Source organism: Streptococcus sp. Marseille-P7376 (assembly GCF_902460385.1).
Lineage (GTDB): Bacteria > Bacillota > Bacilli > Lactobacillales > Streptococcaceae > Streptococcus > Streptococcus sinensis.
The window spans coordinates 1-56630 of the sequence record NZ_CABPTS010000010.1; the positions used below are offsets into that span (position 1 = coordinate 1).

General features: G+C 38.5%; 65 protein-coding genes and 6 pseudogenes (1 of these 71 running past the window's edge). 37 read left to right on the plus strand and 34 right to left on the minus strand.

Translation table 11 applies throughout. The features are described from left to right. Positions 1-567: 567 nt before the first annotated feature. Positions 568-1494 (minus strand): alpha/beta hydrolase family protein, encoded by a 927-nt coding sequence (locus tag FZ952_RS06280; RefSeq protein ID WP_148881027.1) that lies wholly within the window; start codon positions 1492-1494, stop codon positions 568-570. A gap of 287 nt (positions 1495-1781) precedes the next feature. On the opposite strand from FZ952_RS06280, the gene FZ952_RS06285 reads away from it, so the two are divergent. From FZ952_RS06285 to FZ952_RS11790, 4 genes are all read left to right on the plus strand, one after another. After that, entirely contained in the window at positions 1782-2195 is a 414-nt protein-coding gene (locus FZ952_RS06285) for a YjdF family protein (protein ID WP_062201078.1), read from the plus strand. Between the two features lie 187 nt (positions 2196-2382). Continuing rightward, positions 2383-2604, plus strand: coding sequence for a DUF4649 family protein (locus tag FZ952_RS06290; protein ID WP_148881028.1), 222 nt, complete (start codon positions 2383-2385; stop codon positions 2602-2604). A gap of 18 nt (positions 2605-2622) precedes the next feature. Next, on the plus strand, positions 2623-2937 hold the full coding sequence (trxA, locus tag FZ952_RS06295) for a thioredoxin (protein ID WP_148881029.1): 315 nt from the start codon (positions 2623-2625) through the stop codon (positions 2935-2937). A 189-nt stretch (positions 2938-3126) separates the two neighbouring features. Beyond that, on the plus strand, positions 3127-3528 hold the full coding sequence (locus FZ952_RS11790; RefSeq protein WP_082757371.1) for a hypothetical protein: 402 nt from the start codon (positions 3127-3129) through the stop codon (positions 3526-3528). Between the two features lie 62 nt (positions 3529-3590). Here the strand turns inward: FZ952_RS11790 and pepF are convergent, their stop codons facing one another. Next, entirely contained in the window at positions 3591-5387 is a 1797-nt protein-coding gene (gene pepF, locus FZ952_RS06305; RefSeq protein ID WP_148881030.1) for an oligoendopeptidase F, read from the minus strand. A 471-nt stretch (positions 5388-5858) separates the two neighbouring features. Between pepF and pnp the strand changes: the two genes are divergently transcribed. The 7 genes from pnp (at position 5859) to FZ952_RS06340 (ending at position 14004) form a co-directional block, all read left to right on the plus strand. Continuing rightward, a complete protein-coding gene (gene pnp, locus FZ952_RS06310; RefSeq protein WP_148881031.1) occupies positions 5859-8054 on the plus strand; it encodes a polyribonucleotide nucleotidyltransferase in 2196 nt (731 codons plus the stop codon). A gap of 232 nt (positions 8055-8286) precedes the next feature. Then, positions 8287-8904, plus strand: coding sequence for a serine O-acetyltransferase (gene cysE / locus FZ952_RS06315; protein WP_148881032.1), 618 nt, complete (start codon positions 8287-8289; stop codon positions 8902-8904). Positions 8905-8964: 60 nt separating this feature from the next. After that, complete coding sequence (locus tag FZ952_RS06320) at positions 8965-9162, plus strand: YdeI/OmpD-associated family protein (RefSeq protein ID WP_062201061.1); 198 nt, start codon at positions 8965-8967, stop codon at positions 9160-9162. 13 nt (positions 9163-9175) lie between these two features. Further along, positions 9176-9943: a nucleoside phosphorylase gene (locus tag FZ952_RS06325; protein WP_148881033.1), complete on the plus strand. Its 768-nt coding sequence runs from the start codon at positions 9176-9178 to the stop codon at positions 9941-9943. Between the two features lie 82 nt (positions 9944-10025). Beyond that, on the plus strand, positions 10026-11369 hold the full coding sequence (cysS, locus tag FZ952_RS06330; RefSeq protein ID WP_148881034.1) for a cysteine--tRNA ligase: 1344 nt from the start codon (positions 10026-10028) through the stop codon (positions 11367-11369). Next, positions 11362-11754, plus strand: a complete 393-nt coding sequence (locus FZ952_RS06335) for a Mini-ribonuclease 3 (protein ID WP_148881035.1) — start codon at positions 11362-11364, stop codon at positions 11752-11754. Before cysS ends, FZ952_RS06335 begins: the two co-directional genes overlap by 8 nt. Positions 11755-12156: 402 nt before the next feature. Beyond that, on the plus strand, positions 12157-14004 hold the full coding sequence (locus FZ952_RS06340; RefSeq protein ID WP_148881036.1) for an APC family permease: 1848 nt from the start codon (positions 12157-12159) through the stop codon (positions 14002-14004). Positions 14005-14082: 78 nt separating this feature from the next. Here FZ952_RS06340 and FZ952_RS06345 read toward each other — a convergent pair whose 3' ends face one another. After that, positions 14083-15048: an aromatic acid exporter family protein gene (locus tag FZ952_RS06345; protein ID WP_148881037.1), complete on the minus strand. Its 966-nt coding sequence runs from the start codon at positions 15046-15048 to the stop codon at positions 14083-14085. 153 nt (positions 15049-15201) lie between these two features. On the opposite strand from FZ952_RS06345, the gene rlmB reads away from it, so the two are divergent. From rlmB to rpsI, 5 genes are all read left to right on the plus strand, one after another. Beyond that, positions 15202-15930, plus strand: a complete 729-nt coding sequence (gene rlmB, locus FZ952_RS06350) for a 23S rRNA (guanosine(2251)-2'-O)-methyltransferase RlmB (RefSeq protein ID WP_148881038.1) — start codon at positions 15202-15204, stop codon at positions 15928-15930. Next, a complete protein-coding gene (locus FZ952_RS06355; RefSeq protein WP_148881039.1) occupies positions 15927-16448 on the plus strand; it encodes an NYN domain-containing protein in 522 nt (173 codons plus the stop codon). Before rlmB ends, FZ952_RS06355 begins: the two co-directional genes overlap by 4 nt. Continuing rightward, complete coding sequence (locus FZ952_RS06360) at positions 16438-17301, plus strand: DegV family protein (RefSeq protein ID WP_148881040.1); 864 nt, start codon at positions 16438-16440, stop codon at positions 17299-17301. The genes FZ952_RS06355 and FZ952_RS06360 overlap by 11 nt, the downstream gene beginning before the upstream one ends. Before the next feature lie 190 nt (positions 17302-17491). Next, positions 17492-17938 carry a 50S ribosomal protein L13 gene (rplM, locus tag FZ952_RS06365; protein ID WP_003026230.1) on the plus strand — a complete coding sequence of 149 codons (447 nt, stop codon included), beginning with the start codon at positions 17492-17494 and terminating at the stop codon, positions 17936-17938. 18 nt (positions 17939-17956) lie between these two features. Continuing rightward, positions 17957-18349 carry a 30S ribosomal protein S9 gene (gene rpsI / locus FZ952_RS06370; protein ID WP_002902303.1) on the plus strand — a complete coding sequence of 131 codons (393 nt, stop codon included), beginning with the start codon at positions 17957-17959 and terminating at the stop codon, positions 18347-18349. 105 nt (positions 18350-18454) lie between these two features. Here rpsI and xerC read toward each other — a convergent pair whose 3' ends face one another. The 22 genes from xerC to FZ952_RS06480 form a co-directional block, all read right to left on the minus strand. After that, positions 18455-19678, minus strand: coding sequence for a tyrosine recombinase XerC (gene xerC, locus FZ952_RS06375; RefSeq protein ID WP_062201041.1), 1224 nt, complete (start codon positions 19676-19678; stop codon positions 18455-18457). A gap of 54 nt (positions 19679-19732) precedes the next feature. Continuing rightward, on the minus strand, positions 19733-20005 hold the full coding sequence (locus FZ952_RS06380; protein ID WP_148881041.1) for a helix-turn-helix domain-containing protein: 273 nt from the start codon (positions 20003-20005) through the stop codon (positions 19733-19735). 111 nt (positions 20006-20116) lie between these two features. Beyond that, a complete protein-coding gene (locus tag FZ952_RS06385) occupies positions 20117-20449 on the minus strand; it encodes a type II toxin-antitoxin system PemK/MazF family toxin (RefSeq protein WP_002299685.1) in 333 nt (110 codons plus the stop codon). Then, entirely contained in the window at positions 20436-20741 is a 306-nt protein-coding gene (locus tag FZ952_RS06390) for a hypothetical protein (RefSeq protein ID WP_000162871.1), read from the minus strand. Before FZ952_RS06390 ends, FZ952_RS06385 begins: the two co-directional genes overlap by 14 nt. A 56-nt stretch (positions 20742-20797) precedes the next feature. Next, on the minus strand, positions 20798-21853 hold the full coding sequence (locus tag FZ952_RS06395; RefSeq protein ID WP_070670842.1) for a phage tail tip lysozyme: 1056 nt from the start codon (positions 21851-21853) through the stop codon (positions 20798-20800). Positions 21854-21861: 8 nt separating this feature from the next. Beyond that, entirely contained in the window at positions 21862-22089 is a 228-nt protein-coding gene (locus tag FZ952_RS06400; protein WP_070670843.1) for a hypothetical protein, read from the minus strand. After that, positions 22086-24017, minus strand: a complete 1932-nt coding sequence (locus FZ952_RS06405; protein ID WP_148881042.1) for a conjugal transfer protein — start codon at positions 24015-24017, stop codon at positions 22086-22088. Before FZ952_RS06405 ends, FZ952_RS06400 begins: the two co-directional genes overlap by 4 nt. Positions 24018-24029: 12 nt before the next feature. Then, the gene (locus tag FZ952_RS06410) at positions 24030-26549 is read right to left on the minus strand and encodes an ATP-binding protein (protein ID WP_148881043.1); all 2520 of its coding nucleotides are present in this window, start codon (positions 26547-26549) and stop codon (positions 24030-24032) included. Positions 26550-26559: 10 nt separating this feature from the next. Continuing rightward, positions 26560-26976 (minus strand): conjugal transfer protein, encoded by a 417-nt coding sequence (locus FZ952_RS06415; protein ID WP_062201028.1) that lies wholly within the window; start codon positions 26974-26976, stop codon positions 26560-26562. Between the two features lies 1 nt (position 26977). Beyond that, positions 26978-27205, minus strand: coding sequence for a hypothetical protein (locus FZ952_RS06420; RefSeq protein ID WP_143876691.1), 228 nt, complete (start codon positions 27203-27205; stop codon positions 26978-26980). A gap of 16 nt (positions 27206-27221) precedes the next feature. After that, positions 27222-28214: a conjugal transfer protein gene (locus FZ952_RS06425; RefSeq protein WP_148881044.1), complete on the minus strand. Its 993-nt coding sequence runs from the start codon at positions 28212-28214 to the stop codon at positions 27222-27224. 9 nt (positions 28215-28223) lie between these two features. Then, positions 28224-28778, minus strand: coding sequence for a conjugal transfer protein (locus tag FZ952_RS06430; protein WP_148881045.1), 555 nt, complete (start codon positions 28776-28778; stop codon positions 28224-28226). Next, positions 28775-29011, minus strand: coding sequence for a hypothetical protein (locus FZ952_RS06435; protein WP_148881046.1), 237 nt, complete (start codon positions 29009-29011; stop codon positions 28775-28777). Before FZ952_RS06435 ends, FZ952_RS06430 begins: the two co-directional genes overlap by 4 nt. Before the next feature lie 19 nt (positions 29012-29030). Then, positions 29031-29417 (minus strand): hypothetical protein, encoded by a 387-nt coding sequence (locus FZ952_RS06440; RefSeq protein ID WP_148881067.1) that lies wholly within the window; start codon positions 29415-29417, stop codon positions 29031-29033. Next, positions 29395-30627 carry a replication initiation factor domain-containing protein gene (locus FZ952_RS06445; RefSeq protein ID WP_148881047.1) on the minus strand — a complete coding sequence of 411 codons (1233 nt, stop codon included), beginning with the start codon at positions 30625-30627 and terminating at the stop codon, positions 29395-29397. Before FZ952_RS06445 ends, FZ952_RS06440 begins: the two co-directional genes overlap by 23 nt. A gap of 213 nt (positions 30628-30840) precedes the next feature. Continuing rightward, positions 30841-32499, minus strand: coding sequence for an FtsK/SpoIIIE domain-containing protein (locus FZ952_RS06450; protein ID WP_138099490.1), 1659 nt, complete (start codon positions 32497-32499; stop codon positions 30841-30843). Positions 32500-32505: 6 nt separating this feature from the next. Next, positions 32506-32916: a DUF961 family protein gene (locus tag FZ952_RS06455; RefSeq protein ID WP_138099489.1), complete on the minus strand. Its 411-nt coding sequence runs from the start codon at positions 32914-32916 to the stop codon at positions 32506-32508. 22 nt (positions 32917-32938) lie between these two features. Next, positions 32939-33253 (minus strand): hypothetical protein, encoded by a 315-nt coding sequence (locus tag FZ952_RS06460; protein WP_138099488.1) that lies wholly within the window; start codon positions 33251-33253, stop codon positions 32939-32941. A 114-nt stretch (positions 33254-33367) separates the two neighbouring features. Beyond that, a complete protein-coding gene (locus FZ952_RS06465; protein ID WP_138099487.1) occupies positions 33368-33595 on the minus strand; it encodes a TetR family transcriptional regulator in 228 nt (75 codons plus the stop codon). Then, positions 33592-33828, minus strand: a complete 237-nt coding sequence (locus FZ952_RS06470; RefSeq protein ID WP_138099486.1) for a hypothetical protein — start codon at positions 33826-33828, stop codon at positions 33592-33594. Before FZ952_RS06470 ends, FZ952_RS06465 begins: the two co-directional genes overlap by 4 nt. A gap of 128 nt (positions 33829-33956) precedes the next feature. After that, positions 33957-34235: a type II toxin-antitoxin system YafQ family toxin gene (locus FZ952_RS06475; RefSeq protein WP_008809670.1), complete on the minus strand. Its 279-nt coding sequence runs from the start codon at positions 34233-34235 to the stop codon at positions 33957-33959. Further along, on the minus strand, positions 34236-34508 hold the full coding sequence (locus FZ952_RS06480; RefSeq protein WP_059221290.1) for a type II toxin-antitoxin system RelB/DinJ family antitoxin: 273 nt from the start codon (positions 34506-34508) through the stop codon (positions 34236-34238). A gap of 677 nt (positions 34509-35185) precedes the next feature. On the opposite strand from FZ952_RS06480, the gene FZ952_RS06485 reads away from it, so the two are divergent. After that, positions 35186-35548 carry a helix-turn-helix domain-containing protein gene (locus FZ952_RS06485; protein WP_002270986.1) on the plus strand — a complete coding sequence of 121 codons (363 nt, stop codon included), beginning with the start codon at positions 35186-35188 and terminating at the stop codon, positions 35546-35548. A 6-nt stretch (positions 35549-35554) separates the two neighbouring features. Then, on the plus strand, positions 35555-36406 hold the full coding sequence (locus FZ952_RS06490; RefSeq protein WP_171004452.1) for an ImmA/IrrE family metallo-endopeptidase: 852 nt from the start codon (positions 35555-35557) through the stop codon (positions 36404-36406). A gap of 86 nt (positions 36407-36492) precedes the next feature. Here FZ952_RS06490 and FZ952_RS06495 read toward each other — a convergent pair. Continuing rightward, positions 36493-37801: pseudogene (locus FZ952_RS06495) on the minus strand (transposase). Positions 37802-38502: 701 nt separating this feature from the next. On the opposite strand from FZ952_RS06495, the gene FZ952_RS06500 reads away from it, so the two are divergent. From FZ952_RS06500 to FZ952_RS11595, 13 genes and pseudogenes are all read left to right on the plus strand, one after another. After that, positions 38503-39258: a P-loop NTPase fold protein gene (locus tag FZ952_RS06500; protein WP_062200670.1), complete on the plus strand. Its 756-nt coding sequence runs from the start codon at positions 38503-38505 to the stop codon at positions 39256-39258. Between the two features lie 117 nt (positions 39259-39375). After that, positions 39376-40122 carry an alpha/beta hydrolase gene (locus tag FZ952_RS06505; RefSeq protein WP_049517559.1) on the plus strand — a complete coding sequence of 249 codons (747 nt, stop codon included), beginning with the start codon at positions 39376-39378 and terminating at the stop codon, positions 40120-40122. A 29-nt stretch (positions 40123-40151) separates the two neighbouring features. After that, positions 40152-40316 (plus strand): annotated as a pseudogene (locus FZ952_RS06510) (class I SAM-dependent methyltransferase); the annotation flags it as partial. Between the two features lie 92 nt (positions 40317-40408). After that, on the plus strand, positions 40409-41176 hold the full coding sequence (locus FZ952_RS06515; RefSeq protein ID WP_148881048.1) for an alpha/beta fold hydrolase: 768 nt from the start codon (positions 40409-40411) through the stop codon (positions 41174-41176). 38 nt (positions 41177-41214) lie between these two features. Continuing rightward, positions 41215-42153, plus strand: a complete 939-nt coding sequence (locus FZ952_RS06520) for an alpha/beta hydrolase (RefSeq protein ID WP_138099485.1) — start codon at positions 41215-41217, stop codon at positions 42151-42153. 85 nt (positions 42154-42238) lie between these two features. After that, positions 42239-42472, plus strand: coding sequence for a hypothetical protein (locus FZ952_RS11795; protein ID WP_225902129.1), 234 nt, complete (start codon positions 42239-42241; stop codon positions 42470-42472). Positions 42473-42765: 293 nt separating this feature from the next. Beyond that, the gene (locus FZ952_RS06530) at positions 42766-43272 is read left to right on the plus strand and encodes a hypothetical protein (protein WP_138099484.1); all 507 of its coding nucleotides are present in this window, start codon (positions 42766-42768) and stop codon (positions 43270-43272) included. 202 nt (positions 43273-43474) lie between these two features. Continuing rightward, positions 43475-44284, plus strand: coding sequence for a class I SAM-dependent methyltransferase (locus FZ952_RS06535; protein WP_171004460.1), 810 nt, complete (start codon positions 43475-43477; stop codon positions 44282-44284). Positions 44285-44435: 151 nt separating this feature from the next. Beyond that, a pseudogene (locus FZ952_RS06540) lies at positions 44436-44666 on the plus strand (DUF3847 domain-containing protein); the annotation flags it as partial. A 13-nt stretch (positions 44667-44679) separates the two neighbouring features. Then, the gene (locus FZ952_RS11940) at positions 44680-44754 is read left to right on the plus strand and encodes a hypothetical protein (protein ID WP_080586372.1); all 75 of its coding nucleotides are present in this window, start codon (positions 44680-44682) and stop codon (positions 44752-44754) included. A gap of 104 nt (positions 44755-44858) precedes the next feature. Further along, positions 44859-45794 carry an acyl-CoA thioester hydrolase/BAAT C-terminal domain-containing protein gene (locus FZ952_RS06550; RefSeq protein ID WP_138099483.1) on the plus strand — a complete coding sequence of 312 codons (936 nt, stop codon included), beginning with the start codon at positions 44859-44861 and terminating at the stop codon, positions 45792-45794. Between the two features lie 110 nt (positions 45795-45904). Further along, positions 45905-46057 (plus strand): annotated as a pseudogene (locus tag FZ952_RS11590) (hypothetical protein); the annotation flags it as partial. Next, positions 46029-46625 (plus strand): hypothetical protein, encoded by a 597-nt coding sequence (locus tag FZ952_RS11595; protein ID WP_187423882.1) that lies wholly within the window; start codon positions 46029-46031, stop codon positions 46623-46625. The pseudogene FZ952_RS11590 and the gene FZ952_RS11595, both read left to right, overlap by 29 nt. 125 nt (positions 46626-46750) lie before the next feature. Here FZ952_RS11595 and FZ952_RS06560 read toward each other — a convergent pair whose 3' ends face one another. Further along, positions 46751-47104: a hypothetical protein gene (locus FZ952_RS06560; RefSeq protein ID WP_062200664.1), complete on the minus strand. Its 354-nt coding sequence runs from the start codon at positions 47102-47104 to the stop codon at positions 46751-46753. Between the two features lie 103 nt (positions 47105-47207). Next, the gene (locus FZ952_RS06565; protein WP_410468292.1) at positions 47208-47645 is read right to left on the minus strand and encodes an AAA family ATPase; all 438 of its coding nucleotides are present in this window, start codon (positions 47643-47645) and stop codon (positions 47208-47210) included. Here FZ952_RS06565 and FZ952_RS11945 point away from each other — a divergent pair. After that, a pseudogene (locus tag FZ952_RS11945) lies at positions 47575-47745 on the plus strand (PLP-dependent aminotransferase family protein); the annotation flags it as partial. The gene FZ952_RS06565 and the pseudogene FZ952_RS11945 overlap by 71 nt on opposite strands. 657 nt (positions 47746-48402) lie before the next feature. On the opposite strand, the gene FZ952_RS06575 reads toward FZ952_RS11945, so the two are convergent. The 6 genes from FZ952_RS06575 to FZ952_RS06600 form a co-directional block, all read right to left on the minus strand. Further along, positions 48403-49620 carry a tyrosine-type recombinase/integrase gene (locus tag FZ952_RS06575; protein WP_148881049.1) on the minus strand — a complete coding sequence of 406 codons (1218 nt, stop codon included), beginning with the start codon at positions 49618-49620 and terminating at the stop codon, positions 48403-48405. 68 nt (positions 49621-49688) lie between these two features. Next, a complete protein-coding gene (locus FZ952_RS06580) occupies positions 49689-49949 on the minus strand; it encodes a helix-turn-helix domain-containing protein (RefSeq protein ID WP_148881050.1) in 261 nt (86 codons plus the stop codon). Positions 49950-49970: 21 nt separating this feature from the next. After that, positions 49971-51374, minus strand: coding sequence for a Rep family protein (locus FZ952_RS06585; protein WP_148881051.1), 1404 nt, complete (start codon positions 51372-51374; stop codon positions 49971-49973). Positions 51375-51654: 280 nt separating this feature from the next. Further along, positions 51655-53004, minus strand: a complete 1350-nt coding sequence (locus FZ952_RS06590) for a cell division protein FtsK (RefSeq protein ID WP_148881052.1) — start codon at positions 53002-53004, stop codon at positions 51655-51657. Continuing rightward, positions 52997-53338: a hypothetical protein gene (locus tag FZ952_RS06595; RefSeq protein WP_148881053.1), complete on the minus strand. Its 342-nt coding sequence runs from the start codon at positions 53336-53338 to the stop codon at positions 52997-52999. The genes FZ952_RS06590 and FZ952_RS06595 overlap by 8 nt, the downstream gene beginning before the upstream one ends. 4 nt (positions 53339-53342) lie before the next feature. Then, positions 53343-53645, minus strand: coding sequence for a hypothetical protein (locus tag FZ952_RS06600; protein WP_148881054.1), 303 nt, complete (start codon positions 53643-53645; stop codon positions 53343-53345). Between the two features lie 176 nt (positions 53646-53821). Between FZ952_RS06600 and FZ952_RS06605 the strand changes: the two genes are divergently transcribed. The 5 genes and pseudogenes from FZ952_RS06605 to FZ952_RS06625 form a co-directional block, all read left to right on the plus strand. After that, complete coding sequence (locus FZ952_RS06605) at positions 53822-54820, plus strand: hypothetical protein (RefSeq protein WP_148881055.1); 999 nt, start codon at positions 53822-53824, stop codon at positions 54818-54820. 72 nt (positions 54821-54892) lie between these two features. After that, positions 54893-55411, plus strand: coding sequence for a toll/interleukin-1 receptor domain-containing protein (locus tag FZ952_RS11950; protein ID WP_410468291.1), 519 nt, complete (start codon positions 54893-54895; stop codon positions 55409-55411). Continuing rightward, a pseudogene (locus tag FZ952_RS06615) lies at positions 55395-55826 on the plus strand (transposase); the annotation flags it as partial. The gene FZ952_RS11950 and the pseudogene FZ952_RS06615, both read left to right, overlap by 17 nt. A gap of 180 nt (positions 55827-56006) precedes the next feature. Further along, positions 56007-56285 carry a DUF6110 family protein gene (locus tag FZ952_RS06620; protein ID WP_003075836.1) on the plus strand — a complete coding sequence of 93 codons (279 nt, stop codon included), beginning with the start codon at positions 56007-56009 and terminating at the stop codon, positions 56283-56285. Position 56286: 1 nt separating this feature from the next. Next, positions 56287-56630 carry the start of a heavy metal translocating P-type ATPase gene (locus tag FZ952_RS06625; protein WP_148881056.1) on the plus strand. 1720 nt of this gene lie beyond the right edge of the window, so the window shows 344 of its 2064 coding nt (coding positions 1-344); its start codon is at positions 56287-56289; its stop codon lies beyond the right edge, outside the window.

Genomic DNA, 56630 nt, shown 5'->3' on the forward strand with positions numbered 1-56630 from the left:
GCAGTGAGGGCATTTAGGTGCGGGATAATCTAGCTTAGCGAGGATTTCTTTATGAGTCCCCGAGTCCTTGTAATCTAGAATGATGATATTTTTGTCTTTAATTTCGAGTAGGTTTGTGATAAAATTTCTTGTTTCATATGAGTCTTTCTAATGATGGTTTCGTTGCTTTTCATTATAGGTCTTATGGGACTTTTTTTCTACAACAAAATAGGCTCCATAATCCCTGCGGTGGATTTACCCACTACAGAAATTATAGAGCTTTTTACTTTTGTCACCTTACCTCGATATACTCAAGTATTATCTTCGGTTACGGTTCCTAGCACTGTAAGGTAAAATAAACCAGATCTTCTCCCTTCGGGGAGATTTTTAATTTTCACTAGGATTTTACCCCGAGTTCAAATTAGCTCTCTGATTTCAGAGGGCTTTTTGACTATCTTACCTCTAAAATCTAGCCCGTCTTGAGATACTCAAGTATCATTGACATCTTCTGTCTTAGACTAATTCTTCTAATGCTTCAACTAAAAAGCTCTTCTATTTCTTTAGAAGAACTTTTTCTATCAGTGAGTTTTACTCTTTCAAGAATTTTTGGATTGCAGGAGCGGCAGTGATAGCGAAGCGTTGGTCAATGCGATGTTTCCCGCCTTCTACAGTGACCAGCTCTGCATTTGGAATGGTCTGACTGGCGTCAACCGCATACTGGTAGGGAACGACAGCGTCGTCAGTACCGTGGATAATGAGGGTCGGAGCGGTGATTTTGGCCTGCTCTGCTTGAATGTCAATGTCTAAGGCATCAATCAGATAAATATTGCCCAGAGTAGCATTGCGGTGTGTCAGGCTATCAGGAAGTTGATCGAGGTCTGGGCTTCCCAGCTCACGGTAGGTCTCCTTGGCATCATCGAAAAGAACGAAGGCCGGAAAGATAAGCATGAGTTTGTGCACACGGTCAGGATAAGCTGCAGCATAGAGACTGGCAACAACACCGCCTTGGCTGGCACCGAATAAACTCATTTTGCTCTTATCTACAAAGGTCTCAGAACGAAGCTTTTCCATGACTTGAGTCAAGTCTGTCAGTTCGGTCTTGACCGACATATTCAGCATATCCTGCCCACCGCTTTTCGATTGGCGGCTGCCACCGTAGAAATCAAAGCTGTAAACCAGATAACCTTGCTTTGCCAGCAGCTGGCTGTACATTTCATATTGCTCAAGGGTGTTGTTGAATCCATGCGCGATAACAATAGTCGGCAATTTTTTACTCTTGTAGTCAGAGGGAGCAGTAATCTTTCCGTAGAGTTGCTTGTCATCGTGTGAAACGCTGTACTCTTCAGACACAATGTCATCAGTAGGAGTCGGTTGATTGTCGCTCTTCTCGCTAGAAGCTGTCTGTGTGATTTCTGGCTTAGGAGGGGTAGGGTTCGGTTTAGTCTGAGAATGCCAGAAGAAAACAGTCAGTCCAGCCAAGACCAAGGTTACTAAGAAGGCCCAAATGTATTTCATCTCTCTCTCCTTTCAGTATTTGTAGTATTATAGCGGAAATGAATTTATTTTACAAGGGGAGAGATTTCTTGTTTTTGATTTTTCTGGATCTCATACAAGAAAATCCAATTCAGTCATCTAAGCGAGATTCCGATAACCTTGAGTTTTTTAGAAAATCTTGCTAAACTGTAGCTACTAAGATAAAAACACAGTTCTGGTTGGTAGTCCAGACGCAAAAAATCCATTTTTTGTCAGTAACCTTCCTCCTTGGTTGTCCATTCTTAGGAATTTTTAAAGGAGGGGCTGTCATGGATAAGATTTCAATGACGCTGACAGTTTATTTTGAAGAGGGATTTTGGCACGGTCTTTTCGAGCAGGAACATGCTCAATCTTATAGAGTTTGCCGAGTCACCTTTGGTGCAGAGCCTAGTACGCAGGAATTGTTGAATTTTCTAAACCGTTATTATCATCGGTTGAAGTTTAGTCCTAGCATCAGAGTTAAGGAGATGACTAAGTCGGTCAGTCCTAAACGCCTGCAGAGACAGGCTAAAAAGGAGCAGATGGCTTCACGTTCTTCAAAGTCTCAGGAAGCGCTGAAGCTGCAATTTGAAGAGCAAAAGAAAATCGCTCGAGTCAAGCGCAAGCAGCAGAAAGAACTGGCTAAGCAAAGGAAATTCAAACTCAAACAGCAAAAACGGTTGAAAAAGCACAAGGGGCATTGAACCTGTTTTTTCTTATTTACATGGGAAAGTCTTCCGATGGGAGGCTTTTTTGTTTGTCAGGCAATCGGCGGCTTACTTGAAAAGTGGATTGATTTCCCCAAGTCGTTTCATTTGACTGATGTAATATCATAGGTTACAATATAGTTATAAAACATGTTGGTTACAATTGTAATCGAAAGGAGGTTTTATGATTGAAATTACCTATTTGGATGCTGTCAAGCAGGAGCGGAAGATGACCTTTGAGTCTTATCAGGAGTTTGAGCAGTCCCAGCAAGCCTGCTTGATTGGGGTAGCAGATTATTATCCGGTTAAAAAGCTGACTTATAAAGGCTATGATTTGAACTATCAGGGCACTTATGGAGATGTGTTCTTTTTCCTGATGAAGCAGGATTTGGCAAAGTTTGACTAAAAATAAAGGAGAAAAATAATGGTAAAAGCAATCACAGATGCAAGTTTTGAACAAGAAACCAGGGAAGGATTAGTGCTCATTGACTTTTGGGCGACTTGGTGCGGGCCTTGCTGCATGCAGGGGCCAATCCTCGATAAACTATCAGAGGAACTTTCTGAAGATGAGCTCAAGATTGTCAAGATGGATGTGGATGAAAATCCAGCGACAGCACGCACCTTTGGCATCATGTCTATCCCGACACTACTTTTTAAAAAAGACGGTCAAGTCGTCAAGCAGGTAGCGGGTGTCCATACTGCCCAGCAGATTAAAGCCATTGTGGCGGAGTTAGGATAGTCAGTGAGTGTAAGACTAAAATAGACCTGTTTTAAAATGAGACTGCTCTTTTTTGGGAGTGGTCTATTTTGTTTTCACTAATAAATGTTGGAAGAAGATAAGCAAATAGATTAATTTTAAATTTTTTGTTTAAAAAGACAATATTTAAGGTATAATAAGAAAAAAGAAAATTATCGGGTAAAGTTGTTAATAGGCCACGCTAGAGGGAGGGACTATTTAAAACATGATGGAAACGAGGTGCTGGTTATTATTAAGTTATTAGCGAATTTCTTCTTTGCTTTTATGATTTTGACACCATTCATCGCTCCAGCGGTCTTCTGTTTCTTTGTGGGGTGTATGATCCAGCGGGAACAGATAACACAAAAAAGGATTATAATAGTACTGGCCTTATTGATTCCTGTTTTGCTTTTCATTTCATATTTTGCCGCTCAGCTATTGGGATTGATTTTTTGGAGTCTCATCTGGTTTTTCATAGGGCTATTGCGACCTGAAAATTATATCAAGTCCCAGTTCTGGACAAGGTGGCTTATCTTTATCACCTGTTTCAGTGCTTACATTTTACTTTATTTGTATTTGTTCAGACTTTTTTAAAATTATTATAAAGGCTAAAAAATCAGCTTGAACGAAAGGTTCAAGCTGATTTTGTCTATTCATTATTCCCCCAACTCCTTGCTGTAGGCAATAATCTGCTCAACTGTGTCTGACAAGAATTGAATCGTATCGCGGAGTGGTTTGTCTGTCGAAATATCTGCACCGATAATCATAGCTGATTCAAGCGGAGTCTTGCTGCCGCCGGATTTGAGTAGCTCAAGCCAGTCACGGGCACCATTTTCGTCATTTTTCAGGTGTAGGTAGCCGGCAGTAGAAATGACCAAGCCTGCGGAGTAAGTGTAGCTGTAAAGTCCCATGTAGTAGTGGGCCTGACGCATCCAGGTCAGGGCAGCATCATCGTCGATTTCAACGGCATCGCCCCAAAATTCTGTCAAGACTTCTTTCATGATAGCGTTGAGTTTGCTTGCACCGAAGGTTCCGCCTTCTTCGATCAAAGTATAGACCTTGCGTTGGAAGGCAGCTTCCAGCAAGTGAGTGATGAAGTTGTGGAAGTAAGTATCCGTCAGACGGTGAGCCAGGGCAAAGCGTTTCTGACGAGGATTGTCGAACTGGCGTTCCAGGTAGTCGCTGAGCAGGAGCTCATTAAAGGTAGACGGTGCTTCCACATAGTAGGTGGACATGTGGGCGTTGAAATAGCTTTGGTGATTGTCAGAGAAGATAAACTGACCAGAGTGGCCGATCTCGTGAATCAGAGTATAGACATCGCTCATGCGACCGGTCCAGCTCATGAGGACATAAGGGTGAACCCGATAAGGATCCGCAGCATAGCCTCCAGAATCCTTTCCAGCATTGGCCGCAAAGTCTACCCAACGTTCTTCTTTATAGCGGGCGATTTCTTGGCAATACTCTTGTCCGAGTGGCTCGACTGACTTCATGACCAGGTCACAGGCATCATCAATGCTGACTTCAGGATTGAGCTCGCTGTCCAAGTCCAGCTTCCAGTCGGCAAAGGTCATCTTTTCCAGTCCATTGACCTTGGCGACATGCATGAGGTATTTCTGAGCTACTGGGGCAAATTCGCTCATAATCAAGTCAATCTGCCGGTCAAACATAGAGCGATCGACTTCTTGCTCAGCCAGCAAGTAGTCAAAGACAGAGTCATAGCCCTTCATATCGGCCAGTAGTTTTTCAGACTTGACCTGAGCCAGATAGGTAGCAGCAGCGGTGTTTTGGTGCTGACGAAGGCCTTCTGAGAAAGAACGGAAAGCTTTTTCACGGATTTCTGCATTTTCATGGTTTTGATAGAAATTTTCGTAGGTAACAAAACTGTTTTTGTAAACTTTGCCGTCTACTTCAAAGTCAGCCATAGCAAAGTCGCCGGCCCGCATCTTAGTGTAAATATCCTGTGGACTGTAAAAGACTTCACCTAGATTGGTCAAGGCTTTTTCGACATCCGCTCCCAGATAGTGGGCTTTTTTGATTTTAGCCTGGCGAATGGCTGAAGTCAGATGGGCTTCTTGGCCTAGTCTCTCTAAGACAGACTCATCTGCACCGACCAGGGCGTCGTCAAAGAAGCTGAGCGCGACATTGGCCTCGGTCTCAAACTCCATGGCTGCTTGGGCGATCTGCGCAAAGCTCTCATCACCAAAGTCAGTGGTCTGTGGCATAAAGCCGTAGTTGCCAATATGGCCGATTTGGATATAAATCTGCTCCAACTCAGCAAAGGCCCGCTCAAAATCTTCGAAAGTGCTGAGCTTGCCTTGGTAATCACGGACGAATTTCTGGATGTCCTCTCTGGCCTTTTCGATGGCCCGCAGGAAGTCCTCCTGGTCTTGGTAAAGGGCTGTCAGATCCCAGAGTTCATTTTCCGGAAATTCAGAACGATGTTTTTGTTCCATAGTTTACTCCTTTTGATTAAATAACTATATTAAGTATAGCAAAAAATCCTTCAGAATGTCTTGCTCATAGGAAAAAATTAGGGAAATATGACTTCAGCTGTCTGCTTAGAAAAAAGAAAAATAGATTTTCAGTATTTTTATAGAAAAAAGCCATTTCCGGTCTTTTTCTTTTGACTGAAATTGTGGTAAAATAGGGTCTGTACGTGCTTGATACAAAGATGAGGATATAATAAGCTACTAAGACCATCAAATCAAATTAAAAGAGCTAGTCGAACCGCTCCTTAGCACTTTAAGTGTATCTTGATGAACTGAATACGACCTAAAAGCTGTGTAAAAAGATAAACGGTCTTTTCTTCATCGAAGACTTCACCAGTTTCCTATTTTTACTTTGCTTTTGACGGTCTTAATATCTTGATCTTTGTAGCCAAGGCGTATGAAAAAAATTGAGCATGTGCTCGGCAAGGAGTCTTTATGACAAAACAAGTTTTTAAAACCGTTTTTGCAGGTCGTGAGCTGGTTGTTGAAACCGGTCAGGTTGCAAAGCAGGCAAATGGTAGTGCTGTTGTTAGATATGGAGAAAGTACCGTTTTAACTGCGGCAACCATGTCCAAAAAGATGGCTACTGGTGACTTTTTCCCATTGCAAGTCAACTATGAGGAAAAAATGTATGCAGCTGGGAAATATCCTGGTGGCTTTAACAAGCGCGAAGGCCGTCCGTCAACAGATGCGACTTTGACGGCTCGTTTGATTGACCGTCCGATTCGTCCCATGTTTGCGGAAGGTTTCCGCAATGAAGTTCAGGTTATCAATACCGTTCTTTCTTATGATGAAGGTGCTTCGCCTCAAATGGCTGCTATGTTCGGTAGCTCTCTGGCTCTTTCTATCTCAGATATTCCTTTTAACGGCCCTATCGCAGGAGTTCAGGTTGGCTATGTAGACGGTGAATTCATCATCAACCCTAGCAAGGAACAAAAAGAAGTTTCACTTTTGGAACTGACAGTGGCTGGTACCAAAGAAGCTATCAACATGGTAGAATCTGGAGCCAAGGAACTGTCTGAAGATATCATGTTGGAAGCTCTTCTCAAAGGGCACGAAGCGGTCAAAAAATTGATTGCCTTCCAAGAAGAAATTGTCGCAGCAGTCGGTAAGGAAAAAGCAGAAGTAGAATTGCTGCATGTTGATGAAGAGTTGCAGGCAGAGATTGTCGCAGCATATAACAGCGATTTGCAAAAGGCTGTTCAGGTAGAAGAAAAGCTGGCGCGCGAAGCCGCAACTCAGGCTGTCAAAGACCAAGTCACAGCAGTCTACGAAGAAAAATATGCAGACCACGAGGAATTCGACCGTATCATGCGAGATGTGGCTGAAATCTTGGAACAAATGGAGCATGCGGAAGTGCGTCGTTTGATTACTGAAGATAAGATCCGTCCTGATGGCCGTAAGGTTGATGAAATCCGTCCGCTGGATGCGGAAGTGGATTACCTGCCGCGCGTGCATGGATCTGGTCTCTTTACTCGCGGGCAAACCCAAGCCTTGTCTGTCCTGACTCTGGCACCAATGGGCGAAACGCAAATCGTGGACGGCTTGGATCCAGAATACAAGAAACGCTTCATGCACCACTATAACTTCCCGCAATATTCTGTCGGTGAGACAGGTCGTTATGGGGCTCCTGGTCGTCGTGAAATTGGACACGGTGCTCTTGGGGAACGCGCCTTGGAGCAAGTCTTGCCTAGCTTGGAAGAGTTTCCGTATGCAATTCGTCTGGTAGCGGAAGTCTTGGAGTCAAACGGTTCGTCCTCACAGGCCTCTATCTGTGCGGGCACTTTGGCTCTGATGGCTGGTGGTGTGCCGATTAAGGCACCAGTTGCCGGAATTGCTATGGGCTTGATTTCAGATGGCAGCAACTATACAGTTCTGACGGACATTCAAGGTTTGGAAGACCACTTTGGCGATATGGACTTTAAGGTAGCTGGTACCCGCGAAGGGATTACCGCCCTGCAGATGGATATCAAGATTGAAGGAATTACAGCGGAAATCCTGACAGAAGCTCTGGCCCAGGCTAAGAAAGCCCGCTTTGAAATCCTAGACTTGATTGAAGCGACTATCCCAGCTCCGCGTCCTGAGTTGGCTCCGACTGCTCCGAAAATCGACACCATCAAGATTGATGTGGATAAGATTAAGATTGTCATCGGAAAAGGCGGAGAAACCATCGACAAGATCATCGCTGAAACAGGTGTTAAGATTGATATCGATGAAGAGGGTAATGTATCCATCTACTCCAGCGACCAAGATGCCATTAATCGTGCCAAGGAAATCATTGCTGGCTTGGTCCGCGAAGCAAAAGTGGACGAAGTTTATCATGCCAAGGTTGTTCGAATTGAGAAATTCGGTGCCTTTGTCAACCTCTTTGACAAGACGGATGCACTGGTTCACATTTCGGAAATGGCTTGGACTCGGACCAACAATGTCGAAGATCTGGTGCAAATTGGTGACTTTGTTGATGTTAAAGTCATTAAGATTGACGAAAAAGGCCGCGTAGATGCCTCTATGAAGGCTCTCTTGCCGCGTCCGCCTAAGTCTGATAAGCCAAAGAAAGACCATGGTAAACATCATCATCCAAAAGTTCACAAGGAACGAAAGGAAGTCAAAGTCGAGCAAACAGAAGGATAGAGAAACTAGTCCGTTTGGGGCACCCTCTCTTTCAAAAGGTTTGCTTTGACCTATGGGAGTCTAGGCGGCTAGGAGTCGGGCGTGTTTGCAGGTAACTGTCTAACTAGTTTGAAGCTGGCAGGTTCTATGCCAGAGTTTCTGAACCGCTTACTTTTCCTAGAGTAAGATGAACATTAGTAGAGACGAGCTGAGCTCTCGTCTTTCCTTATTTAAGAGAAAGGAAGGGGTTAGCATGGGTTGGTGGAAAGAATCCATTAATATTGTAAAAGAAAATGACCCAGCGGCGCGAACATCGCTGGAAGTTTTATTAACCTATCCGGGTCTCAAAGCTTTGGCGGCTCATCGTTTTTCGCATTTTCTATGGAGGCATGGCTTCAAGCTGTTAGCTCGCATGCACAGCCAGTTCTGGCGTTTCTGGACCCAGATTGAGATTCATCCGGGCGCCCAGATTGAGTCGGGTGTGTTTATCGACCATGGGAGCGGTCTGGTGATTGGAGAGACGGCCATTGTAGAGAAGGGAGCCATGCTTTACCACGGTGTGACCCTAGGAGGAACAGGCAAGGATATAGGCAAACGTCATCCAACAGTGCGTCGGGGTGCCTTAGTCTCCGCTCACGCTCAAGTCATTGGTCCAGTTGAAATTGGTGAAAATGCCAAGGTCGGTGCTGGTGCTGTAGTCGTGGCTGATGTGCCTAGTGACGTGACAGTAGTTGGTATCCCAGCTAAGATTGTTCGTGTTCACGGTCAGAAAGATGAGCCGACCATCCACGAGGTAGAGGAGAAGCGGGAATACTATCTGGATAAGCTGGAGCATGCCCGTGATAGCAGCCATCACTCGTCAGAACTTTAGGGGAAACGTGAAGCACTTGTTTACAAGTATGTTCAAAGCAAAAAATGAAAGCTGGAGGAGATGGCTATGTCAGATTCTATTTTGAATCAAGCAGTCCTTGAGCTGCAAGGAATGTTGGATGGTCCTGCCAAGGAGCATTTTACCAAACTACCTTCCAGCCATCAGCAAGAATGGGCTTGCTATATCAGTGAAGCTAAGAAAGATGAGACCAAGCTGCGCCGCATAGAAAAGATGAAGGTGGCTTTGCTGAAGCCTTAAAGAAAGAGGGGCTATGCTATTAGAAGAATTTGAAGATGTAGTTGGGGTTATCGAACCAACAGATAGGCAGATTATTGATAAGGGAGAGGTTTGTAAAACTATCATCTTGTCCTTTAACGGGGAAATTTTACAAGGCTTGATTGAATCAGAAGAAGTCTATCTGGGAGGCTATTTAAAAAATCTTAACGGTCAATTTCCTTGGTATATATATAAATGTGATGAAAATCGAGTGGCGGTCATGACGGCACTTATTGGAGCTCCGATGGTAGTCGGCCAGCTAGAGGAGTTGGCAGCCAGAGGTTTCAAGAATTTCGTCATTTTAGGTTCCTGTGGTGTTTTGGATCGCTCAATTGAGGCGGACAAGATTATCCTGCCGGCTGCTGCATTGCGAGATGAAGGGACTAGCTATCACTATGCCCCACCAGGTGACGAAGTAGCCTATGACGAGTCTCTGCTGGTTGAGCTTGAAGCCATTTTTGACAAGCACAATATCGAGCATATTCGCACCAAGTCTTGGACGACTGATGCCTTTTATCGGGAAACGCCTGATAAGGTCAAGCGTCGCTTAGCTGCTGGAGCTCAAGTGGTGGACATGGAAGCTTCGGCTATCATGGCTTGGAGTCAATTCCGCCAGACCAAGGTCTATCAGTTTTTCTACACAGCCGACTATGTGGATCATCATAACCGAACCTGGGATGCCCGCCATGAAGAGCGGACGGCTGATGCCGTGACTTTTTTCACCATCGCCTTGACAATAGCAAAGGAACTAGAAAGGAACTGAGTAGGGACAGAAAGTTTGAAAATAGAGGACTGCTTCTGTAGTTGATCTTATCTGCTTTCTAAGGACTCTCAGCATCGTAAATATGATCAAAATCTATGATACTATGACCCGCAGCCTGCGTGAATTTGTGCCCATTGAGGAGGGCAAGGTCCGCATGTATGTTTGCGGTCCGACGGTTTATAACTACATCCATGTCGGCAATGCCCGCTCAACAGTAGCTTTTGACACGGTTCGTCGCTATTTTGAGTATCGGGGATTTGAAGTCAACTATATTTCCAATTTCACGGATGTAGATGATAAGATTATCAATCGGGCCAAGGAAGAAGGCATCACTCCCAAAGAAGTGGCGGACAAGTATATCGCCGCATTTCGCGAAGATGTGACCGCTTTGGGGGTCAAGCCGGCTACTCAGCATCCGCGTGTTGTGGAGTTTATGGCTGACATCATCCATTTTGTGGAAGACTTGATTGAAAAAGGTTTTGCCTATGAGTCAGAGGGTGATGTCTATTTCCGAGTGGAAAAGTCTTACAATTATGCCAAACTAGCTAACAAAACCTTGATAGACTTGGAGTTAGGCGCTTCTGGTCGGACAGATGAAGAGACTGCTCGTAAGGAAAATCCAGTAGATTTCGCCCTCTGGAAAGCTGCCAAGTCAGGCGAGATTTCTTGGGACAGTCCTTGGGGACCTGGTCGTCCGGGCTGGCATATCGAGTGTTCGGTCATGTCGACAGAGATTTTGGGTGACACCATTGATATTCACGGTGGTGGAGCAGACTTGGAGTTTCCTCACCATACCAATGAAATCGCTCAGTCAGAAGCCAAGACCGGTCAGACTTTTGCCAACTACTGGATGCACAATGGCTTTGTCAACATTGATGACGTCAAGATGTCCAAATCTCTAGGCAATTTCATTACTGTTCACGATGCCCTCAAGACCATTGATGGTCAGGTGCTACGTTTCTTCTTTGCTACCCAGCATTATCGCAAGCCGATTAATTTCACGGAAAAAGCAGTTCATGATGCTGCGACCAATCTTAAGTATTTGAAGAATACCTATGAGCAGCCTTTCACTGGTCAGGCAGACTCTGCTCAGCTTCAGGTCTTTCTAGACAAGTTCACCGCTGCAATGGACGAAGATTTCAATGCGGCCAATGGTATCACGGTTGTCTTCGAGCTAGCCAAGTGGATCAACTCTGGCAACTACACAGCTCAAGTCAAGGAAGCCTTTGCCAAGCTCTTAGAAGTTTTTGGCATCGTCTTTGTAGAAGAAGTCTTGGACGCGGACATTGAGCGCTTGATTGAGGAACGCCAAGCAGCGCGTGCTAATCGAGACTTTGCGACTGCCGACCGTATTCGGGATGAATTAGCCGCTCAGGGTATCAAACTCTTGGATACCAAGGGCGGAGTGAGGTGGACACGTGACTGATGTCAACTTGATTAACGGTATTGCCCTCGCCTTTGAGGGAGATGCTGTCTACTCCATGTATATCCGGCGTCACCTGATTTTTCAAGGATTGACCAAGCCCAATCAGCTGCACAGGGAAGCGACCAAGTACGTTTCTGCCAAGGCTCAGGCTAATCTCATCTCTCTCATGCTGGAAGAAGGGATTCTGACGGAGAAAGAAGAGGATATCTATAAGCGTGGTCGCAATGCCAACAGCCACACTAAGGCTAAGAATACGGACATCGTCACCTATCGCATGTCTACCGGTTTTGAGGCGGTTGTGGGCTACCTGCATATGACCGAATCCATTAAGCGACTGGAAGAGTTGATTGGTTGGTGTATTCGGAAGATAGAGGCTTCGTTCTGATTCATTGTCATCTTGTTTATTCTGAGATAGAACTCTTTTATTAACAATCACTAAAATTTAAGAAATTTAAATATCAAAAACGAGCTTGGCATAAAGCTCGTTTTTTTTATAAACAAGCATGCTGTTTCCAGAAAAAATGGAAGATTTTGTAGGAGAGTGTGTTTGAAACTTTAAATAGATTGTTTGAGTACTTTCTAGCTACGCCGCTTGCGATTTCTATCCTCTTCACCTTCAATTTTTTAGTAAGATTGGAGAATGGTGTTGATATCTATTGAGATGGTTTTCATCAAGCATTTGGATAAAAAGCAGGAAGTTTAAATTTATGAAAATTTATTTTCAGAAAAGTATTGACATGTTTTCTGAAAAGGAGTAGAATGGCTCATGTTTTTAAAGGAGGAACTTATGTTTTCCAAGTTAAAAGGCTTTTTTATTGGACGCCCATTAAAATCTGGGAAAGAGGGCGATGATGGCCATTTACTGACTAAGATGCAAGCTTTAGCCATGCTCTCCAGTGACGCTTTATCTTCGATTGCTTATGGACCAGAGCAGGTTGTTTTAGTCTTGACGTCTATTTCTATTGGTGCCATTTGGTGGTCGCTTCCCATAGGAATTGTCGTATTGGTTTTATTAGCGAGTTTAACGATTTCTTACCGTCAGGTTATCCATGCTTACCCTCAAGGAGGAGGAGCTTATATGGTGACGACAGAAAATCTATCTCCAACAGCAGGTTTGATCGCTGGCGGAAGCTTGCTGGTAGATTACATGTTGACAGTAGCCGTTTCAGTCGCTTCTGGAGCGGACGCAATTACCTCTGCAATTCCTATCTTACATCCTTACAATTTACATATTTCCATTTTCCTAGTTCTCTTGTTGATGCTAATGAATCTCCGAGGATTAAAAGAATCGGCCACTTCCTTGATGATTCCTGTCTATCTTTTTATTGTCAGCACCTTATTGTTGATTGGTTTTGGTTTTGTGCAAATCCTGACAGGAAATTTAGACTATCACGCAACCGCGCGGATTGGTAGTCCGATTGCTGGAGTAAGTTTGATCTTACTGCTTCGTGCTTTCACCAGCGGCTCTGCTTCCTTGACAGGAGTGGAAGCTATTTCCAATTCGGTTCCCTTTTTCAAGAAACCAAAAGCCCATAATGCCGCAGCTACCCTCTCGATTATGGCTTTAATCCTAGGCATCATGTTTGCGGGCATTACCTTCTTGAATTATTGGATTGGCATCGTGCCTGTCAAAGGTGTAACGACCCTGGCTCAGATGGCGCAAGCAATTTTGGGGACTTCTCCTCTTGGTCGTATCTTGTTCTATGTTTTCCAATTGTCAACAGCTTTGATCTTAGCAGTGGCAGCCAATACAGGCTTTTCAGCTTTTCCGATGCTCTCCTACAATATGGCTAAGAACAAATACATGCCTCATATGTACATGGAAAAAGGAGATCGTCTGAGCTATTCTAATGGCATTTTCACTTTGGCGTTTGGAGCGATTGCTCTTTTGTGTATCTTTGAGGGAAATACAGAGCGCTTGATTCCCCTGTACACCATTGGTGTATTCGTACCCTTTGCTCTCTCACAGACTGGTATGGTTGTCCATTGGAAGAAAAAATATGGAAATAATTTCTTGAAGCATTCGATTGCGAATATCCTTGGAGCGATCATTTGTTACGGGATTGTCCTTATTTTGCTCTTATTTCGTCTCAGAGATATCTGGCCCTTCTTCCCTATTATCATCGTCTTGACTTGGCTGTTCTTATCTATCAAACAGCACTATAATAGAGTTGCAAAACAGCTGAGATTGCAGGATCACATCGAGCGTCAGAACTACACTGGCAATACAGTAATTGTCCTAGTCGGGAATGTCACCCGAGTCAGTGTTGGTGCGATGAGCTATGCTCGCAGTATCGGGGATGAAGTCGTAGCAATGCACGTTTCAACAGCGGAGACTGCTGAAAAGGATGCCGAAGTCGCCGAGGAGTTTGCTGACTACTTTCCTGATATTCGATTTGAGACAGTCACGACTAGCTATCGCAATATCATTAGTCCGACAGTTCAGTATGTGATTAAGGTGGCCAAGCGAGCTAAAAAAGAAGGACGAACAGTGACAGTCCTAGTACCTCAGTTTATACCTAAAAAGAGATGGCAAAATGTCCTGCATAACCAGATGAGCTTGAAATTGAAATACTATCTGAAATGGTATGAGGATGTCGTGGTTGCAAGTTATTCTTATCACTTAAAAGAATGAGCGATCGCCTTTGATTAATAAGAAAAAGAGTTGAAGATTTTTCAACTCCTTTTATTATTTATTGGAAATAGCGTAGAGCTAACTTGCTTGCACCTTTTGGTAATTTTGATAAAATTCCACTTTAATTTTAATAAAGGTCTCCAAATCTCGTAGGAGCTGCAGGAGCATAGCGCGGGTTTCAAATTCCTGGCGAGTCTTAGGAAGAGGCCGCTCGCGAAAAACAGCCAAGCAGGTTTCGATTTCTTCAACCAGCTCGTGAGCAGGATTTTCTTGACTGAGCTGTTGGGCTGTCTTGGAGAAGAGGCGAGCCAAAATCAAGCTTTCACTGGCTGCCAGCTGGCAGTTGTTGATGTTACCGGCCATGTCTTCCAGGATGCGGTTTTGCGCCTGCCGCATTTCAAAATAATGAATATGGTAGTTGGTCTGATGAAAGAGGTGATTGGAATGGTCCAGATAGACCAGTTGTAAGGCTTCTTGCAGGATGTCATCTAATTCCTTGATTAGAGTCGCATCATTTCGGCCGTCTCCAGATTTTAAGAAATATTCAAAACGCAGGAGAATCTTTTTCAGCTGTTCCTTTACTTGCTCATGGTAACTGTTGATTTCTTGCTGGCGCGAGGGCATGTAGAGATTGGCTAGAAGAGCAAAGCTAGTTCCGATGAGAAAAAGGGTTAGCTCATTGCCGAGGAGGGGCCAGGAGCTGGATTTTTCTAAGAGCAGGTGAGTGACTAGAACAGTGCTGGGAGTGATGCCGATTTCCCAGCCTAGACGAAAGGCCAGAGGCACATAGACTGCGATATAGAGGGCTAATGCTCCGAGGTTGAAGCCCAGAAAGTGAAAGGCCAGGCTTCCGATAGCCAGAGCCAGCAGGGTGGACAAAAAGCGGTTTCCAGCCAGCTTTGCTGTACTGCGGCGGGTGTCGGAAATGCTGAGAATAGCAATAATGCCAGCTGAAGTTGAGTAGGTAAGACCTAAAAAGTCAGCCAGCCAAGCAGCGAGGCAGGTAGCCAATGTCAATTTGATGGTGCGTTGGAGGAGAGACATAAGTGCGAGATTCCTTTTTTAGAGTTCTTTCTATTATAGCATGACTGGTGGTGAAAGTTGGAGTTGGCTGATTGCGTTTTATCAGAGCAGAAATCTGTCTCGCCCGAATAAATCCGGCCGACATTTTTTGCGCCTTTGTGTTATACTAGACCTATGGAAAAAAATGATATTGTCTACGGTGTGCATGCGGTGACAGAGGCTCTCGCAGCTAACACTGGAAATAAACTCTATATTCAGGATGACCTTCGTGGTAAAAAGGTCGATAAAATTAAGAATTTAGCAGCGGAAAAAAAGGTCTCCATTTCCTGGACACCCAAGAAAACTTTACAGGAAATGACCGACGGGGCAGTCCATCAGGGCTTTGTTCTGCGAGTGGCAGAGTTCGCTTACACTGACTTCGAGGTACTGTTGAAAAAAGCAGAGCAGGAAGACAATCCTCTCTTGCTGATTTTGGACGGGCTGACTGACCCGCACAATCTAGGCTCTATCTTGCGGACGGCTGATGCGACCAATGTGGCAGGAGTCATCATTCCCAAGCATCGAGCGGTTGGAGTGACACCAGTCGTAGCCAAGACTTCAACGGGTGCCATTGAGCATATTCCCATTTCCCGCGTGACCAATCTCAGCCAGACACTGGACAAACTCAAGGAAGCTGGTTTCTGGATTTTCGGTACAGATATGCAGGGGACGCCTTCTCATAAATGGAATACAGCTGGCAAACTTGCCCTCATCATCGGTAACGAAGGTAAGGGAATCTCCAGTAATATCAAAAAGCAGGTGGATGAGATGATTTCCATTCCTATGAATGGGCATGTCCAGAGCCTCAATGCCAGTGTCGCAGCGGCTGTTCTCATGTATGAAGTTTTTCGTAATCGCCTATGAAAAGAAAAATCTTACTGGTGGATGGCTACAATATGACTGCCTTTTGGCAGGAGACTCGTCCTTACTTTAACCGCGGAGAGCTAGATGCCGCGCGAACGATTCTGCTTCATAAGCTTAGCAATTATGCCAGCTTTGAAGGACTGGAAGTTATCTGCGTCTTTGATGCCCAGTATATGCCGGGAGTTCGGCAGACCTACGAGGAGTTTAATGTAACGGTCGTTTTCACTGAAGAGGAGGAAACGGCAGATGACTATATTGAGCGCTTGGCAGCTGAGCTCAATACACTCAAAAATCAGGTATCGGTTGCGACCAGCGATCTCAATGAGCAGTGGACTGTCTTTGCCCAAGGGGCTTTGAGAGTATCTGCTAGAGAGTTAGAGAAGCGAGTGGCTGTTACCAAGTCAGACCTCAATCAGCTAAGCGGGCAAATTAACCTGCAAAGACCGCCCTTGCGACCGCTGGACAGCCAATCTTTGCGCGATTTACAAAAAATGATGGAGAAAAAAGATGACCTTTAAAATTTTAACGGATTCGACGGCAGATTTGTCGGAAAGCTGGGCTCAAGAAAATGATGTGCAGGTTCTGGGCTTGACCATTCAGCTAGATGGTCAAACCTACGAGACTGTCGGACCAGACAAGCTGACCAGTGAGCAGCTTTTAGCCAAGATGGAGTCTGGCAGTAAGCCAACGACCAGCCAGATTAATGTTGGTCAGTTTGAGGATATTTTTCGTAGCTATGCCAAGGAAGAGACGCCGGTTCTCTATGTAGCCTTTGCTTCAGCTCTATCTGGCACCTATCAGAGTGCAGTTATGGCACGGGAGATGGTTCTAGAGGACTACCCGAATGCGGTCATTCGGATTATTGATACCAAGGCGGCTTCTATGGGGGAGGGACTCTTGGTCATGAAGGCTGCGGAAGCTAGAGCGGCAGGCCAGACCTTGGAGCAGACAGCAGACTTGATTGAGAGCTTGGTGCCTAAGGTCAAGACATATTTTCTGGTTGATGACCTCAATCACCTCATGCGAGGCGGTCGGATTTCCAAAACTGCTGCGCTTATGGGGAGTTTGGTCAATATCAAGCCGATTATCGCTGTCAAGAGAGATGGAACTCTGGACTCGGTAGCTAAGGTTCGCGGTAAGAAGAAAGCACAGGCCGAAGTGGTCCGCATGACTCTGGAGGGAGTTGCTGATCCGCGGGTGGTGATCGCTTATGCGGGAGAAAAAGAAGTTGCTGAAAATATCAAGGAGCAGCTGTTGGCTTCTGGACAGGTCACAGAAGTCCTCATCATGCCTCTCGGCCCAGTCATCTCGACGCATACAGGCTCAGGTACCCTAGGACTCTTTAGCATTGGCAGTGAAGCTCAAACTTAAATTTTCAGAATTCATATAAAATCGTTATTTTATAAATAATTGCATCAAATATATTGACTTTTGGCTAGAAAATTTGGTATGATAGTAGGCGGTATTGTTTACCCCATTTGTAAGGCCCCGGAACCTTTCAAATAACCCGCGGACCGGAACATCCGCCCTGTAAACAAAAACGATATTCATAGGAGAAATCATGAACAAAACAACATACATGGCTAAGCCAGGTGAAGTTGAACGTAAATGGTATGTAGTAGACGCTACTGATGTACCTCTTGGACGCCTTTCTGCAGTTGTAGCAAGCGTACTTCGTGGAAAAAACAAACCAACATTCACACCACACACTGATACAGGTGACTTCGTAATCGTTATCAACGCTGAAAAAGTTAAATTGACTGGTAAAAAAGCAACTGATAAAGTTTACTACACTCACTCAATGTACCCAGGTGGTTTGAAGTCTATCACTGCTGGTGAACTTCGCTCTAAGAACGCTGTTCGTTTGATCGAAAAATCAGTTAAAGGTATGCTTCCACACAATACTCTTGGCCGTGCTCAAGGTATGAAGCTGAAAGTATTTGTAGGCGCTGAGCACACTCACGCTGCACAACAACCAGAAGTTCTTGATATTTCAGGACTTATCTAAGGAAAGGAACAATAAAGTATGTCACAAGCACAATATGCAGGTACTGGACGTCGTAAAAACGCTGTTGCACGCGTTCGCCTTGTTCCAGGAACTGGTAAAATCACTGTAAACAAAAAAGATGTTGAAGAGTACATCCCACACGCTGACCTTCGTTTGGTTATCAACCAACCATTCGCAGTTACTTCAACTGTTGGTCAATACGACGTTTTCGTAAACGTTGATGGTGGTGGCTACGCTGGTCAATCAGGAGCTATCCGTCACGGTATCGCTCGTGCCCTTCTTCAAGTAGACCCAGACTTCCGCGATTCATTGAAACGCGCAGGCCTTCTTACTCGTGATGCTCGTATGGTAGAACGTAAGAAACCAGGTCTTAAGAAAGCTCGTAAAGCTTCACAATTCTCAAAACGTTAAGAACAGCTTTACAGCAACGATTACAGACACTCAATGTTTACCTCATTGGGTGTTTTTTCGTGCACTTTTTGAAAAACTCACCTCAAAATTCACCTTATTTTTACCTTATTTATTTTTGAGCTCTCTGTAAGCAGTTTCGCCAGCACTAAGTGGAACAACATTTGAAGTATTAACATAAATCTTTGTTGTACTCAAATCACTATGTGTCAAAGCTTCTGAAATGGATTCCAGAGACATTCCTGCCTTCTTAGCTAAAGTAGCACCAGTATGCCTTAACATGTGAGGAGTGGCATGTCTAAGATTTTTATGGCGACGTTCTACAGATTTCATCTTGTTATTAAGGTAATCTGCATGCAGAGGGCTATTCACATTGCCTTTAGTGTCAATATAAGTAAAGACATATTGTTCTGGAGTTTGAATGATACCAAATTTTGCTAATTCTGCTTTTTGTTGAATTTTCCATTGATATAAGAGAACAGTTAACTCTTGAGGAATAGTAAAAATTGTTTTCTTTTCTCCTTTAGTAGACTTAGGCTTCTTATATTTATCCAAGGCTTGAATTAAACCAATTTCAGATATATCTAAGGAGATATGTTTCCACTGTAAAGCATAGCTTTCCGATTTACGGTCGTTTAAGATAAAAGTTGTAAAAAATAAAACATAGTCTTTAAGCGACAATTTTTTGTTTTCTAGGTCCTCTTGGAACATTTCAAACCATTCCCGTAACTCACTTAAAGTAAGGTATAAATCTTCATCACGCTTAGCTTCTTGTAATTTGATTTTTTTAGTAGCCTTAATACGACTGATTGTTTTAGATAGGCGATTCATTTCAATATATTCTAATTCCTCTGCCCAGTCAAAAATAGAATTAACATAACTACGTATGACCTTGAAATTGGCATATTCATTTGCTTTAGCAGTCATCAAATTTAAAACAACCGTTTTATTCTGATTTAAAAATTTAATGGAATAATTTCCAAATATTGGTAAAATATGTAATCTAAAAACAGTTTCTGTATTGTTAACTGTTGGAAGAGTGGGTGGTTTATTTGTTGAAGTCGTTTGACCTGCTTTATAGGCTTCCCACCAGACATTATGATAAAAATCTTTGAAGAGAATATCGCCATTGATTGCTTGATGTGGTAATGCACCCCCTTTTTGGATAGTGTTAATATCTATTAAAATTTGTAATTCAGCTTCTTTAGCCTCCTTTTTTGTTTTAAAACGCTTATCGTAGTAATGTCCTGAAATTCCCAAAGAAGGTCTAGCTTCTGTTGGAACATAGAGTTTTAAACGATAAGAACCATTTGAAGTTTTTGTAATTGTCATAGTAATCTCCTTTTTACTGAGCTAGAAAATTACCCTGACTTTATTATAATGAAATCAAAAGTGATTTTCCAGTTGTATCATCCATCTACGGATACTATCTTTATAAAATCGAATTGTTTTTCCAATCCGAATATGTGGCATTCCCTTTCTTATCCAGATATCCAGCGTGTTATTTGAAATTCCCAGATACTGACAGGTCTGCTTTTTATTTAAAAAAGGACTAATTTGTCCTGAATCTTCTTTAACGGTTTCAATCTCATTTTTAATAAGATTTGCAACAAAAAGTTGAATTTCTTTTGTTTGTTCTTCTGGTAAAATAACTTGCATAGTTTTCCCCCCTTTTAGGCAATAAAAAAAGCAAGAGCTATAAAGCCCTTACCTTAAGGAGATTATGAAAAAGAAAAGTTTTAGCATTATTTATAATATAATCGTATAATCTTAATTTTCTCTTAAAAATTTTTCAAATCTCTGTTGGTCATTTTCTGTTAACTTTCCGATTAAGCGAACTTGAACAAGTTCTACGTCTAAATCATAAAGTTGAACGGTATCAATCCAAGATGGTTTCACTAATCCTGCCTCTTCCCATTCTTTTATTTCAAAGTATTTTGAACGGATATAAGATGATTTACGGGAATACTGACTAGTGATACGGTAGGTTCTGATAACTTCTTCATTATTTGCAATGACTAGAGCAGGACGTCTTTTAGCTCCTGTCCCATCACTAAAAGCGATAGTTGCTACCAGAATATCATATGGGTTATAGTTGTCCATGTCTTTCCTCGTATTCTGGATAGTCTTCATCAAAGAAATCTGCGATTGCTTCTGGATTAGAAGCAGTCACTTTGATAACATTTGAGTTTGCCAAAGCTAGTCTTTCTAAAGGATTATCAGAAATAGCATGGACTTGTTTTCTTAAATCAAATGGCAATCCATTCACCTCCTTTGATTTTTGTAAGAACATCACGAAAGCGTCACCTACAGAAGTTCCTAAGGATTTGTATAGTACCGATACTTCATCTAGTAATTCTGAATCTACTCGCTTTTGAAACATTTTTTTAGTCATACAATCACCTCTTTTGTACTTCAATTGTACGACAAATGTAGTTTTTTGTCAAATTTTTACTTCCCAATCACGTATGTAAATTGGTTAGCTGTTGCTTTATCAAATGTGCGGTAAGAAACAACTCCAAGTCCTTTGGCGTTGGCTTCTGAAATGAGAATAGACCCGTCTGATTTGACCTGCTCCACAAACGCAATGTGTCCGTAAGTTGGGTCTGCGCCAGCTTGTCCAGGAGAGAAGCTAAGAGCGCTATGTTCAGTTGGTGTATGTGTGGTTTGGTAGCCTGCTTTCTGCTTCCAATCCCCACCATTGCCCATATAAGGGTCAAAGTTAACGCCTACCTCTTTGGCTCGGTTATAGACAAACCATGTACATTGTCCCCAAGGATAAGTTGCAGAAGTATAGTTAGAAGTGTTGATTGCCTTTGTAAGGCTATATCCAGCAGGCACTCCATCAGAAGTTACGCCTCCACCGTATCGTGTTTTGGCATTAGTTGTATCACCTGTTAAAGTGTCTTTGAAGAGGTTATACCATTTTCTCGCATTCTTCTTCAGGTCACTAGCTTTGGTTTGACCGTCTGATAAAGCGACCCCTTCATAATGTTCTGACCAATAAAGGGCTGCCTCTTCAGGGTCAGTCGCTTTTTGCATTTCTGTTTTGACTTTGCTATAAGAGCCGTTTAGCTCTGTAGACAAGAGGTCTAGTTCAATATCAGAATCTAATTTCTTTTGTTTTGCCTTTGACCAGCGATTGCCATTGATAGTAGAAGACCAACCCGACCATTGGAAATAACCAGCTACGCCACCACCTGTATTGACGGCTTTAGGGTCAAAGCCACTTTCGCGCTCTGCAACCGCTAAACTTCCAGAAGCTCCTGCGATAGTAAATTGTTCTTGTGAGAGTTCATAGTTGAGAATTTTGATGACATCACTAGCTCGTTCTTCTGAAATATTAGCTTTTTGAGCCACCTCTTTAGCGGTTAGTTTCGTTTGTAATCCTTTGGCTTGTCCATTAGAAGATGCACTACCCGCAAAAGCTCCTATGATAATGACAACCAAGAATAAAGGTAAAAGGAGAATACTTAAACTACTGACGATTACTAATCTTTTCTTCATCTTTCCTCCTAAGTCTTCACATAGACTGTCATCATTACTGTTTCAAATCGCCATTGAGCCGTTAAAATGAGAGGATTTTCTTTAATAGTTGCTAACAGTTGCTCTTTCTCAGCCTCTTTTACTGAAAATAAAAGGAGAAAGTCAATAGAAGGCTTTCTCCTTCCATAGGCAAGGGCAACCGCATTGTTCACCGTCTGTTCAAAACCTCTTTTAGAATAAATGCGTGTATTCATCATTCCTTTCCTCCTCTCAATCGTGCTAATTCCTCTATTATCTGATGTTTACGGTTGATATTGACTTTCAATTTATCGTCTTTTGGCAAGGTTTTACGATAGTTCCTGATAAAAGCATTTGAACCTTGCGCTTGGTATAGTGCTTCATCATCTTTGTAAGGTTCTAATTCTTTTTCAAGTTTATTGATGTGATGTTTTTGTCTCCAAGAGAGGCGATTTTGACGGCGTTCTTCAAACTCTTCTTGTTCTCTGTTCTGCTTTGTATCCATCAGCGGGGAAGGTTCTGTGTCAAAAGGTTGAGTACTTGTTTCTTCTTCCTGAATAGCAGATTCAAAAGTCTCCATTGGCATATCTGGCTCTTGAAATGGTGTTGTTACCTCGTCGGGAACGCCTGTTTCTTCAAAGGAAGAAGTAGCGGGTGTTTCCTCCTCGTCATTTTCTGAAGGTGTTGAACTTTCTGTTTTTTCTGAAGTCGGATGGGGATTTGAAAAAAGAGTTTTCATCTGTTTACCAGCATTCATGAATAGTCCCGCTCCAAATCCCGCTCCAGCAAGGAAAAAGTTTCCAGATGTTTGAGCCATTTCAAAGGCGTTAGTGGCTTTTGTAGGTAGCTGCTTCATAGTTTCCTGTCCATTTGTCACGGTTTCTTTGACTTTGGTATCTATCTCATCAAACGTAATCTTGGCTCGTGAACCGAGCAACAATTCAATCAATTCTCCTTTGTATTTCCAAAGCAACCAATAAATCACTCCTTTAGCACAAACAGAGACGATTAGTTCAAAGAGAGCGCTAAAAGTGGATAAAGAAGAAAAATCTCCAATAACCTTATCAAAGCCACTACTTACTAAGTTTTCAATGATTTTTTCAAGGTAAAGCAAAACCAAGGTTAACAGGCTAGTAATGGCTGGAAAGGCAAGGCCACCAAACATCACCTTAAAAACTCCAAAGAGAATATCTTGCATTTTGGGAATAAAAGAAATCAAAAGAGCAATAGGAAAAAGAAGAATCATGATAAGGACAAGGGCTTGTGCAAGGACATTGAGCAACTGAATTAAGACAATAGGAATGGCGATGACAATTGCTTCTACCATTTTAAAAAGGATATAGAAGAACTTGACAGGGATATAGTCAGGAATGGCTGATACCCAACGGTTTTTCTCTTTATCATTGTTAGCTCCGTCTCCCATTTTTAAGTAATCATTTCTATCTGCGGTAGAAACGGCTTTAAATTTGCCTGATTTATCCAAGCTGCCTAGGACTTTTGAATCATCAAACAGTTCTTCTTTTCCTGTTTGACGGTTTTTGTATTTCCCGTTTTCTTGTCCTGTATTGACAAAAAGATAGGCTTTATAAGAAGTTTCTGCGATATAAGAATCAGCGATAGAAGCCCCTATCTTTAAAGATTGATTTTCTCCGTAGGAGACAGAGACATTAGAAATGTGATGAATCGTAGTACTAGCGACATTGTCTACTGTATTGAGCAAATACAATCCACCAGAAGTTCCAGCAACTGTCCCAAACCAACCAAAGCCTAAAAAGAGAACCAGAAGGACATGAAGCAATTTTCGAGAGAAATTGCCTTTAGAAATGAGGAACTGATAAAAGAGATAAAAAGCTAGGCAAAGGAGAATCAGAAAGACTAATGATGATTGAGCCACACCAGAAGGAGCTCCTGTAAATCCTCGCCAAATGGATTGAGCACCATTGAAAACATATTGCTTGTAGGTGTCATAAAGACGGACATTTTCTAAAATCCGAATCATCAGGGAGAAGAAACCAACAATGAGGTTAAGGAGGAAAAAGGGGAAGTTGACAAAGATTTCGTTGAACATCACCCAGATTCCGCTAATATCCAAAAATCCAGTTTGTACTGTATAAGATTTTAAAGAAAAAATATCCATGCCTTTTAATTTTTCAAATGCTTCTTGCACAAGCTCACCTCCTTAAGATGCGTATTTATTTTCAAGATTGGAAGAAACAGTAGCTTTCATTGGTTTTAGAAGTGGGTCAATACTATCAAAAATGTTATAAATGGAAATCATATTGAGATTGCCGTAAACGTCTTTATAAAGGCATTGCCCTGAAATCATATTTTTAATCCATTCCAAATTTTCTTCATTGTCCGTTAGTCCAACGTGTTCTAAAATATCGGGAAGTTCATTGTCTTCTCTAAAGGCAAAGAGTGTCCCAAATCCTGTAGTATCATCATCTCCTTCAGCGTCATGAACGGATTGCGTAATCAGACAGAGGACATTGTTAAAGAAACGTCCAACACGGCGCATGGATTGGATAACGGCTCGTCCTTCTGCCGACTTCATCAGTACCCACGCTTCATCAAAGAATTCAATGGTATCTTCATAACGATTGAGTTCTCCAAAACGTGTACAGAAAGCTCCCAAGGCAAACATCAGAGCCGTAGAATTGATTTCTTTATCTTCTGGTGTAATATCTTGTTGAGTGTCTTTATCTGGTAAGGATAAGTCTGCTACTTCTAAAACAGTCACTCGTTTATCGTAGGAGAGACCTTCCACATTCCCATCAGAAAAGGCTAATTCCAAAATCGAATTTTCAACAATTGAAGTCAAATAGTCTCCTACTTCAAAGATAGTGCTATCTTGACTATTGGTGAGCTCTTTGAGGACGTGTTTTAACCCAACCGTTTCTCCTGCTTGTCTTTGAGCTACCACTTTGTTAATCGCTCTAGAAATAGCGGTCATTTGCTTCATTGTGACCTTAATTCGCTTGTTAGAGAAAATAAGGTAATTGAGCATATTTTTTGAAACCGAAACAGCGTCATCTTTATCCAACATGACAATTGGGTCAAGAGCTCCATGATTGGATTTCACCTTACTATCCAAAGTGACAAAGTTTATCTGTTTGATATGTTCAGCAAAAAGTGGGAATCGTTTTTCAAAGTCTGGGTGATGAGCAATTGCTTCAAAGTGTTTCCGGATAGAGCGTTTCGGGTCAACATACAAGCATTTCACATCTTGAAGAGAGGTTAGAAGAAAGATAAGTTCTGCCAAAAAGGATTTTCCTTCACCCGTTGCCCCAGTAATCAGGATATGTGGGTTTTTCGTGAGTTTCCCTGCAATCCCTTCTTTATTTCCAACGGTCGCATTAAAGAGCACCATATTTTTAGAAGCTTCTTGTGCCTTTTCAATACTTTCCCAACGTCCTGTCCAATTATCCACCCGTCCGATATGCCAGCCAATATGGTTTCCTGAAGAAGTATTGGTAAAGGGCATTAGCTCCGCAAAGCCTCTAGGAGTGACATAGTGTGTCCACGTTCTGGTCTTATTTTCAAGTGGTTGAGCATAGAGAAGGGACTGAAAGAGATAAGGCGTATCATGACTAGCTTCACTCACTTCTACGTGCATATCCTCAAAGTAACTTAAGACCACCTGACGGCGACGTCGTAGTTGGGACAAGCTAGAAGCAGAAACAATGAGGTAAGCCCCATATTCAATGACTTCTTCTTTTCCGCCTACCTTTTTCATGAGGTCTTTTAAAGACATTGCCCCGAGAATAATTTCATCTTGTTGGACGGTATCGGTACTTTCTGCTTCCTTCATAATATTGCGGTAGCGAATATTAGAACGTGCCATTCGTCCTTTTAAAGAGTTCTTTTCAATAAATTCTGCTTTTATTCGTAGTTCTACAGGGAAGTTAAAGTGTTGGGTAAATTCTCCCAGATGAAAGCCATTAAAAATAACGGGTGTTTTAGCAATCGGAAGAATGGTGAGAAAAGAAGAACCATAGGGGCTATCTAACTTCATAAAGCCCCCTGCCATTGGTCTTAAGACGGTATCTGTCACATTAAAGAGCGCCCGATTGGCGGTGACTTCTTGCTTTAGATGAGGGATATAGCGCAAGTATTGCATGCGTTGATAGTAAAAGAGCTCTTCATTGGTCAAACGTTGTGCCCGAAGAGCAGAAAGGGTTTGATAGATAGTCGTTTCACTCACCAGATAATCTTGCGCCCAATCTTCAGGAATATCATATTGAAAGCCCATGCTATTAGCAATCATTTCAGAGACTTCAGAGAAGCGCTCAACCGCCATATCCTGAACGGTGGTGTTCTGGTCATCTTTTAAAAGATTGACACCAATCAACCAGTCAAACTGATAGGGAATTTCCATTTCTTGTGTCAATTTGTCTGTCGAATACTGCAACAGTTCTTCCCCCAATGCTTGACTATCGGGGGACAAGGCATGAGAAAAGTCTTTCATCTTTTCTTCTAGCAAATAGTCCTTTGGAATCAAGGAGACTTCAAAGGACTTGTTTTTAACCAGTTTTTTTATTAGCTGAGCAGTTGTCAGCTTGTGTTTTTGTTTCTTAGCTTTATCAGTAATGGTGATGGGAGTGTTGGGAATACGATAAAAACTCATCACCGTTTTATCTGTTGTTAAAGCTATATTATCCTGTGTTTTAAGAATCGGATAGACTAGTTTTAAAACCATTAGACCTCCTTTATAAATCTGTTTTTTCAAAAACGATTTCTTCTTCATCCATCATTTTCATTCTATCTTCATGATAAATCGCTTTATGATTGAGACGAAAATCTATAAGATAGCAGATGTAATCCCATAAGAAAACGTGCATTTTCTTTCCTTGTGGTTCATACTCTGTATAGAACTTAGCGAGTTTATAAGGGATATACCAATAAAGATAACATGAAATGGAATGCGTTAATTTGTTCAACGGAAGAAGAAGTGAGCTAAACACTGTCAACATCAAAATTAAGACCAAGGCAAAGACCACGAAAAAGGAAAGTTGCATGGGTGTTGCAAAATACCAAATGCGTTTTCCTTTTTGTGTTTTGACTTCTTGAATCCAGTAGGGAGCGTTTATCCCTCTAGCGTAATCATATAGTCGTTCTTCTTCCATGTCACAACCCCGTTTCAATTCCAAAGAGACGGAGAAACCAGCCAAGGACATGAAGTAATTGTCGTCCGCCTCCTGTTAAAGAGGCAATCACTGCATAGAAAACAAGCGTGGTAAATAGTTTTCCCCAAGAGCTGTTTCTCCAAGCTAAAATGATAAGGATAATCGCTCCAAAGGTAATAAACCAGAAACCATCTCCTTGTAACCATGTTTGTAAATTAGATGAACTCATCGATTAAACTCTCCTTTTATTCTTTTGTATCTGCGTAATTAGCAGGAATTGTATGACTGACTTTCTCCACATAATAAGACTTGCCTTTTTCTGATAAGGTCAAGGTGAAGTTTTCAGCATGTGTAGAGCCTGCAACTTCAAACGTCACTTGAACATAAGCCATTATCGTTTTATCTGTTGCTTTGTAGTAACTAAAATCTAAGGTTTTAAACGTGGCATTTTTTACAACCGTTATATTGTGAGCCACTAAGTCCAAGTTGTCTTGGTCAGTGGTATAGTTAGTAAAGAAAACATTGAGAAACTTATCCAGTTTCTTCTTTGCTTTTTCTGAAATCCTATCTGACTGATTGAGTTTGACTTCTGTATCGGTGCTTTTCTTATCTGCCTGACTGGTCGATAGACTAGAAAACCAAGGTAAGCCCGTAACATAGTAGCCTGTTTTTGTTTGGGCATAAGGAATATTAAACCCCGTCACCAATTCTTTTTCTTCTGTCTTATCCCCATTTTTTACCATTTGTTTGTAATGCACCTCATACGTTGCCACATTATCTGTAACGGTTAGCAAACGTGACCAGCTCAATTGGCTAGGATTTTTGACTTGACCTTGTGCTTGAATATCAGGCTCTGAACCGTAGAAGCTCTTTACTTGTTTAGCTTGTTTGGTTTGACCGTCTGAATCCACAGGAATCGTGAAATAGCACTCTACAAAATCATTCAGATAATATTGCAGGCGATTATCTATTGTTTGGGGAGCAGAAGAGGTAGAAGAAGTAGCTTTCTGAGAAGCCATCAGTTTTTCCAGATTGGTGATTTTACTAGACATTGTCATCGCACGAATGCCTCCTAATAACCCTACAAGTAAAATAAAAGCCAATCCTGACAGAACGGCAAGATTGACAGTTTTTTTATTGGCAAGGGTTAATTTGGGTTTTCCTTTCTTTTTAGGGCGTTTGGTAAAATTTCCCAAATAAGTTTTCAAGTGATGATAGATAAGTTTTACTGTATTCATAAGTGCTCCTTACTGATTGGCTAGTTCAATCAATTTATTTCCTTTGGCATAAAGTTGTTTATGAAGTTTATTGATTTCACCGTTGACATAATAGTAACCTCGCAATTCAGCGTAGAGACTTTCAACCAGTGCTTCAGGGAGTTGTTTAGCTTCTTCTTTTTTAAGAAGCCCGTGCAATTCACCTGCTTTTTTCCAAGCTTCTTTATCATCATGGGCTTTCATCAGTTCTCCTAGCTCCAATGAGACCGCTCTGACTTTCTTTTCGAGTGTGTTTTGTGTTGCCATTATCAGTTCCTCCATAAATGGTGTTCGATTTTCTAAGATAACTTGTCTAAAAAGATGGACAAGTTGTGTCGTCATGTGTTGATTGAAGTCTAACACTTGACCATCTAGTGTGAAATAAGCATGTTGGTAGTTAGCGGGGTAATCAAGGTTAGCAGTTTCCCGTGCAAAAGCGTCTAAGAAAAACTCTTTTTCCTTCATCAGGACAATATAAAGATTCCAGAATTCGTTTTTATCAGGAAAGCAGGAGATTCCCTCGTAAATTTTCTTTACAAGCTTCATACGTCATCTTCTACCAAATCATGGTAGCCAAGAAATCGATAAATATCATCAGAATCAAACCAAAGCCAATCATTGATTTCTGATTCTGTGGGAATACTTCCTGAAAAAATATCTTCACCAAGTGAGGTTAGTCTGTCCATATCCCCTCGTTCACGGACAGTTGCTAGTGTATTGCGTGCACCTGACCAAGCCCTGAAATTGTCCAGACTATTTAATTCAACTTTATATTCCATTCCATTTTTCCTTTCATTTTTATAGTACCAATTGAGCATAGCCCGTCTGTATGAGTATCTCTGCCACCCAGCGAGCGTTTTTACTCATCTTTTTTAAGGGTTTTGTTTTTAACTCCTCAAAAAAAGGCTGTCTAGCCTCTTGTCTAGTTGCCTTTTTAATCGCATTTTGTCGGTGGTTTTCATCTTTAAAGGATTGTTTTCTAAATTGTTCTGCATATTTGAATTCAGAATCTTTCTTAGGCTGATGATATAGCAGTCCCCAATAGTCTATCCAATCTTTAACTAATTCTATATCATAAAATGATAAGTAAAGCTCTTCATAGCCGACTGGGAAGGTCTTTGTTTGAAGAGGGCGATTGAATTTATCAGGAATATTGATAGGTTTATATCTGTCCGACAATGACATTAAAATCAACTCCGTTTCGTTCACAAATTTCTTCTGCTAGTTTCGTATGATTGTTACTTAGATAGGCTTCAGAAATGATTTCTGACAGCTCATCTGTCTGATAGACCATATCAACGATTTTCAACAATTTCAAAGCACTAGAGACTTGCTTTGTGACCCAATGTTTTGTCCTTGCGTAGTTAATTTGGCGAGGACGTGTGACAAATTTAAAACCCGCTTGTGTGCCAAGCAGGTTATCCCACTCACTATCATAGTTTCCGTTCCAATCTTTCACTTCAAAATAGTTATTTAAAATCCGGGCGCCTATTTTGGTCAAGTCTGTTTCCAGCGTATACCATTCTTTCAAAATATCAAATGCCTTGGTGTCGTGTAGTTCAATCTCATAACGGTTTTTGTAATTATAGGCTTCATGAATATAGTCAACAGATACATCTTTTAAGAGGGCTTGTTCATAATCCTTTTGATAAAAGCGAATCATGAGGCTGGATTGACGGCTACCAAAATTTAAGGTCAATCCCTGATTAACAAAGCGATTTTCAACTTTTTTCAAGCCCTCAATAGCAGTAAAGGTGCGGAGCTTGCGCATGATGATTTTATTGTCAAAAATCCGATTTTTAATATCAAATAAGTCAAGATTCCCTGACTTTTTGTATAATTCATCAAGGGCAATATCGAAGCGTGGAAAAGCTAAAAAGTCTTCCAAGGGTCTATCTTTTCGTTCTTGTTCCGCAAAGAGAAAGACATCATGAAGAAAAGGAAACCAATCCCGCCCTTGTTGTTTCAATAATAATTCAAACTCACGGCAACCCCCTCCTGTTAAGTCAATCAACGTTCCAGCTTCTGCCTTTTTTTCAGAATGGGAATAAAGCACCCGAATCGAACCATAGGTTACCATATCTGAATAGCTGTATAGGCTTTTTTCTTCGTGAAAAAAATCCGTTGGTTTTAATTTTAGAACAGAGGTGATAACAGCTTTAAAATCAAGCGTTTTGAAGCGAATTTTTAACCAATCCACCGTGCTTTCCAATTTGGTTTCTGATTGGCGATTCAGAAAGTGAAAGAGTGTTTGTTCAAATTCCTTGGTCATCTTTCGTTGACCTTGTTCAATGTTTCGGTAGTTGTAGTAACTATAACCAATCATCGTTGCCATTTTGCGTTGGGTAAACCCTAACTCAAGCCTAATACGTTTTAAATCGGTATTGCTTATCACTCTTTTTTAACCTCCTTTTTGTGTTTATTCCAGTAACGGAGAAGAATAGGGAATCTAACAGCCTTTTAAGGGCTTGTGTTAGTTTTAACCCCCCTATTAGAAATAGGGAGGTTAAGCCCTTTTGGGGCGTGCCTAAGGCACACCCCAAAACGCCCGCTTGTCAGCTCGGTCGGGCAGGTCGGACGGGCCTTGCCCTGACCTTGACCTTCGTGCCTACGCTGGCTCAGAAGGGGTTTCAAAGTGTTGAAGGACAACTTGCTTATAAGGCAAGTCAGCCTGTTCTTTCTCTGCCACAATTTCCTCCAACAAAGCCCTATCTGCTTCATCTAGCAGAATACGGTTGTCCTCTCTTCTGAATGTATAGTCCTGTTCTTCTATGTATTTCACAAGGTTTCGTAAGGTTGAAATGGGCACATCAAATTCTTTGGCAAAGTCATTCAGAGGAAGGAGGGGAGATTCTGCTTGTTCAACGGACAAGTCAGATGATGACGTTTGAGTAGTTTCTGTTGTTTCTAATAGTGGGTCATCTAAGACGGGTAGTTTCTTGTATTCCTCAAAGAAAGAAAAGCCTTCCTCAAAGGGAACAGTAGGTGAATAAAATTCTCTAGCCACCTCCCCGCCGTTTGCAATATAACCACGACCGAAAATCTCCTTTCCGTCAATTTCATCAATCTTTTTGAAAACTTTATTTGCGTTAGCGTCCCCAAACATCATTTTATTACCAGTATCTTCTAAGTGACCAACAGAAATCCGTTTCATAAATTGGTCACGTAAAGACGTTTTGAGGTATTCTCCGTCAGGACGTTGCATAGCAACAATCATGATGACTCCAGATTGGCGACCTTTTAAAATCAATTCTGTTAGGTATTCGATAAAGTCTCCAGATGACTGGTAATCCCGTTCTAGTTTAGCCGCTAAGGCTGCCAATTCATCAATGACAATAAAGCGAGGCTTCAGTCCGTAAGCATAATACTTTTTCCCTGCCTGATAGTCAGGGTGACTAGTCATGTAATCATAACGTTTATCCATTTCCTGCTCAGCACGCTTTAAACAAGCTAACATTTCTTGTTTATCCCAGTAAACCCGCCCTTTAAAGACAGGAATCTGTTTCAATCCGACAAAGTCAGAGCGCTTTGGGTCAAGAATTTCTACATAACCAATTTGTGCCAAGACCCAAATCAAAATCATCAAGAGAACCGTTTTACCGCCACCCGTTCCACCACCAATCAGTAAGTGTGGGTGTTTATTGAAATTCCAATAGACATCTTTCATTAGGCGGATTCCCTTATCTGTCATCTTAACATCAAAGATAGATAAGCGACCCGAAAATTGGTCAATGGCAATGGTGTAGGACACGTAGCCTTTGGTAAATTGCTTATTCATAAAGTCCCCGTCAAACATAATTTCAAGAGGCTTTTCAAGGGCAATAAAGCGGTCTTGGAATCGGCTGCCTTGAAGGTGGAGTGAAACGGTAATACTAAAATGGTCACGCTTCAAATACACTTTGGGTAATAGAATCCGTTCTCTCGTGTGATGATTCGATTTGATTTTCTTGACCTTATACAAGTTATTATCAAGTAAAAAGTGGGAAAGAATCCGTAAACTATCTAGACGGCTAAAGAAAAGAAATTTTCGGTAACAAATCATTTGTACTAATCCGTCCAGTAACAACAACCCTAATAAACTCCCGCCTAAAAGAAACCCGTAGGTTAGCGGGTCATGTTGAAACTGGTTTTGAAGCTGGTCTTGGCGCAGGTAAGCTAAAAAGCCCCCTCCAAGGAGAAAGGGCAGAAGAAAAAGAGCAAAGGTTAGCCGTTTAATTTTCTCATGAAACTTCCGAACACGGATTCCCCGATAGGTGAACAGTTTCATAGGCTACTATCCTTCCTTTTTAGGTTCAGGTTTCCCCACTAATACAACGTCTTTAGCCCGTAGTTTGACTCCGCTTGTGATAATACGGCGATTGTTAATGTTTTCTGCATTTGACCAGAAGCGAGCCGTAGGAGCTACAAGCGTTACTTCCTCATTGTAGTTCTTTTCAGCGGTCATTTGAGCCACTTTTGCTTCAGGTGGAACGGTTACGGTAATATCCCCATTCACAGCAGAAGAGTAGAGCTTCACATCTACATAGTCAACCTTATCTGTTTCACGACGCTTTTCTTCACCAGTTCCTTCTTCCACATAGTCTTCCCAGTGCATAAAAGGAATAGCTTCAAGAAAATTAAGTGTTCCCAGTGTTTTTGTAGTATCAAAAGTTTCAATCACATCAGCAGCAAATTTTACAGTCATAGTGTTTCTCCTATTCTATTTCTTATTTAGACTTTACCGTACGCATTTCTTCCGCAACAATGACATTTTCATGTTTACGTTTGCCTCCAAAACGGAAGTTACGGCGTTCAATAGCAATTCCACGAGGGAAGACGACTTTTTGACGCCCTTCAGGGACATCTGACATTTTAAAACCTTCTACAATGAGAAAGGCAGAAGGCTCTTTTCGACTTGAAATTTCAAAGATACGGTAAGAGGCAGGATTATAATCATTGGCACGGACTTCTTCCATACCTGAGACAAAGACCTCATTTCCTAAGACTTGGTTTTGGTCAACGAATACTTTTGTAATTTCCATTAGGTTTACCTCAATTTCTATTTGTTTAGACTGTTTTATGACTTGTCTAGGTCAAAAAAATAAACTTATCTCTTCTAATCTGCAGGTGCTCTTACTCTGGTCATACTGTCCTCCTTACATTCTAAAATAAGCTTTTTTAACTTTAAATTGAAAAGTCTTTTTACAATTCAAAAGCTCTTTAGCAAATTTGTCATGGGTATCATGGCGTAAAAAAAGACTGTCCATTTCGTTTAGACAGTCTTGGTAGCACGTTTCACAGTGTGTAGGATTCGTGTGATAAATTTTAAGGGAGAAAAGAAACTTCTCATAGATTTGTTGGAATCGTTTTTCAAAATAATTCATGTTGTACCTCCATTCATAATGTAATACTGTTGAATTTTAAATTTGTAGTGATTTTTCCATTGTACTAACTGAACCGTTGGCAAGCCTAGTTTTTGGTAGTCGTGAAACAACTTATCCATTTTTTCTAGCACGTGATAACATAAGACCTTTTGATAATGGTTATCCGGATAGATTTTCAAAGAAAAAACAAAGTTCTCATAAATGCGGCGAAAACTTTGTTCATAATCATTCATCTTTTTTCCTCACTTTCCTTTAGAATGGAAATTTTTTGAACTGTCCGTTTGAAAGGACATGGATAGGCTAATGATTCATCAGCTTAAAGGAGTAGAAAACAAAAAAGACAGCTCACAAAGAACTGTCTTCACATCTTAAACAAATCCGCATGACTGCCTGTATCAGCTAAAGTTAATGTCAAAATATCATCTTCAATGAGATAAATCAAGAGCCAATCTGGCTTAATATGACATTCCCTAAAACCAACAAAATTTCCTTTGAGTTCGTGGTCGCGGTATTTTTCTTCTAGTGTCTGTCCTAGACGGAGTTTTTCAATCACTTCATCTAGAAGGGCTATATCTAAGCCTCGCTTTTTAATCCGTTTGTAGCTCTTTTTAAAAGCAGAGGTGAACTTGACTTGGTACATCTAAGCTTCCAAAGCCTTCTTTAAATCTGCTAGATTGTCATAAGAAGCGACCGCTTCATCACGAGAAATACGCTTAGCTTCTGCCAGAGCTTCTAAGGTCTTTTGACTATAATTGGGAACTTCAACCGTGAAAGGAAGCCCACCACGCAATAGACATTGACGAAGAAAAATATTAACCGCACTAGACATATCCATCCCCAAGTCATTAAATAATGAAGTTGCTTGGGCTTTGACAGTTTCATCAATCCGAATTTGCGTTGGTACAGTTGCCATAAACGCCACCACCTTTCATTATTTATTGTAAACCATATAGTTTACATTGTCAATCGTTTGTATTTGTTTAAGTGTTTTCTACTCGTCTAAACAGATGAATCATCTGTTTAGGGCGTGCTCATATCGTCGCACACTCATTGTTATTATCACCGTCCTATAGCTGTACTTGACTAATCTCTGTTATTATAGTCATCTCACTTCACTATAGCCGCGATTAACCGCCTATGCTTACCCCAGCAGAACGAATCTTACCTGTCAGCATTTCCGACGCCACCAGCGCCAGCAGTTCCCCTTTGTTATCCGGTCAAGAGGGGCAAAAAGCCGAGTGCGTGAGATAACTCCAAAGGATTTTTGTGTTCATCTACTCCAACCTCCTTGACTTTTTGCGATAAAACCGTTACAATAATAGTTGCTAAACAATATTGTGTGTTGGTCAGCTAAGCTTGAGTGAGGTTGTCTGACGCACTTTTTTATTCAATTTTCAAAGGACAAATTTAAATCTTTTTGTTAATATCGACCTTTTTCATACTTTATTAAATTTATCTATTTCATAATTTTAGGTTTAGTATTAACAAGACTTACACAACCTTCAGGTTGTAAATATATAATACAACTTATAGGTTGTATTGTCAAGAGTTTTTTGTAAAAAAATTAAAAATTTTTAAAGAGGTACAAAAATGTTTCCTGAACGCTTAAAAGCTCTGCGTTTAGAAGCCAATCTAACACAAAGCGATGTAGCAAAAGAATTTGGGATTTCTCAGCAAGCCTATGCTAAATGGGAAAATGCTAAAGCTAACCCAACACAATCAGTTATTACTAAATTAGCGAATTTTTACAATGTATCCATTGATTATTTAATGGGTAAATCTGACTACAAAAATTCAGATGAGATTGATTTATCAACATTTGAAGTTCTGTATCGGAAAACTTCTAAAAATTTATCTGATGAAGAAAAGAAAATCTTAGAGGAAGATTTGAGGGAGTTTCTGTTAGAGAGAGAAAAAGCCATTAAGGCTATGAATAAAGAAAAGAAAGACTGATGTTTCGTGCAAAGAATTTACTTTAATGTTTGGAATCGTGTCAAACAAACACTTTATCCATTCATGAAATCAAATAAAGTACATCCTCTTTATTATACTTTTCAGGATTACTTCAATTATGAAGTTGACAAGAAAAATATACTTGTTATTCCTCACCATATCCGAATAGATATAGCAGGTTTTAATATCAATGATGGTGTTTTAACGATTTCCTATCAAGATAGTGATTCTATTACTCGTCAAAATTTTACAAAATGTCATGAATTAGGGCACATCTTATTACATCACAGTGGGCGAGTATTCACTGATTTTCATGATGATTCTCTACAAGAAAGAGAGGCTAATTTTTACTCAGCTTTTCTTTTAATGCCTGATATTGTGCTTCTGACTAAGATTTTTTACCAGCAAATGGCTTTTCAAGAGGTAGAAGTAGCACTACAAGTTTCTGCTCAAGCTCTCAAAACTCGTTTGACAGACTTCTTAAATTTTGAATTAGACATCAATAGACTATCTGCAAAACAAATTGTAGAAGATTACCTAACCAGAAAAAACAAACACATCATCGGTTACTTTGACCAAGTCAAAGACTATATCATCTCTGATTACAATGAATTTGAACCTAGTGCACTAGATAAGTTCAACTATTTAATAAATCAATCAAATTTCATTTCAGATATTGACTTACCAGAGCTAGCAGATACTCAATTCATCTCTTTGGTAAAACAATGTTATCCAAAATTTAAGGTTTGGGGTTTGTATGACAAAGGACAGTCCATTAACTATGCTTGGAATCCTAAACAACTGACAGAAGTAGCAGCTAAACGACATGCAAAACTCCTTCTAACAACAAGAAAATGACCTAGAGAAAATCTCTAAGTCATTTTTTCTATCTGTCGTAACCATACTTTTTCGGCTCATTGTCAACTATAGTGGGTGACTTATCACTAACATCTAGAGAGAATCAGATTGGTTCTCTCTATTTTGATGTTCAAAGCGATGAGAATTTTTGTTTTAAAGTTCTTGAAGTTTCGAAAGCCGAAAGCTTGACGCTTAATGTCCTTGATGAGTTTGTTAGTGGCTTCTAGCTTAGCGTTAGAATAAGGAAGTTCCAGGGCATTTGCAATGTAGGATTTGTATTTCTTGAAGGTCTTAAAGACAGTGGTAAATACAGGATTGACAAAGGGAAGGTTGTCGTCAATCAACGCCATAAAATGGTCGGTATTCTTCGCTTGAAAATGGAATAATAAGAGTTGATACAGCTCATAATAATAGCGGAGTTCGTCCGATAAATCTAGAATTTTCTTAACAATTTCTTTCGGAGTCAAGGTTTGCCTAAAGGTTCGTGAATAAAAGCGTTTGTCAGAGAGTTTGCGACTGTCTTTCTGGAGTATTTTCCAGTGATTTTTCATAGCTCGATAAGGGAGAGACTTTTTATCAAAGCTCTTCATGATGGTAATTCGAGTGCTCATCATAGCTCTGCCAAGGTGTGGGACGATATGGAAGCGGTCAAGCACGATTTTAGTTTTGGGGAGTGAAACAGTCTGGGGAGAGACTGTTTCAGCCTGAGCCTAAAAATAGGAGAGCGAAGGGTCTTAGGATTGGAATGTAAGATCCAGACATGTCCACAGTAACGGCTTTAACCGCCTCACGAACAGTTCTAGGATAGCGATAAAAGTAGTTTTTGATGGTGGTTTGTCGGTTGTTTTCAAGGAGAGTGACAATCTTTCTAGTCTCAAAATCTTGAGCGATGAAGACCAGTTGTCCCTTGTTCCGAGAAAATTCATCTACTGATAGAACCTCAGGAAGACGAGAAAAGTCTTCCTTGAAGGTGAAAGCTTCCAGCTGACGTTGGATAAGAGATACTGAAAGGTGGAGTCTCTTAGCGATGGCAGTATTAGTTAACTTTTCGGTATGGTATTGTGTGATTTTCTGGCGGACAGGCTTCGAGATTTGGCAATGCTTCTTGACTAAGCTGGTCTCAGAAACTGTTACACGACGACAGCCTTTACATTGAAAGCGTCGCTTCTTGAGTTTGAGGACCGTTGGCATGCCTTGGACGTCAAGGATTGGAATAGTAGAAGCTCGTTGAAAGTCATACTTGCTCATCTGTCCTTGGCAATGAGGGCAGAGTGGAGGCTGATAGTCTAGGCTAGCCTCAATCGTGATGTGGGTATCAGCCTTAAAAACCGTCTTGATTTTGATATTTTTGTCTTTTAATCCGATGAGTTCTGTGGTATTCTTAAGTTGTTCCATAAGGTCTTCCTAATGAGTTGTTTAGTCGCTTTTCATTATAAGTCTTATGGAGCTTTTTTGATACACTGAAAAAGCTCCATAATCTCCGTAGTAGATTTACCCACTACAGAAATTATAGAGCCACTTTTTCAGAGCCTTTTTGTAGGCGTTACTATCTTTTTTATAGTATTCTCTTTTAACTCCCGTTAAATTAGCTGTAAAAACACCATCTTTATAAGAATAGTTTTCAGTTGTTCCAAAAGAAGTTTAAAAGTTTTCTTATCTGTATTTAAAGTGATAGTGAATCCCCATTACTCTCAACAGTTCCACTGTCATAATCTTTTCATTTCGATTATCACTAATCCAATAATAATCCCCATCAAGGCTTTTTTGTTTTGAGCATGGTATTAAGAATATGGTTGCTAAGCCAAATAGAAGGATACTAACTATCTTTTTCATTACTTCCAGTTTCAAATGCCTTAGAATCTGGGAATAAAAACGTCAGGACCTCTCAGTATATAGGACAACAAACTAGCCGTTTGGGTAGGTTAGGACTTATTTAAGCCCACACCTATATATTATAAATAATGCTAAAACTTTTCTTTTTCATAGTCTCCTTGAAACAGTCAATATATTGTTACTAGCTGTTTCTTTTTTTCTTTGATTAAAAAGTATATGATATACTAATATTAACAAAGCGATACTTAAAATAGGAGTTCGATATGAAAGAAATCAGATTTGATAAAGTTTCAACAAAAGTTGCTGAAGAAACATTTTCTAAGATTATTTTACAAAAATTGCAAAATACAGAAGAGGATATCTTTCAAACTTTTTTTCTAAATGGTGTATGGGGGAGTGGCAAAACAACTTTCCTAAAAAAAGTGGAAGGGCAAGCAAAAAGCACTAAATTTATTTACTTAAAGCTTTGGGAAGCACATGATGAGAGAAGTGTGACTGCGATAGCTTTTAGTCTCTTACATCCATTTTTATATTATCTACTTAGATTTTTAATTGTGATTGCAGTAGTTACTAGTGTCTTAATGACTCCTGCTATAAATTTAGGATTACTAAGTTATTTAAAGGACTTATTAATCTTTTTAGGTCTACCAATTTATTTTCACAATTTTCTCATCATACTTAGCACTATAATTGCTTTAATAGTTACGGTTTATCAACTTTTAAAAGTAAAATCTGATTCAATGTATATATGTCTTTTGCCAAAATTTTTGTCAAATAATAAGGTGCTTGTAATTGATGATTTTGATAGAATCACGACTGATAGACAGAATGAAGCCTATAAATTATTTAACATACTACATGGAAAACTTCCAATAATATTTGTAGGAGACTATCAAAAGATTGCTAAAAGTGATGATGAAAGCGGAAAGTTTTTACAAAAAATTATTGATGAATTTTATCAGCTAATCACATCTCTAATTCGTAAAGAAGAAAGGTTAAGTATCAAAAAAGGTGCTTAACCTTTCTTTGCAAAATACTGTTAAGCAACATGAAAAGCCGATATAGAAAAAATGGCTTAAAAATGATAAAATATTATTAGTTAATGTAGACTAACTTCCGTTTGTGAGGTGTTCAAAATGGAATATATTGACATAAATAAAGATAAAGAAAAAATAGTTTTACTCATACATCCGATGCTTTCTTCTGCTGAGGGAATGAAAAAGTTAATTGCCGATAATATTGGAAATGAGTATAGATACATTATTCCGGATCTGTCTGCTCATGGTAAATTGATAGATAGGAAGTATTTGTCGGTAAAACAAGAAAGTGAGAATTTATACAATTATTTTAAAGAAAATGATATTGCTGAAGTTTCTCTTGCTTTTGGAGCATCAATAGGTGGAGTAGTGTTATTGGAATTATTAAAGCATAAGGATATAAAGATAGTTAAAGCCTTATTTGAGGGCTGTAGTTTATGTCAAAATGCGAGTGTTTTAGAGTTTATCATAAGAAATATTGTTCTATATGAACGAAAAAAAGCTATTAAAAATAGTGACTCAGCTAATAGAAAAATTATAAGCATATATGGAGAAACAAAGGGACGAATGATGACTGAAAATCTAATCAGAATAGATAAACAAAGCATTAAAAATATCTGCCATGATTGTGCATTTGTAGATCTTCCGAAGTTATCAGAAGCAGAACAAAAGAGGTGCATATTCTGTTATGGATCCAAAGAAGTTAATTTAAAATATGCAAAGAGAGTTATTTCAAAAGAATATCCATATGCAGCGTTAAGAATATGGAAGGGACAAAACCATTGTACAAAGATAACAACGAATGTAGAAGAGTATTGCAAAATGATAAAAGCTGAGATTGATTAAAACATATTGTTGAAAAGAGGGTGTTAGCAGTGAATGATAAAAGCAATAAAAAGTTTTGGAATAAATTCGCCAAGCTGTACGCTCCTTTTATGAAGAAGGATAAAGGAGTTTATGATAATGTTTGTGAGTATATTCGTCCTTACTTGAATAGAAATATGAACGTACTTGAACTTGCTTGTGGTTCAGGGCAACTGAAATGAATTTGATACATGTAGGGCTTGCACCCATCGGCGTTATGATTGCTTATAAAAAGTAATATTAAAATTGGGATTTTGGAGGAGAGTTAGTGAACATACATGAGTTTGGAGCTGATAAAAATAAAATAATTGTGTTGATTCATCCTTCATTAGTCATGTGGGACTATTTTGAATACATTTTATCTATACTTAAAGAAGAGTATCATATTATTGTTCCTGCACTTCCCGGATATGATGAGGAAAATCCAAACGAAAATTTTACAAGTGTAGAAGAAATTGCCGATAATTTATTAGGATGGCTGAAAGAACATAAAATTGAGAAAGTTGATCTTTTGTATGGTTGCTCTATGGGCGGTTCTATCGCTTTAAAAATGTTCTCCAATCACGGAATTAAAATAAGGAACATTATTTGCGATGGAGCAATAACACCATATCAGCTTCCTTGGATTGTTACAAGAATGATTGCCATAAGAGATTTTCTTATGATTTCTATAGGTAAAATTGGAGGGTTAAAGCTTCTTGAAAAATCATTTTCTACAGATGAATACAGCGAAGAGGAATTGAAGTATGTTGCTAAAGTCCTTAATTTTATTAGTTATAAAACGATATGGAGAACATTTGAATCTTGCAACAACTATGTTATGCCAAAGAACGTGTCAGAACATAGCGGTCGTATTCAATATTGGTATGGTGATAAAGAGTCTAAAGCCCGTGCATGGGATATCAAATATATGAAAACTTACTTTCCAAATACTGAGTTTATTAAATTTGAAAACATGGGACATGGTAGCATGGCAAGTCTTTATCCTGTGAAAATGGCTAATAAATTCAGAGATTTAATGGAAGTTAAGAAATAAAATAATTTGCCATTTTTGGAATTAAGGAGGTATGCATTGTGAGTGTTAAATATAAATTAACGGAATTTTTATTTCGTCATACTGTAAAACCTATGATGAAAAAAGCAATAAAAAATCTGGATGAATGTTTTGCTAAACAAGAAAAGAAACAGAAATCTAAACTCCCTCTTGAAAAACTTCATAAATCTTATGATTTTGAAGAAAAGTGTACAAGCGGAACTTTGTATTATGCCGTCAAACCAAAAAATAAAGTGGCAAATAGGCTTGTATTATATTTCTTTGGTGGTGGATATACCATTCCGGGAGATTCCGGTGATTTTGAGTTTGCTCAAGATATGGCTAATCAAAGTCAGGCTGAAGTTTGGCTTGTATGGTACCCGCTTTTTCCAAAAGCAACTGGCTTGCAAATTATCGACGCAGGTCTAAACGTTTATAGCGAGGCACTTAAGGCGTTTAATGCAGATGATATTATATTTTTTGGTTTATCAAGTGGAGCAAGCCTTGCACAAAATATATGTTTGCATATTCTTGAAAACGACATGAGATTATCAATGCCAAAAAGATTGATTATGCACTCTCCGACCTTTCGTATTCCTCCAACTAAAGAACAGATGAAAGAGATGGAGAGACTTGATAAGTTTGATTGCATTATTCCGGCTTGCTACATGAAAGAACAAGATCAAGTAATGCAAAGAATAAATTTAAATAATGTGGAATATATGAAATCGCCAATTGAGTACTCATGGAAGGGGCTACCTGACATGTATATCATTTATGGTTCTTATGAAGTGTTGATAGCAGAGCTGCCGGAGGCAAAAGAAAAAGCTAAAATGGATGGCGTGGTTATGAAAACATACATAGGAGAAAGAATGATGCATGCTTGGGCGGCGGCAGGATTTTTACCTGAGGCAAAGGAAGTAAGAAGAAATATATATGCCGTAATAAGGGGAGATAGAAATGACGGCTTTCTCTTGTAATATTCTACAGGTAGTTTTCAGAAGAAAAGTGGATATTGTGTGGTGATTGATAATTATGTATATGACGATACTGCTTGCCGTTATTATGATGATTGGATTGTTCTTATTGCTGTGGGCAGGAGTTGGATTTATTCAAAACAAAGACTTCTTTTCTTCGTGTCCTAAAGAAGTGTTTGATGTTATTGAACCAAAGGAAAAACGCTTTCGTGGTCAGAGTTTAGTTGGATGGATATTAGCTATTATTGCCATACTATTTATGGGGAGTTCAATTATCGTTGGTGCAGTGGATGGTGTTCAAAATAACTTTACTTACATTTAGTTTTTCATTAGATTTCTGATGATACTTCTTTTGCTGAAAGCCTTTGATATTATATTCTTTGACTGGGTATTACTTTGTAATCGTGGCTTCAGTTTTTTTGAAAAATATTATCCGGAAGTTGCAAATGTGCTTACTCCTAAACTTTTTGGTTACAATAAAAGAGACCATATAATTCAGATCATTGGAATAGTTGTTGGCTCAATTCTTTTGTCGTATATTTGTAAGCTGTTTTAGTATTATAAATTTAGGCTTGTAAGTAAGATGAATTTAAAGGTAAAAAAGGGGACGATTTTATGGATTTAATACAAGCAATTCTCGACGGAATTGCTATAGCAGCTATTTTTAATGGTACAGTGGCTTCTTTTGTACTTATTAATCCAAGATTCTTTTTTGATTCTTATCCTAAAGCCATTCAGAAGGCTGCACTTGAACCAATGACAAAGCGAGAAAAAAAGATAAACACGATACTTACCATCATCATTGTTGGGATTTGTTTTGTTTATTCAACGGTAAGGTTTTTGCATTCGGGAATTATTGGCTTTTGGAATATATTTTGGATGGGATACATTCAGTGGAGCATATTAAATGCAGGAGATTTTTTGTTATTAGATTGCTTATTATTTCAAGGAAAATATAAAGAAAAGATTATCATCCCCGGAACAGAGGGACACAAAGATTATGAATTTAATAATTGGATGAAACATTTGGCAGTTAAAGAACATTTTTTATTAGTTCCATTTTTGTTTATACCAATTATAGCTACGATTCAGGCTTTATTGGTTGGATTTTTAGGAAGATAAATTTAGACTGGCGTAAACTAATTTAATAATTTGATAAGAGATACCATGGGAACAGTAAATCAAAAAAGTGCTTAACCGTTCTTTATGGAAGTCATCAAATGTTATCAAAGGCAACAAGAAAAAATACTTTTTAAGTGATACAATATTAGTTAGCTTAGACTAACAAATTAAAATATGTAGGAGGTGTTTACATTTGGGAGAAATGGAAATACAAGAAAAAATAAAACCTGTTTTGAACGGTGCTGCGGAAACGATGCTTCAGAGTTTTTATGCAAGAGCGCAATATTCCAAGAGCAAAAGACATAAATTTTATGATGCCAAAGCGGTGGAATTGGTTGAAAAAATTGATTACGATTTTACTGTCGCCACAAATGATTCCCTTATGAGTTATGGCGTGATTGCAAGAACGCTTGTATTTGATGAACTGGTAAAAGAGTTTATTGACGAAAATCCAACCTGTACAGTCGTAAATATTGCTTGTGGACTTGACACGAGATTTTATCGCATGGATAACGGAAAAATCACATGGTACAATGTGGATCTGCCTGAAACCATTGAAGTAAGAAATCAGATTTTTGCAGAATCCGGCAGAGTTTCAAACATCGGTATTTCAGCAACGGATTCGGCGTGGGCAAAAGAAATAAAAGCAGATGGGAACATTCTGTTTATCATTGAGGGCTTGTCAATGTACTTGACAAGGGAAGACAATGCCCAAATGCTCAGAATTATTCGAGAGAATTTTGACAATGCTTATGTTCTTATGGAGTGCCTGTCAAAAAGGTGGGTGGCGAAAGAAAATGTTGAAAAGTCCATACAAAAAACAGGAGCAAAATTTATATTTGGAGCGGATTCCTTTGATGATATTAAGGATATTGCAAGAGGTTTCCGTAGTGTAAAGGATGATGATATTACGAGGGGGATGTCTGCTATATTTCCAGTGCTTAAGCTTATTAACTGGTTGCCGATTGCTCACAAACTATCACAGAAAATCTTGATATTTGAGAAAGTGTGATGTTATCGTTTTGGTTGCCATCATGAAGTACACACTGCGATAGGTAAATTATAGCTTATATAACTAACAACTAATATGAAAACAGTGAATTGAAAGGAACAGTTTACTGTTTTTTTTTTATTTGAGAAAAATTGAAAGGGAGGAATGAGAAATGAAGAAAGAGAACACATTACAGGAAGTACAAGAACAAATTTCTGAACTTCAGGAAGAAAGAGAAAAGTGCGATGTAAAGCTGAAACAATTACAAAATCAAGGCAAAAAATTAGAAAAGCTGGCAAACGAAAAGGAACGAAAAAGAAGAAATCACAGGCTCATACAAAGAGGTTTGATAGTAGAAAGAGTGGTTAAAAATCCTCTTATGTTTACCAATGAGGATATAGACCTTTGTAACAGAGATATATTTTGATAAAAAGAGTAAGGAAACATTTCAAGATAAAATGTTCAAAGTTATACATTCAAAGGGTAAATAGTAGTGAGTAGAGAAATATGACAGTAGAAAAATATCGAAAAAAAATGCTATAATATTAGTCAATATAGATAAACAAATTTGAAGTTGAAGAGGAGAAACTTTCCCATGAAGAAAGAAATCAAAACAATAGAGAAAGATGGATATAACGGCGTATACTGGCCGAATCCGAACGGCAGTAAATATTGCATGATTGCCATGCTTGGTGATGATACAAAAGACATGATGGCAAAGGGTGGCGTCAAATGGCTTCAAAAGAAAGGTCTGAACGTCCTCACAATGTCACCGGCCCCAAAAGATTACGGTCACCATAACTATCCACTCGAACGTTTTGAGAAGGCACTTGCATTTCTGAAGACGATGGGCAATGAAGAAATCGGTATTATGGGTGCCTCGACAACTGGTATGCTTGCGCTTGTCGCAGCGTCATGCTTTTCGGAAATAACGCTTACGATAGCCATTTCTCCTTCTGATTTTGTGATGGAAGGTTTTTATCAGGATGGGAAAGACGGGGCTCACGAACGTCCGGGAGACGGAGAGTCATCTGTTTCATATCACGGTAAGCCGCTTCCTTATCTGCCCTATGCGTATCGCCATCCGGAATACTGGCAGAAAATATCTGAGGAAACCAAACGGCGTGGCGCGATGGTTGCCAGTCGCGATTTGTTCGATGAATCGGAGAAAAGGCATCCCGTGCAGGAAGCCGAGAAAATAAAGGTGGAGAATATAAAGGGTCGCATTCTGCTGATTGGTGCGGAGGATGATGTACTTTGGGATACCTGTAAATACATTCGTAGAATGGAAAACAGGCTGAAAGAAAGGGACGCGGATAACAGTGTAGTTCTCATGACCTATGAACATGGAACGCATTTTATTTTTCCGCAGACCATGTTAACAGGCATTCTTCCTGTGGGTTCCGGGCTGTTTATCAGCATGGCTTTTAAGGAGGCAAAGCAGTATCCTAAAGAGTGTAAGCAGACGAGGATTGATGTTGATGAGCGCTTATCGGAGGAACTAAAGCAGTGGATAAATTCGGCTCGATAAATCCCAGTTTGTAGAACTAACAACTTAATAAAAATTACCACAGGAACAGTAAATCAAAAAAGGTTTACTGTTTTTCTTTACTCAAAATTAGAAAGGGAGGAAACGAGAAAATGAAAAACATTGAAGAAAAAATCTTAATGGCAGATGAAGAAATCAAGCAGTTACAAAACAAAAGGAAAAAGCTCATCAGTCAGCAGAAACAGGAAGAACGAAAAAAGAGAGATAAAAGGATATATGAAAAAGGGGCAGTATTTGAAAGTATTCTCTGATTTATTAAATTATGAACTTTTTAAAAGAGGAAAGAGAGAACTAGTTGATGTTAAACAGCTAATTACGATAGATTATATTTTTTTATTTTATCCAAAATATTACCTCGAATTGAAGGATTTTGGTATGTTGCTTTTGGATGAAGATATCGAAGAAATTCGTCTTGTTGAAACTATGCATTCCTCACAAAATCGCAAAAAAGATATAAAGGATATTTCTTTGTTAACAAAAGAATCAAATGAAATGCTTCATAATCAAGAAAAATTATCTTCTGAGAAATATAAACCTTATATATACTTTCTAATAACTAGAACTTTTGATGGATACAAAGAAAAGGAAGATGATGTTAAACATTTGATTGATGAGCTACCTGATAACGAGTTCATTCAATATTGGGAATTAATGAGAATGATAAGAGGCAATACTATTTATACAAATTCACTCGATTTTGATACAGGCAATAGAAAAAATTACTACGAAATTTACGAACTAAATAGAGAACGATTTAAAAGCATAGCTAATAGAAAAGGAATTATTTTTAAAGTTGATACTCAAACTGTCTGATGATTTTGATTTGTATATTTCTAATCCACACGAACCTTTATTGTAACAACTGACAGAAGTAGAAGCCAAATGGCATGTGAAACTCCTTTTAATAACAAGAAAATGACCTAGAGAAAATCTCTAAGTCATTTTTTTATATTTTTCTTATAGGCTTCACTATTTTTTTTATAAACTGTTTGTTTATTTCCTCCTGTTAGGAAGTTTCCTGTATCAAATGTTAAAGTCCCATCTTTTTTAATATCATAGGTTGCAACATATTCTCTTCCAGAAGCTGAAAAAGTAAATGTTTTATTTTGAGAATCTACATTAGTTATCGGATGATTGTGATTTTCATGATATGTTCCTTGATTTCCTTTAATTTCAAGTACTAGATAATCATATTGGTTATAATATTCTCCGTCAAGAGTATTTTGCTTGGAACAAGATATTAGAAATATAGTAGCAATTCCTAAAAGTAATAGACTAAGTAATTTTTTCATTTTCCAAACCTCCTTTTATAATATTATACTAGAAAAATATTACAATTATGATACGATATGAAAAATAAGCAAGTAGTAGCTACAACTCTTGCTTATTTTTATTCTAAAGAAGAAATTGTTTTAATTCTTCCAATTTTGAATTATTATCATAAACGAATAATGGAATCTTTTCTAATCGAGCAAATTCGATTACTCGCTTTTGTTCTCTGGCTTGAAAAGAATCAATCAAATCTTTGTCCCAATGACTGTTATCCCTCTTCATCAATCGCTTTTGAATAGTGGAAGGAACTTCTATCTTTAAAATGATTCTATTAATTTTTAAACCATCAAAAGTAGAATATGGAAGTTCAACTATCTGTCCTAATGAATCTAAAAGCGTAAAATGACCATCTAGTATAACTATTTCATCTTCATGAAATGGATAAGCTGCTAGCTCTTGTTTCCATAGCTCTTGATTATTAGCTATGTTCTTTGAGAAGCTTGCCAAACAAGAGGGGATTGAAGTTTTATGTGCAGAACGTTTCTTTACGGGTAGTTTGATAGAGCAATCAACCATACGTATAGCCATTCGCTCTCCAGACACTGTAGAAGAACTGGAGGAAGGATTAATCACCCTAAAAAATCTGTATTCACAATTATAAAAGAGACAGAGCAGTATCAGTCCAAGAAAACTTTGCCCTTCAGCAGTATTGCGACAGATACTGAGGTTCTTTCAACTATTCAATCCTAAGTCTTTCGTCCAATCACTGTGTCAAACTATTTTTCCAAATATATTAAAACAAGGCTGGGTATAACATCCCAACCTCAATTTCTTATCTGGGAACTTTAAATTTTTTAATTAGTGTGTCTTGTCATTATTTTTGGTCAATTTTTAAAATTTCAATGCTATTAAGTAAGTGACAAAGCCCTGCCAACTCTCAATTTTTTTGTTTTAAGCAACTTTATATTTAATCAAAATAAAAAAGGCATCTTGTCTAGTAAGATAACCTCTAGCCCAGTATTCTATTTTTTGAAGTGTTGAGAAATTTACCTTATTTAAATGAAATTATTTGAAATTATATAACATAAAGTGAAAAGTGCATAGTGATAGAAGTGCAGAAATAAAGGCTTTTAGTATTTAAAGAGATGTAGGTGCCACCAACCAGGTCTTAAGAAAGCTCGTAAAGCTAGCCAGTTCTCTAAACGTTAAGAACCAGCTACAATACAGCATTTACAACACTTCATGGTTCACACCATGGGGTGTTTTTTTGGTGATTTTTAGCAAAATTCACACCACTTTTCACACCAAATTCACACCATTATTTATTTAGGGAACGATAAGCAATCTCTCCAACAGCCATTGGAATCACATTTGAAGTGTTGACATAAGTCTTAGTTGTAATTGTATCACTATGCGTAAGAGCCTCTGAAATAGCTTCTAATGATGTTCCAGCTTGTTTTGCTAATGTTGCTCCAGTATGGCGTAATTTATGTGGCGTAGCATGTGCAAGTTCTGGATGACGGCGCTTGATTGATTTCATCTTGTTGTTGAGATAGTCAGAATGTAGAGGGCTGTTAACATTGCCTTTCATATCGATATAAGTAAAGATATATTGTTCATCAGATTGGATAATTCCGAATTTGGCTAGTTCGGCTTTTTGCTGCTTTTTCCATTCTTGAAGCAAGTTAGCTAATTCAATAGGAATTTGGAATGTTGTTTTTTTATTTCCCTTAGTTGATTTGACATTCTTATATTTATCTAAGGCTTGAACTAATTGAATTTCTTGTTTATTGATATTGACATGTTTCCATTGTAGGGCGTAACTTTCTGATTTTCTATCCCCTAAGAAAAAGGTTGTATAGAACAGTACATAGTCTTTGAATAAGAGTTTATCGTTTCCCAAGTCTTCCTCAAATGCTGTGAACCATGCTTGAAGCTCTTCTTGTGATAGATACAAGTCTTCATCCTTTTTGGCTTCTTGTAATTTAATTTTCTTAGTTGCTTTGATACGGCTTATTGTTTTAGATAGGCGATTAGTTTCTATATATTCTAATTCCTCAGCCCAATCAAAGATAGAATTGACATAACTTCTGATAACCTTGAAGTTTGCGTATTCTTCAGCTTTTTGAGTTAGCAGATTCAATACAACTTGCTTATTCTGGTTAAGAAATTCAATTGAGTAATTCCCAAACATAGGTAAAATATGCTTTCTAAAGACAATTCCTGTACCGGTAATGGTGGCTTGTGAGGGTGGTTTGGTAGTAGAGGTTGTCTGTCCTGCTTTATAGGATTCCCACCAAATATTGTGATAAAAATCTGAAAAAAGGATTGCACCACTATTATTTAATGATTCACTTCCACCATTTAGAATATTATCAATTTTATTTTGTAGTTCGAGTTCGAATTTTTTGGCTTCACTCCTTAATTTGAAACGTTTTTCTATCACTTTTTTATTAGTTCCAAGTGAAGACTTTACTTCCTCTGGGATGTAGATTCGTAAGCGATAGGTTCCATTTTTAGTTTTTGAAATAGACATAGTATTCTCCTTTTGAATTGAGCTAGAAAAATACCGTGGCTTTATTATAACAAACCACGGTAGAAATGCTAGTGTTTTTGTAACCAGCGATTGATTTCTGTTTTATTAAAGCGAACAGTTTTTCCGATTTTGATAGAAGGAAGCCCTTTTTGAATCCATGAATCAAGAGTATTGTTGGAAATTCCTAAATAGTCGCAGGCTTGTTTCTTATTTAAAAACGGACTACCAATATTACTATTTTCTAATCGATTTTTAATTTCCTTCTGGATCAATTCGGAAATTAAAAGTTGAATTTGATGAACTTGTTCATCTGGAAGAATAACTTGCATTCTGCTTACCTCTTGTAAAATTCAGTATAATTTGAGATAATAGCAACATGAAGTAGTAGTTCTGTTACTATTTCGTTTGATTATTGAGCTTGTCTTCGTTGTCTTGGTCGGTAGCGAAAACAAGCTCTTTCTTTTTTTCCATTTCATATTTTCAATAACTGTTGTAACTAATTTCTTCATTGCATTATTTTTATTAAATTTCTCATATTTAGAAAAAACGAATGACTGACCTCTGAGAAAGCTAAAATTTAAATTTTTTGCTTTTTGTTCGTTTTTTGTTGGTTCAGAAATTTGGATATCATTATCTAAACTTACTAGTAAATCAATTCTTCTGACAAATTGTCCGATATCTTCCAGAATATTTCCTTTTGCAACGCTAAAAAATTCTATCGGTTCTTTTGTACTGGTGATTATGATGAGTTTAGCTGACCCCATTTTGTTATGATAACGCGCTGAAATGGGACTAATGGTATAAGGGTCAAGAAGCTTTAACCAGTCAGATACAGTTAAGCTCTCGCCTCGTAAATCGTCAAGGAAAAGTATATCTTGGCTATTGTACTCATCAAACGCATTAGTAGAAGCAGTGGTACACGATTCCCAGGTTTGATCATTTTCTTTCGCGACTGTCTGGACTATTTTGATAAATTCTTTACTTAATCTTGTTTTTCCTTTACCGCTTTCTGCGGTTATGAAAATTATTGTTTTCTTGAATTTATTGTTTTCAATATCTGTAATTGCTTGATAACTTTTTCGTTCGCCCACTGTCTCAAGAGCCTCATTGATTTTTCGTTTATGTTGACCGTATATAGTGTAGTATTCATTGGTTAGAAGAATATTACTTTTTGTAATTCGACCCTCAAGAATTTCAGAAACTAACCAGTCCACACTAAAATTTGTTTCTTTAGCAATTTTAGTTGCACGACCTTTGATCCAGGTTTGCATTCGGCGATTATAGATGCTCAAATAATCCTCGCCTAAAATTGTAACTACTTCATTAGCGTTATATTGATATTTACTTTCGTCTTTTGCATGTACTAGATAAGCTAAACAGTTCTCAAAACCGTATCGACCTGATTTTAGCTTTTCAAGATATTGAGGTTCAATACCAATTGTTAAAGCTAGTTTTTCTAAAGAAGCACCTCTGCTAAATTTGAGCAAAAAATGAACATGTTTAGTTTTCAAAACGATTTCATTTTCCATTTTTTCTTGATTCCATTGAAGAAGTTCATCTTTATCATGAATGATTCCATGAGCTTCTACAACTTGAATATCATTATTGTTAAGCTTCTTTATAACTGCTTCAAGCAATGGTCGACAATTACCGTCCCTAGCGTCTTCAAGAGGTTTTGTGTCAAAATCTAGCCAATATTCATCGTCTAATTGTTGGACTAGCATGATAGCGGTTAAATTTGTTTGTTTTATCATAATTAACTTTCTTTATTTTAATTATTCTTTTAACTATTCCTCAGTCAAATCAAGAAGATTTTCCCAAAAAATCAGTCAAAAATCTTGATTTGACTAAGTTTTTAACTAGCACAGCACATTGACAAGCCCTGTGCCGTGCCCAGGCGTTGGAATAGTTAAAAGTTAAATAGCATTCAGCTTGAAAAGCTGACCGACCTCGCGACCCGTCGGCTGCGTCGTGAATCTCTTTTCGTATAAGACATACTTCGCTAGTCATACACGAAAAGAGATTTAATATACTTCAATCTTCAAACCACGGTGTCTCAAAATAATGTGGTGTATTTTCCCATTTTCGGCCACTTCCAATTATTCGTGCTATACCTTGACCTTTGGCATATGATCGCTTGGGCATGTCCGCGAAACCGCTCATGAGGTATTTTCGTTCATCTGCAGAGTCAGCAGCTCCGCCCAGCATTATAACAGCGTCTGAACAGTTCACACGAGCAAGCGACGGTAAAAATCCGTCTTTTGTAGCAAATTGACTGATTGCAATTATATGTATTCCAGCACTAGCTCCAGTCGCTGATAATCTATTGATAGCAGCGGTCCATCGAACATTTAATTTTAAACTTTTATCAGTTTTATCTAGTGATTCGAGCGAAGCATTTAGATTACCTAATTCATCAAAGAACAGGCCAATATCTGGTATGTTGTCCATTTCAAGATACTTTTCTTTACCAGCCTCGTTGATTTCAGCTAATCGCTCATCCATAACAGAACACCAAAATTCAGCGCGCTCCACAATTTTTATAGGGTCGCTTTGGCCTTCAAATTCTTTGACGTATCTGTCATATTTGGCTGAGTTATATTCGACTGTCCAGCCTTGCAACAACATCAACTGAGCAAGATAGCGGCCTGCAAAAATTGATTTTCCTGCACGAGTACGAGCGATAATCGAAAGATGAGCAGTTATATCAGCATACCACACTAAGTCTTTTGATAGTCGTATCGCATGGCTATCATTGCTAACAAATGGTTGTAATGAATCTTTATCATCTTTTAATAGTAAACGCTGTGAAGTTAGGGTATCTTCAAAATAAAATTTTATAAAACTGTCCCCTTCAGTCAGCTCAGAGCTGACCACGGAAAACCGTTGATATTTACCAGCTAAAATACCCGAGACTCGCTGTTCAAATTTTTCACGATCCGCGCGCTCCCAATTAGCTATATTTTCAATAGCTATATAACCTTCAGATAAAGTTTTATTAACAAACACATATATTTCAGGCATTTCATCACCAAATCTGGTTAAATTTGACAATCCTAAAACATCAGTAATTTGTTTATCATTAAATAGTCTGAGAATACGTTTAGATAATTTTGTGGCTTCTTTATTCATATAATTTACAGATAAGGTTGATACTTGTTCACGATGTCTCCAAGTCAAACCAAAAATGATGAATGCTAGAAACATTAGTACCAAAGATACTATAAAAGGCATCTTAAACAATAACGAAATAAAAATATTTGACGTTAGTAGAGTAAAATTGATGATTGAAGAAATAGCAGTAATCAACAAAACTATCAATGAAATTTGATAGTTTTGAAGTCTACTGTTTTTATTACGGACAATTCTTCGATATTTACGCATTGCGCTGTACCAGACTTACTGAATCAGCAGCATACCAACCAACGCCATTCGATGTGGCGCCACCTCTTACATTTTTGAATTGTAATTGATTACCAAAGTCAACTTCAATATAGTTGGAGGTTTTGATAGTGTATTCTAAGTCATTTTTCGTATCAACAACAGAATATCTATATTTATTATCAATCTTTTCGACAGAGCCAGTTGAACGAACATATAGAGTCGGAACGACATCAGTCTGATATTCATTTCCAGTCTTTTCGCTTTTTAGTGTTACAGTTCGCGTTTGTTGCTTTAAAACTTCTGATAATGTTTTATTCCAGCTGGGTTTAGCCATGATTTCACCTTTTTTCTTTCTTTTTTTTAATTTTAGTAAATGTATCTTGTAAGCGAGTAATAAGAAGCTCCTCATTCTCAATCCAATGAATCAAATCTTTCTTAGACATCGAATCAATCTCCGAATCATAAGCTAACGAAAGTGTCACGAAAGATAGTTCGCTAGGATCGTACCACAATTTGTTCAATTTTTTAGGAACTTTATGTAAAAATCTATCACCGCTTAATTTTTGATACGCAGTATTGCTATAATGTGTCAAACGCTCTCTGCGTTTTTTTCTTAGTTGTTGTTTTAAAAATGTAACCATTTGATTACCTTAATTTCTTTCTAATTGACTAGTTCTCCGTCAATATGAGATTGCTAATAAAGAAACACTTATTATTTCTTTGTGACTTTATTTTATCACAAAAACATTGTATTGCAATTGGTCAACATATTTGATATAATGTAAAAAAACCATACAACAATTATAAAGAGGTAAATATGTATAGAACGAAATTTTATATAGTTAATAACATTATCGGAAGGATTGAGAATTATATAATCAAAAACTCCCTAGCTTATTATCAGTTATTAGAAATTTCGTACTCAGACAATACGAAAACATTCTATGGTGATAATAAAGAAACAGCTACTCAAACAATGAGTCGCATTATGAACTACACTATTTATAAGAACAAACCTCTGATGTCAGCTACAGTAGCAGAGTATATAGCTAAGAATATGAAACTTAAGCCCAGAGAATTAATTTGGTGTAAAGATGATCAGATTGAATTCTATGCGAGAAATTTTTATTTTGCTTTATTCGTTGATATAATTTTAGAAAATGAATCTACTTTATCAAAAGCTGCTCTAGATACATTATGTGACAGTGCCAGATTTTCTAATTACTTTGAATCACATTATGAAAATGAGAATAAATTTATTGAATCGCTTAAAACAGCGAGAATAACTGATGAAATCTATTCTGAGGTTATAATAGCAACGGTCAGATTATTTGAATTAAATAAATATACGTTAACAAAATTATTGAAAGAACATTTTATAGAGTACAAAAAAGACGATATGAATGGTATTGGTTGTAGAGATTTACAACATTTAGACAGTCGTTTAACAAAGTTTGCTAAAATAGTAATAGAAAATATAATTATTGATCCAGAGTTGTCATTAGGCTATATTGTAAGAAATCATTATAGATACGATATGAAAAAATTTAGAACTCTATTAATAGATATGTCAGAAAGCGAGTATATACTTAATGCTTTTTCAGAAACAACAATAGAATATCATATGTATAATGTTCTGATAAATGATGGTTATGAGTTCGTACAAGATATTGTTAAAGCAGAACAAAAATATATCTCAAAGATTATTGAAATCCAAGATGAAGGTAAACAACAAGAATTTTATGGAATGATGATTGATGTTCTAGATGAATATAACAAACTTGAAGAGAGTCAGAGTATAAAATCAAATAACTAAGTCGTTAAGAATAATGTTCTGAATATAATATTACATGATATAATAGATTTAGATTTTTGGAGGGAGAAAATTATGATTTTTATTAGTTATAATCACAAAGACCAACAATTAGTAGATATGGTTGCTAGACAACTAGAACTATCATTTGGTAGAAAGAGCATTTTCTATGATCGATGGTCAATGCAGCCAGGTGACAGTATTATTGGTAAAATGAATGAGGGGCTAGAACAATATACTACTTTTTTCTATTTTCTATCTACAAACTCTCTTAAGAGTAACATGGTTACTAGAGAGTGGCAGAGTGCATTAACGGCTAGTGTGAATAAGGATTTGAAATTTGTTCCTATCCGTCTTGATGATTGCAATGCACCAACTATCATGAATGATTTACTTTATATTGATTTATACAGTATTGGTATAGATGAAGCTATTTTACAAATGAGAGCAGTTGTAAATAAAGAGAATAATTATAAGCCATTAGAAGATAAAGATAATCTGATTGTAAATTTACACCAGAAGTCTGATTTTGAAATTGAATTTGAAATAGCAGCAACAATGTTTAGTGAACAAATGTTGCTTAATTCATATTAGTCGAAATCTAGCTAGTAAAGTGAAACGAGCAGATAGAGCGGTTATTCTGGGGCAATTTAAAATGATTTATCGTGCTGAAAATTTAGAAATGGCAGTACAAGCTTTAGAGGACTTTCTCGCCGAATGGAAACCAAAGTATAGGAAAGTCATGGAAAGTCTGGAGAAGACGGATAATCTTTTAACTTTTTATCAGTTTCCCTACCAGATTTGGCACAGCATGTATTCGACAAACCTCATTGAGTCTCTTAACAAAGAAATCAAACATCAAACGAAAAAGAAGGTTCTTTTTCCTAATGAGGAGGCTCTGGAACGTTACTTAGTTACGTTGTTTGAAGATTATAATTTCAAGCAAAGTCAACGAATCCATAAAGGGTTTGGTCAATGTTCTGATACACTTGAAAGCTTATTTGATTAACACTCCGTAACTCTACTTGAGTGTTTACACATAATTATTGACAGTATCAAAAAATAAAGTATATTGTTTTCATCATAATATAATTAGATATCAGTATAGAGAATTTTATCTATATATCAGATATCAGCAATTGCTTTTGTTGTCATTTTTCGCTACAATAGTTACAAGGAGGAAATAAACATGTTAAAAGAAGTATTAAACGTCGCAAAAGTTGCGAAAAAATCATCTCTCTTCTTAGGAGGGGTAGCATTTGGGACGCTTGGCTTGAAAGTCTTAGCAAGTAAAGAAGCTAAAAAAGCCTATTCTAAGGCCTTGGCTAAAGGTTACAAATTGAAAGATGGACTGGATGCATCTGTTTCTGTTGTAAAACAACATGGTGATGATGTTTTACAAGACGCTAAATATTTATACGAACAGGAAAAGAAAGAAGAACAATTAGATAGCCTGATAGGTGAATAATATGTCTTTTAAAGTGCTACACAGAGGATATCAACATATCCGATTGTCATCCTCGTTTTCACTGACCTTGGATATTCAAGCTTATCTTCGTTCCTTGGCTAGAGATGAAAAAGGGATCGACTCTATTCAGTTTTATATGGATCAGCAGCACTTTACTCTACGTATGAGAGAAGGCTTCTCTGTATTAGAAAATGCAGAGGCCTTTTTAAAAAGAATTGATAAGGGGAAAGTTTCGGACTTGATGACTCTTCCCATTCGTAGAGAAGAGAGTGCTTATTCAATTGTATCGGGTGCAGCGATTAAGCGTTGTCTGTTTCGAAGTTTTGTACCCTACCCTATTCGTTA

Coding starts and splice junctions, on each gene's coding strand:
- FZ952_RS06280 (WP_148881027.1), bottom strand. CDS start 1,494: ATGAAATACATTTGGGCCTTCTTAGTAACCTTGGTCTTGGCTGGACTG.
- FZ952_RS06285 (WP_062201078.1), top strand. CDS start 1,782: ATGGATAAGATTTCAATGACGCTGACAGTTTATTTTGAAGAGGGATTT.
- FZ952_RS06290 (WP_148881028.1), top strand. CDS start 2,383: ATGATTGAAATTACCTATTTGGATGCTGTCAAGCAGGAGCGGAAGATG.
- trxA (WP_148881029.1), top strand. CDS start 2,623: ATGGTAAAAGCAATCACAGATGCAAGTTTTGAACAAGAAACCAGGGAA.
- pepF (WP_148881030.1), bottom strand. CDS start 5,387: ATGGAACAAAAACATCGTTCTGAATTTCCGGAAAATGAACTCTGGGAT.
- pnp (WP_148881031.1), top strand. CDS start 5,859: ATGACAAAACAAGTTTTTAAAACCGTTTTTGCAGGTCGTGAGCTGGTT.
- cysE (WP_148881032.1), top strand. CDS start 8,287: ATGGGTTGGTGGAAAGAATCCATTAATATTGTAAAAGAAAATGACCCA.
- FZ952_RS06320 (WP_062201061.1), top strand. CDS start 8,965: ATGGCTATGTCAGATTCTATTTTGAATCAAGCAGTCCTTGAGCTGCAA.
- FZ952_RS06325 (WP_148881033.1), top strand. CDS start 9,176: ATGCTATTAGAAGAATTTGAAGATGTAGTTGGGGTTATCGAACCAACA.
- cysS (WP_148881034.1), top strand. CDS start 10,026: ATGATCAAAATCTATGATACTATGACCCGCAGCCTGCGTGAATTTGTG.
- FZ952_RS06340 (WP_148881036.1), top strand. CDS start 12,157: ATGTTTTCCAAGTTAAAAGGCTTTTTTATTGGACGCCCATTAAAATCT.
- FZ952_RS06345 (WP_148881037.1), bottom strand. CDS start 15,048: ATGTCTCTCCTCCAACGCACCATCAAATTGACATTGGCTACCTGCCTC.
- rlmB (WP_148881038.1), top strand. CDS start 15,202: ATGGAAAAAAATGATATTGTCTACGGTGTGCATGCGGTGACAGAGGCT.
- FZ952_RS06355 (WP_148881039.1), top strand. CDS start 15,927: ATGAAAAGAAAAATCTTACTGGTGGATGGCTACAATATGACTGCCTTT.
- FZ952_RS06360 (WP_148881040.1), top strand. CDS start 16,438: ATGACCTTTAAAATTTTAACGGATTCGACGGCAGATTTGTCGGAAAGC.
- rplM (WP_003026230.1), top strand. CDS start 17,492: ATGAACAAAACAACATACATGGCTAAGCCAGGTGAAGTTGAACGTAAA.
- rpsI (WP_002902303.1), top strand. CDS start 17,957: ATGTCACAAGCACAATATGCAGGTACTGGACGTCGTAAAAACGCTGTT.
- xerC (WP_062201041.1), bottom strand. CDS start 19,678: ATGACAATTACAAAAACTTCAAATGGTTCTTATCGTTTAAAACTCTAT.
- FZ952_RS06380 (WP_148881041.1), bottom strand. CDS start 20,005: ATGCAAGTTATTTTACCAGAAGAACAAACAAAAGAAATTCAACTTTTT.
- FZ952_RS06385 (WP_002299685.1), bottom strand. CDS start 20,449: ATGGACAACTATAACCCATATGATATTCTGGTAGCAACTATCGCTTTT.
- FZ952_RS06390 (WP_000162871.1), bottom strand. CDS start 20,741: ATGACTAAAAAAATGTTTCAAAAGCGAGTAGATTCAGAATTACTAGAT.
- FZ952_RS06395 (WP_070670842.1), bottom strand. CDS start 21,853: ATGAAGAAAAGATTAGTAATCGTCAGTAGTTTAAGTATTCTCCTTTTA.
- FZ952_RS06400 (WP_070670843.1), bottom strand. CDS start 22,089: ATGATGAATACACGCATTTATTCTAAAAGAGGTTTTGAACAGACGGTG.
- FZ952_RS06410 (WP_148881043.1), bottom strand. CDS start 26,549: ATGGTTTTAAAACTAGTCTATCCGATTCTTAAAACACAGGATAATATA.
- FZ952_RS06415 (WP_062201028.1), bottom strand. CDS start 26,976: ATGGAAGAAGAACGACTATATGATTACGCTAGAGGGATAAACGCTCCC.
- FZ952_RS06420 (WP_143876691.1), bottom strand. CDS start 27,205: ATGAGTTCATCTAATTTACAAACATGGTTACAAGGAGATGGTTTCTGG.
- FZ952_RS06425 (WP_148881044.1), bottom strand. CDS start 28,214: ATGAATACAGTAAAACTTATCTATCATCACTTGAAAACTTATTTGGGA.
- FZ952_RS06430 (WP_148881045.1), bottom strand. CDS start 28,778: ATGAAGCTTGTAAAGAAAATTTACGAGGGAATCTCCTGCTTTCCTGAT.
- FZ952_RS06435 (WP_148881046.1), bottom strand. CDS start 29,011: ATGGAATATAAAGTTGAATTAAATAGTCTGGACAATTTCAGGGCTTGG.
- FZ952_RS06440 (WP_148881067.1), bottom strand. CDS start 29,417: ATGTCATTGTCGGACAGATATAAACCTATCAATATTCCTGATAAATTC.
- FZ952_RS06450 (WP_138099490.1), bottom strand. CDS start 32,499: ATGAAACTGTTCACCTATCGGGGAATCCGTGTTCGGAAGTTTCATGAG.
- FZ952_RS06455 (WP_138099489.1), bottom strand. CDS start 32,916: ATGACTGTAAAATTTGCTGCTGATGTGATTGAAACTTTTGATACTACA.
- FZ952_RS06460 (WP_138099488.1), bottom strand. CDS start 33,253: ATGGAAATTACAAAAGTATTCGTTGACCAAAACCAAGTCTTAGGAAAT.
- FZ952_RS06465 (WP_138099487.1), bottom strand. CDS start 33,595: ATGAATTATTTTGAAAAACGATTCCAACAAATCTATGAGAAGTTTCTT.
- FZ952_RS06470 (WP_138099486.1), bottom strand. CDS start 33,828: ATGAATGATTATGAACAAAGTTTTCGCCGCATTTATGAGAACTTTGTT.
- FZ952_RS06475 (WP_008809670.1), bottom strand. CDS start 34,235: ATGTACCAAGTCAAGTTCACCTCTGCTTTTAAAAAGAGCTACAAACGG.
- FZ952_RS06480 (WP_059221290.1), bottom strand. CDS start 34,508: ATGGCAACTGTACCAACGCAAATTCGGATTGATGAAACTGTCAAAGCC.
- FZ952_RS06485 (WP_002270986.1), top strand. CDS start 35,186: ATGTTTCCTGAACGCTTAAAAGCTCTGCGTTTAGAAGCCAATCTAACA.
- FZ952_RS06500 (WP_062200670.1), top strand. CDS start 38,503: ATGAAAGAAATCAGATTTGATAAAGTTTCAACAAAAGTTGCTGAAGAA.
- FZ952_RS06505 (WP_049517559.1), top strand. CDS start 39,376: ATGGAATATATTGACATAAATAAAGATAAAGAAAAAATAGTTTTACTC.
- FZ952_RS11795 (WP_225902129.1), top strand. CDS start 42,239: ATGATGATTGGATTGTTCTTATTGCTGTGGGCAGGAGTTGGATTTATT.
- FZ952_RS06530 (WP_138099484.1), top strand. CDS start 42,766: ATGGATTTAATACAAGCAATTCTCGACGGAATTGCTATAGCAGCTATT.
- FZ952_RS06535 (WP_171004460.1), top strand. CDS start 43,475: ATGGAAATACAAGAAAAAATAAAACCTGTTTTGAACGGTGCTGCGGAA.
- FZ952_RS06550 (WP_138099483.1), top strand. CDS start 44,859: ATGAAGAAAGAAATCAAAACAATAGAGAAAGATGGATATAACGGCGTA.
- FZ952_RS11595 (WP_187423882.1), top strand. CDS start 46,029: ATGAAAAAGGGGCAGTATTTGAAAGTATTCTCTGATTTATTAAATTAT.
- FZ952_RS06560 (WP_062200664.1), bottom strand. CDS start 47,104: ATGAAAAAATTACTTAGTCTATTACTTTTAGGAATTGCTACTATATTT.
- FZ952_RS06575 (WP_148881049.1), bottom strand. CDS start 49,620: ATGTCTATTTCAAAAACTAAAAATGGAACCTATCGCTTACGAATCTAC.
- FZ952_RS06580 (WP_148881050.1), bottom strand. CDS start 49,949: ATGCAAGTTATTCTTCCAGATGAACAAGTTCATCAAATTCAACTTTTA.
- FZ952_RS06585 (WP_148881051.1), bottom strand. CDS start 51,374: ATGATAAAACAAACAAATTTAACCGCTATCATGCTAGTCCAACAATTA.
- FZ952_RS06590 (WP_148881052.1), bottom strand. CDS start 53,004: ATGCGTAAATATCGAAGAATTGTCCGTAATAAAAACAGTAGACTTCAA.
- FZ952_RS06595 (WP_148881053.1), bottom strand. CDS start 53,338: ATGGCTAAACCCAGCTGGAATAAAACATTATCAGAAGTTTTAAAGCAA.
- FZ952_RS06600 (WP_148881054.1), bottom strand. CDS start 53,645: ATGGTTACATTTTTAAAACAACAACTAAGAAAAAAACGCAGAGAGCGT.
- FZ952_RS06605 (WP_148881055.1), top strand. CDS start 53,822: ATGTATAGAACGAAATTTTATATAGTTAATAACATTATCGGAAGGATT.
- FZ952_RS11950 (WP_410468291.1), top strand. CDS start 54,893: ATGATTTTTATTAGTTATAATCACAAAGACCAACAATTAGTAGATATG.
- FZ952_RS06620 (WP_003075836.1), top strand. CDS start 56,007: ATGTTAAAAGAAGTATTAAACGTCGCAAAAGTTGCGAAAAAATCATCT.